The sequence below is a fragment of the Alphaproteobacteria bacterium genome, from assembly GCA_040216735.1.
GTDB lineage: Bacteria > Pseudomonadota > Alphaproteobacteria > SHVP01 > SHVP01 > CALJDF01.
On record JAVJOO010000010.1, the window covers coordinates 1 to 56,059 of the forward strand.

The 56,059-nt window shown below is 62.5% G+C and carries 63 protein-coding genes and 1 tRNA gene (1 of these 64 cut by a window edge); 58 read left to right on the forward strand and 6 right to left on the reverse strand.

Features of this window, described 5'->3' with window-relative positions:
* The 41 genes from tuf to RID42_17480 form a co-directional block, all read left to right on the forward strand.
* Positions 1-136: elongation factor Tu (tuf, locus tag RID42_17280; GenBank protein MEQ8249430.1), on the forward strand; the 136-nt coding region annotated here is incomplete at its 5' end.
* A 30-nt stretch (positions 137-166) separates the two neighbouring features.
* Entirely contained in the window at positions 167-481 is a 315-nt protein-coding gene (rpsJ, locus tag RID42_17285) for a 30S ribosomal protein S10 (GenBank protein MEQ8249431.1), read from the forward strand.
* A gap of 7 nt (positions 482-488) precedes the next feature.
* Complete coding sequence (rplC, locus tag RID42_17290) at positions 489-1,256, forward strand: 50S ribosomal protein L3 (protein MEQ8249432.1); 768 nt, start codon at positions 489-491, stop codon at positions 1,254-1,256.
* Between the two features lie 3 nt (positions 1,257-1,259).
* Positions 1,260-1,880 carry a 50S ribosomal protein L4 gene (gene rplD, locus RID42_17295; protein MEQ8249433.1) on the forward strand — a complete coding sequence of 207 codons (621 nt, stop codon included), beginning with the start codon at positions 1,260-1,262 and terminating at the stop codon, positions 1,878-1,880.
* On the forward strand, positions 1,877-2,185 hold the full coding sequence (locus RID42_17300) for a 50S ribosomal protein L23 (GenBank protein MEQ8249434.1): 309 nt from the start codon (positions 1,877-1,879) through the stop codon (positions 2,183-2,185). Before rplD ends, RID42_17300 begins: the two co-directional genes overlap by 4 nt.
* Before the next feature lie 3 nt (positions 2,186-2,188).
* Positions 2,189-3,016: a 50S ribosomal protein L2 gene (gene rplB / locus RID42_17305; GenBank protein MEQ8249435.1), complete on the forward strand. Its 828-nt coding sequence runs from the start codon at positions 2,189-2,191 to the stop codon at positions 3,014-3,016.
* 8 nt (positions 3,017-3,024) lie between these two features.
* On the forward strand, positions 3,025-3,303 hold the full coding sequence (gene rpsS / locus RID42_17310; protein ID MEQ8249436.1) for a 30S ribosomal protein S19: 279 nt from the start codon (positions 3,025-3,027) through the stop codon (positions 3,301-3,303).
* 8 nt (positions 3,304-3,311) lie between these two features.
* Entirely contained in the window at positions 3,312-3,689 is a 378-nt protein-coding gene (rplV, locus tag RID42_17315) for a 50S ribosomal protein L22 (protein MEQ8249437.1), read from the forward strand.
* Complete coding sequence (rpsC, locus tag RID42_17320) at positions 3,689-4,390, forward strand: 30S ribosomal protein S3 (protein ID MEQ8249438.1); 702 nt, start codon at positions 3,689-3,691, stop codon at positions 4,388-4,390. The genes rplV and rpsC overlap by 1 nt, the downstream gene beginning before the upstream one ends.
* Before the next feature lie 6 nt (positions 4,391-4,396).
* Positions 4,397-4,819, forward strand: a complete 423-nt coding sequence (gene rplP, locus RID42_17325; protein MEQ8249439.1) for a 50S ribosomal protein L16 — start codon at positions 4,397-4,399, stop codon at positions 4,817-4,819.
* On the forward strand, positions 4,819-5,013 hold the full coding sequence (gene rpmC / locus RID42_17330) for a 50S ribosomal protein L29 (GenBank protein ID MEQ8249440.1): 195 nt from the start codon (positions 4,819-4,821) through the stop codon (positions 5,011-5,013). Before rplP ends, rpmC begins: the two co-directional genes overlap by 1 nt.
* A gap of 15 nt (positions 5,014-5,028) precedes the next feature.
* A complete protein-coding gene (gene rpsQ / locus RID42_17335; protein MEQ8249441.1) occupies positions 5,029-5,271 on the forward strand; it encodes a 30S ribosomal protein S17 in 243 nt (80 codons plus the stop codon).
* Between the two features lie 27 nt (positions 5,272-5,298).
* Entirely contained in the window at positions 5,299-5,667 is a 369-nt protein-coding gene (gene rplN / locus RID42_17340; GenBank protein ID MEQ8249442.1) for a 50S ribosomal protein L14, read from the forward strand.
* Positions 5,667-5,984 (forward strand): 50S ribosomal protein L24, encoded by a 318-nt coding sequence (gene rplX / locus RID42_17345; GenBank protein ID MEQ8249443.1) that lies wholly within the window; start codon positions 5,667-5,669, stop codon positions 5,982-5,984. The genes rplN and rplX overlap by 1 nt, the downstream gene beginning before the upstream one ends.
* A 6-nt stretch (positions 5,985-5,990) precedes the next feature.
* On the forward strand, positions 5,991-6,533 hold the full coding sequence (rplE, locus tag RID42_17350) for a 50S ribosomal protein L5 (protein ID MEQ8249444.1): 543 nt from the start codon (positions 5,991-5,993) through the stop codon (positions 6,531-6,533).
* Between the two features lie 23 nt (positions 6,534-6,556).
* Positions 6,557-6,862 carry a 30S ribosomal protein S14 gene (gene rpsN, locus RID42_17355; GenBank protein ID MEQ8249445.1) on the forward strand — a complete coding sequence of 102 codons (306 nt, stop codon included), beginning with the start codon at positions 6,557-6,559 and terminating at the stop codon, positions 6,860-6,862.
* A 10-nt stretch (positions 6,863-6,872) separates the two neighbouring features.
* On the forward strand, positions 6,873-7,271 hold the full coding sequence (gene rpsH, locus RID42_17360; protein MEQ8249446.1) for a 30S ribosomal protein S8: 399 nt from the start codon (positions 6,873-6,875) through the stop codon (positions 7,269-7,271).
* Positions 7,272-7,280: 9 nt separating this feature from the next.
* Entirely contained in the window at positions 7,281-7,814 is a 534-nt protein-coding gene (gene rplF / locus RID42_17365) for a 50S ribosomal protein L6 (protein ID MEQ8249447.1), read from the forward strand.
* 7 nt (positions 7,815-7,821) lie between these two features.
* Positions 7,822-8,169: a 50S ribosomal protein L18 gene (gene rplR / locus RID42_17370; GenBank protein ID MEQ8249448.1), complete on the forward strand. Its 348-nt coding sequence runs from the start codon at positions 7,822-7,824 to the stop codon at positions 8,167-8,169.
* Positions 8,170-8,183: 14 nt separating this feature from the next.
* The gene (gene rpsE, locus RID42_17375; protein MEQ8249449.1) at positions 8,184-8,732 is read left to right on the forward strand and encodes a 30S ribosomal protein S5; all 549 of its coding nucleotides are present in this window, start codon (positions 8,184-8,186) and stop codon (positions 8,730-8,732) included.
* 2 nt (positions 8,733-8,734) lie between these two features.
* A complete protein-coding gene (gene rpmD, locus RID42_17380) occupies positions 8,735-8,929 on the forward strand; it encodes a 50S ribosomal protein L30 (GenBank protein MEQ8249450.1) in 195 nt (64 codons plus the stop codon).
* 9 nt (positions 8,930-8,938) lie between these two features.
* The gene (rplO, locus tag RID42_17385) at positions 8,939-9,490 is read left to right on the forward strand and encodes a 50S ribosomal protein L15 (GenBank protein MEQ8249451.1); all 552 of its coding nucleotides are present in this window, start codon (positions 8,939-8,941) and stop codon (positions 9,488-9,490) included.
* A 47-nt stretch (positions 9,491-9,537) separates the two neighbouring features.
* The gene (gene secY, locus RID42_17390; GenBank protein ID MEQ8249452.1) at positions 9,538-10,881 is read left to right on the forward strand and encodes a preprotein translocase subunit SecY; all 1,344 of its coding nucleotides are present in this window, start codon (positions 9,538-9,540) and stop codon (positions 10,879-10,881) included.
* Positions 10,878-11,525 carry an adenylate kinase gene (locus tag RID42_17395; GenBank protein MEQ8249453.1) on the forward strand — a complete coding sequence of 216 codons (648 nt, stop codon included), beginning with the start codon at positions 10,878-10,880 and terminating at the stop codon, positions 11,523-11,525. Before secY ends, RID42_17395 begins: the two co-directional genes overlap by 4 nt.
* Positions 11,526-11,663: 138 nt before the next feature.
* A complete protein-coding gene (gene rpsM, locus RID42_17400; GenBank protein ID MEQ8249454.1) occupies positions 11,664-12,035 on the forward strand; it encodes a 30S ribosomal protein S13 in 372 nt (123 codons plus the stop codon).
* Positions 12,036-12,044: 9 nt separating this feature from the next.
* Positions 12,045-12,434 carry a 30S ribosomal protein S11 gene (rpsK, locus tag RID42_17405; GenBank protein MEQ8249455.1) on the forward strand — a complete coding sequence of 130 codons (390 nt, stop codon included), beginning with the start codon at positions 12,045-12,047 and terminating at the stop codon, positions 12,432-12,434.
* A gap of 74 nt (positions 12,435-12,508) precedes the next feature.
* Positions 12,509-13,525 (forward strand): DNA-directed RNA polymerase subunit alpha, encoded by a 1,017-nt coding sequence (locus RID42_17410; protein ID MEQ8249456.1) that lies wholly within the window; start codon positions 12,509-12,511, stop codon positions 13,523-13,525.
* 15 nt (positions 13,526-13,540) lie between these two features.
* The gene (gene rplQ, locus RID42_17415) at positions 13,541-13,966 is read left to right on the forward strand and encodes a 50S ribosomal protein L17 (protein MEQ8249457.1); all 426 of its coding nucleotides are present in this window, start codon (positions 13,541-13,543) and stop codon (positions 13,964-13,966) included.
* A gap of 79 nt (positions 13,967-14,045) precedes the next feature.
* The gene (locus RID42_17420; protein MEQ8249458.1) at positions 14,046-15,485 is read left to right on the forward strand and encodes a DegQ family serine endoprotease; all 1,440 of its coding nucleotides are present in this window, start codon (positions 14,046-14,048) and stop codon (positions 15,483-15,485) included.
* Positions 15,482-16,792 (forward strand): replication-associated recombination protein A, encoded by a 1,311-nt coding sequence (locus RID42_17425; protein ID MEQ8249459.1) that lies wholly within the window; start codon positions 15,482-15,484, stop codon positions 16,790-16,792. The genes RID42_17420 and RID42_17425 overlap by 4 nt, the downstream gene beginning before the upstream one ends.
* On the forward strand, positions 16,789-17,652 hold the full coding sequence (locus RID42_17430; GenBank protein ID MEQ8249460.1) for a hypothetical protein: 864 nt from the start codon (positions 16,789-16,791) through the stop codon (positions 17,650-17,652). Before RID42_17425 ends, RID42_17430 begins: the two co-directional genes overlap by 4 nt.
* A gap of 10 nt (positions 17,653-17,662) precedes the next feature.
* Positions 17,663-18,037, forward strand: coding sequence for a fluoride efflux transporter CrcB (gene crcB, locus RID42_17435; GenBank protein MEQ8249461.1), 375 nt, complete (start codon positions 17,663-17,665; stop codon positions 18,035-18,037).
* Positions 18,034-19,014 carry an RluA family pseudouridine synthase gene (locus RID42_17440; protein ID MEQ8249462.1) on the forward strand — a complete coding sequence of 327 codons (981 nt, stop codon included), beginning with the start codon at positions 18,034-18,036 and terminating at the stop codon, positions 19,012-19,014. The genes crcB and RID42_17440 overlap by 4 nt, the downstream gene beginning before the upstream one ends.
* A 34-nt stretch (positions 19,015-19,048) precedes the next feature.
* Positions 19,049-19,720 (forward strand): HAD-IA family hydrolase, encoded by a 672-nt coding sequence (locus tag RID42_17445; GenBank protein ID MEQ8249463.1) that lies wholly within the window; start codon positions 19,049-19,051, stop codon positions 19,718-19,720.
* Positions 19,717-23,709, forward strand: coding sequence for an AsmA family protein (locus RID42_17450; protein ID MEQ8249464.1), 3,993 nt, complete (start codon positions 19,717-19,719; stop codon positions 23,707-23,709). Before RID42_17445 ends, RID42_17450 begins: the two co-directional genes overlap by 4 nt.
* Positions 23,706-24,410: an ATP12 family protein gene (locus RID42_17455; GenBank protein MEQ8249465.1), complete on the forward strand. Its 705-nt coding sequence runs from the start codon at positions 23,706-23,708 to the stop codon at positions 24,408-24,410. Before RID42_17450 ends, RID42_17455 begins: the two co-directional genes overlap by 4 nt.
* A gap of 81 nt (positions 24,411-24,491) precedes the next feature.
* Positions 24,492-26,024, forward strand: coding sequence for an acyl-CoA carboxylase subunit beta (locus RID42_17460; GenBank protein MEQ8249466.1), 1,533 nt, complete (start codon positions 24,492-24,494; stop codon positions 26,022-26,024).
* Positions 26,021-26,434: a GFA family protein gene (locus tag RID42_17465; protein ID MEQ8249467.1), complete on the forward strand. Its 414-nt coding sequence runs from the start codon at positions 26,021-26,023 to the stop codon at positions 26,432-26,434. The genes RID42_17460 and RID42_17465 overlap by 4 nt, the downstream gene beginning before the upstream one ends.
* Complete coding sequence (locus RID42_17470; protein ID MEQ8249468.1) at positions 26,431-26,853, forward strand: GNAT family N-acetyltransferase; 423 nt, start codon at positions 26,431-26,433, stop codon at positions 26,851-26,853. The genes RID42_17465 and RID42_17470 overlap by 4 nt, the downstream gene beginning before the upstream one ends.
* A 35-nt stretch (positions 26,854-26,888) precedes the next feature.
* Positions 26,889-28,844, forward strand: a complete 1,956-nt coding sequence (locus RID42_17475) for an acetyl/propionyl/methylcrotonyl-CoA carboxylase subunit alpha (protein ID MEQ8249469.1) — start codon at positions 26,889-26,891, stop codon at positions 28,842-28,844.
* Positions 28,841-29,146 carry an acylphosphatase gene (locus RID42_17480; protein ID MEQ8249470.1) on the forward strand — a complete coding sequence of 102 codons (306 nt, stop codon included), beginning with the start codon at positions 28,841-28,843 and terminating at the stop codon, positions 29,144-29,146. The genes RID42_17475 and RID42_17480 overlap by 4 nt, the downstream gene beginning before the upstream one ends.
* A 150-nt stretch (positions 29,147-29,296) precedes the next feature.
* Here RID42_17480 and lipB read toward each other — a convergent pair whose 3' ends face one another.
* The gene (gene lipB, locus RID42_17485; protein ID MEQ8249471.1) at positions 29,297-29,983 is read right to left on the reverse strand and encodes a lipoyl(octanoyl) transferase LipB; all 687 of its coding nucleotides are present in this window, start codon (positions 29,981-29,983) and stop codon (positions 29,297-29,299) included.
* Between the two features lie 96 nt (positions 29,984-30,079).
* On the opposite strand from lipB, the gene RID42_17490 reads away from it, so the two are divergent.
* From RID42_17490 to RID42_17520, 7 genes are all read left to right on the forward strand, one after another.
* Positions 30,080-30,322, forward strand: a complete 243-nt coding sequence (locus RID42_17490; GenBank protein MEQ8249472.1) for a FliM/FliN family flagellar motor switch protein — start codon at positions 30,080-30,082, stop codon at positions 30,320-30,322.
* 84 nt (positions 30,323-30,406) lie between these two features.
* A tRNA-Leu gene (locus tag RID42_17495) sits at positions 30,407-30,494 on the forward strand.
* 120 nt (positions 30,495-30,614) lie between these two features.
* Positions 30,615-32,906, forward strand: coding sequence for an NADP-dependent malic enzyme (locus tag RID42_17500; protein MEQ8249473.1), 2,292 nt, complete (start codon positions 30,615-30,617; stop codon positions 32,904-32,906).
* Positions 32,907-32,913: 7 nt separating this feature from the next.
* Entirely contained in the window at positions 32,914-34,329 is a 1,416-nt protein-coding gene (gene mgtE / locus RID42_17505) for a magnesium transporter (GenBank protein ID MEQ8249474.1), read from the forward strand.
* A gap of 10 nt (positions 34,330-34,339) precedes the next feature.
* A complete protein-coding gene (locus tag RID42_17510; GenBank protein ID MEQ8249475.1) occupies positions 34,340-34,765 on the forward strand; it encodes a PaaI family thioesterase in 426 nt (141 codons plus the stop codon).
* A 19-nt stretch (positions 34,766-34,784) separates the two neighbouring features.
* Entirely contained in the window at positions 34,785-35,957 is a 1,173-nt protein-coding gene (locus RID42_17515; protein MEQ8249476.1) for an isovaleryl-CoA dehydrogenase, read from the forward strand.
* Positions 35,958-36,007: 50 nt separating this feature from the next.
* Complete coding sequence (locus tag RID42_17520; protein MEQ8249477.1) at positions 36,008-36,478, forward strand: cupin domain-containing protein; 471 nt, start codon at positions 36,008-36,010, stop codon at positions 36,476-36,478.
* Between the two features lie 98 nt (positions 36,479-36,576).
* Here the strand turns inward: RID42_17520 and RID42_17525 are convergent, their stop codons facing one another.
* Positions 36,577-37,425 (reverse strand): DMT family transporter, encoded by an 849-nt coding sequence (locus RID42_17525; GenBank protein MEQ8249478.1) that lies wholly within the window; start codon positions 37,423-37,425, stop codon positions 36,577-36,579.
* 302 nt (positions 37,426-37,727) lie between these two features.
* On the opposite strand from RID42_17525, the gene RID42_17530 reads away from it, so the two are divergent.
* Both RID42_17530 and RID42_17535 read left to right on the forward strand, forming a co-directional pair.
* Positions 37,728-40,031 (forward strand): methyl-accepting chemotaxis protein, encoded by a 2,304-nt coding sequence (locus RID42_17530; GenBank protein ID MEQ8249479.1) that lies wholly within the window; start codon positions 37,728-37,730, stop codon positions 40,029-40,031.
* A gap of 82 nt (positions 40,032-40,113) precedes the next feature.
* Complete coding sequence (locus tag RID42_17535; GenBank protein ID MEQ8249480.1) at positions 40,114-42,075, forward strand: FAD-dependent oxidoreductase; 1,962 nt, start codon at positions 40,114-40,116, stop codon at positions 42,073-42,075.
* Here RID42_17535 and RID42_17540 read toward each other — a convergent pair.
* Positions 42,072-43,004 carry a DMT family transporter gene (locus RID42_17540; GenBank protein MEQ8249481.1) on the reverse strand — a complete coding sequence of 311 codons (933 nt, stop codon included), beginning with the start codon at positions 43,002-43,004 and terminating at the stop codon, positions 42,072-42,074. The genes RID42_17535 and RID42_17540 overlap by 4 nt on opposite strands.
* Before the next feature lie 43 nt (positions 43,005-43,047).
* On the reverse strand, positions 43,048-44,649 hold the full coding sequence (locus RID42_17545) for an FAD-binding oxidoreductase (protein ID MEQ8249482.1): 1,602 nt from the start codon (positions 44,647-44,649) through the stop codon (positions 43,048-43,050).
* 73 nt (positions 44,650-44,722) lie between these two features.
* On the opposite strand from RID42_17545, the gene RID42_17550 reads away from it, so the two are divergent.
* Positions 44,723-46,666 carry an FAD-dependent oxidoreductase gene (locus RID42_17550; protein ID MEQ8249483.1) on the forward strand — a complete coding sequence of 648 codons (1,944 nt, stop codon included), beginning with the start codon at positions 44,723-44,725 and terminating at the stop codon, positions 46,664-46,666.
* On the opposite strand, the gene RID42_17555 is transcribed toward RID42_17550, so the two are convergent.
* Together RID42_17555 and RID42_17560 are read right to left on the reverse strand one after the other, a co-directional pair.
* Positions 46,663-47,517, reverse strand: coding sequence for a TauD/TfdA family dioxygenase (locus RID42_17555; protein MEQ8249484.1), 855 nt, complete (start codon positions 47,515-47,517; stop codon positions 46,663-46,665). The two genes, RID42_17550 and RID42_17555, sit on opposite strands and share 4 nt — an antisense overlap.
* Positions 47,518-47,544: 27 nt before the next feature.
* A complete protein-coding gene (locus RID42_17560; protein MEQ8249485.1) occupies positions 47,545-48,714 on the reverse strand; it encodes a class I SAM-dependent methyltransferase in 1,170 nt (389 codons plus the stop codon).
* 156 nt (positions 48,715-48,870) lie between these two features.
* Here RID42_17560 and RID42_17565 point away from each other — a divergent pair, with 156 nt between their 5' ends.
* The 7 genes in view from RID42_17565 to RID42_17595 are tightly spaced (at most 60 nt apart) and all read left to right on the forward strand, a layout consistent with a single transcriptional unit that may run on beyond the window.
* Complete coding sequence (locus RID42_17565) at positions 48,871-50,070, forward strand: acetyl-CoA C-acyltransferase (protein MEQ8249486.1); 1,200 nt, start codon at positions 48,871-48,873, stop codon at positions 50,068-50,070.
* Positions 50,071-50,091: 21 nt separating this feature from the next.
* Positions 50,092-50,472, forward strand: a complete 381-nt coding sequence (locus RID42_17570; GenBank protein ID MEQ8249487.1) for a RidA family protein — start codon at positions 50,092-50,094, stop codon at positions 50,470-50,472.
* Entirely contained in the window at positions 50,472-51,131 is a 660-nt protein-coding gene (locus RID42_17575; GenBank protein ID MEQ8249488.1) for a DsbA family protein, read from the forward strand. The genes RID42_17570 and RID42_17575 overlap by 1 nt, the downstream gene beginning before the upstream one ends.
* Positions 51,132-51,191: 60 nt before the next feature.
* Entirely contained in the window at positions 51,192-51,794 is a 603-nt protein-coding gene (locus RID42_17580; protein MEQ8249489.1) for a 2-hydroxychromene-2-carboxylate isomerase, read from the forward strand.
* 4 nt (positions 51,795-51,798) lie between these two features.
* On the forward strand, positions 51,799-53,406 hold the full coding sequence (locus RID42_17585; GenBank protein ID MEQ8249490.1) for a carboxyl transferase domain-containing protein: 1,608 nt from the start codon (positions 51,799-51,801) through the stop codon (positions 53,404-53,406).
* 2 nt (positions 53,407-53,408) lie between these two features.
* On the forward strand, positions 53,409-54,200 hold the full coding sequence (locus RID42_17590) for an enoyl-CoA hydratase-related protein (GenBank protein ID MEQ8249491.1): 792 nt from the start codon (positions 53,409-53,411) through the stop codon (positions 54,198-54,200).
* A 1-nt stretch (position 54,201) separates the two neighbouring features.
* A protein-coding gene (locus RID42_17595) for a biotin carboxylase N-terminal domain-containing protein (GenBank protein MEQ8249492.1) crosses the window boundary here: on the forward strand, positions 54,202-56,059 show its 5' portion. It continues 137 nt past the right edge of the window; 1,858 of the gene's 1,995 nt are visible here — the first part of the coding sequence; the start codon lies at positions 54,202-54,204; its stop codon lies beyond the right edge, outside the window.

Genomic DNA, 56,059 nt, shown 5'->3' on the forward strand with positions numbered 1-56,059 from the left:
GGTGATGCCGGGCGACAACGTGACGATGGAAGTTGAGTTGATCGCGCCGATCGCGATGGACGACGGTCTGCGCTTCGCCATTCGCGAGGGCGGACGTACCGTCGGCGCCGGCGTCGTCGCATCAATCATCGAGTAAAGAGAACGCAGCGGGTCGATAGAGGAAAACATGGCGATCGATAGTCAAAATATTCGGATTCGCCTCAAGGCGTTCGACCACCGCGTTCTCGATCAATCGACGAACGAAATCGTCACGACCGCCAAGCGGACCGGGGCGAGCGTTCGTGGGCCAATTCCTTTGCCCAACAAGATCGAGAAATACACGGTGCTTCGGTCGCCCCATATCGACAAGAAGTCCCGCGAACAGTTCGAGATCCGCACGCATCGGCGGCTTCTCGATATCGTTGACCCGACCCCGCAAACGGTGGACGCGCTGATGAAGCTCGATCTTGCCGCGGGTGTCGATGTGGAGATCAAACTTTAGGTTAGCCATGCGCACCGGTCTCATCGCACAAAAAGTCGGCATGACCCGCGTCTTCACGGACGACGGTCGTCATTTGCCTGTCACCGTCCTCAAAGTCGACAACCTCCAGGTTGTCGATCAGCGGACCCATGAAAAGAACGGCTACACCGCTGTACAGCTCGGCGCCGGTGCCGCGAAGGTGAAGAACGTCTCCGGCGCAATGCGCGGGCACTTCGCTAAGGCAAAGGTTGAACCGAAGCGGTTGATGGCGGAGTTTCGCGTCGACGAAGACGGTTTGGTCGATGTCGGCTCTGAATTGTCGGCCGCCCATTTCGTCGCCGGTCAGTATGTCGACGTTTCGGCGACCTCAATCGGCAAGGGTTTTGCCGGCGCGATGAAGCGGCACAACTTTGGCGGTCTGCGTGCCAGCCATGGCGTTTCAGTATCGCACCGGTCGCACGGTTCGACCGGTCAGTGCCAGGATCCGGGCAAGGTCTTTAAAGGCAAGAAGATGGCCGGTCAGATGGGTAACGCTCGCGTCACCCTGCAGAACCTGGAAATCGTCAGCACCGACGATACCGCTGGATTGATCCTCGTGCGGGGCGGCGTTCCCGGCGCGGCTGGCGGTTGGGTTTTCGTTCGCGACGCCGTCAAGCGGGTGCGCCCGGATGAGGCGCCCTATCCGGCACAGTTGCGTGGGTCGACCGAGCCTTCGGGCGACGCGGCGGCACCTGCACCTGAGGCGGTCGATGAACCGGCGGCCGACAGCGGCGCCGAAGCCGAGAAGAAGGACTAGGCGATGAAAGCCAAGGTCACAACTTTAGAGAACAAAGCCGCCGGCGACATCGATCTTGACGATGGCGTCTTCGGCCTGCCGTCGCGCCCGGACCTGATCCACCGGATGGTCCGTTGGCAGTTGGCCAAACGGCGCGCCGGGACGCACAAGGTCAAGGTGATTAGCGAGATTCGCGGAACGACCGCGAAACCGTTCAAACAAAAGGGTACCGGTCGCGCACGGCAGGGCTCGGTTCGGGCGACGCAGTTCCGGGGCGGTGCCACCGCCCATGGGCCGACGCCGCGGGACCACGGCCACGATCTGCCTAAGAAAGTGCGTAAACTTGCGCTCAAGGCTGCTCTTTCCGCGAAGCAAGCGGAGGGCAAGCTGGTCATCATCGATACCGCAGACGTTGCGGAATTGCGTACGGCGAAACTCGCCTCGCAGATCAAAGCATTAGGCTGGCAGTCGGTTCTGTTTATCGACGGCACGGAACTCAATCCGAACTTCACCTGGGCCGCACGCAACATTCCTCTGGTCGATGTGCTGCCCCAGCAGGGTGCCAACGTGTACGACATCATGCGGCGTGACACCTTGGTGTTGACCAAGACCGCGGTGGAAGCCCTGCAAGGGAGGCTCGCATGAAGGGTCGTGAGATCAGCCGCGAGCGGATGTACGAAGTCGTTCGCAGTCCGGTCATTACCGAGAAGGCGACGCTCGCGTCCGAACACAACCAGGTCGTGTTCCGCGTCGCCCTCGATGCCAGCAAACCTGAGATCAAATCGGCGGTTGAAGGGTTGTTCAAGGTCAAAGTGAAGGCTGTGAACACGCTGCGTACCGATGGCAAGGTCAAGCGCTTCAAAGGCGTGATCGGTCGCCGTCCGGAAGTCAAAAAAGCGATCGTGACCCTGGAAGAGGGGCAGTCGATCGATGTCTCGACGGGGGTCTAGGCGATGGCGCTGAAGAAGTTCAATCCGACGACACCGTCGCGCCGCAATTTGGTGCTGGTCGATCGTTCCGACCTTTGGAAGGGCCGTCCGGTCAAGAAGTTGACCGAAGGCATGACCAAAAAGGGCGGCCGCAACAATACCGGCCGGATTACGGCGTGGCACATCGGCGGCGGACACAAGAAGCGCTACCGCAAGGTCGATTTCAAACGCAACAAGATCGGTGTGGCAACGGTCGAGCGCCTTGAATACGACCCGAACCGAACCGCATTCATCGCGCTGATTGCCTACGGCGACGGCGAACAGTCCTATATCCTGGCGCCCCAGCGGTTGCGGGTCGGCGACAAGGTTGAGGCGGGTGAAGGCGCCGACATAAAGCCGGGCAATGCCCTGGCACTCAAGAACATCCCGGTCGGGACGATCGTCCATAACGTTGAGATGAAGCCGGGTAAGGGCGGGCAGATCGCGCGCTCCGCTGGCACCTACGTGCAACTAGTCGGTAAGGACGCCGGCTACGCCTTGCTCCGCCTCGCCTCTGGCGAGCAGCGGATGGTTCGCGCGGAGTGCATGGCGACGGTCGGGGCGGTCTCAAATCCCGATCAACAGAATATCAAGCTTGGTCATGCGGGGCGTACGCGCTGGCTGGGCAAGCGCCCAACGGTGCGCGGTGTCGCGATGAACCCGATCGATCACCCGCATGGCGGCGGCGAAGGCCGTACATCGGGTGGTCGGCATCCCGTGACGCCATGGGGCAAGCCGACCAAGGGCGCCAAGACACGAAACAACAAGTCGACCGACCGCTTCATCGTGCGTCGTCGCCGTAAGAAGAAGTAGGAGGCAGCGTGGCTCGCTCCGTTTGGAAGGGTCCGTTCGTAGACGGATACCTGTTAAAAAAGGCCGAAGGCGCGCGCGCGTCGGGTCGAAAGGAAGTGATCAAGATCTGGTCGCGCCGCTCGACCATTTTGCCGCAATTCGTTGGTTTGACCTTCGGTGTCTACAACGGCCGCAAGTTCATCCCGGTCCTGGTGACCGAGAGCATGGTTGGTCACAAGTTTGGCGAGTTTTCGCCGACCCGCACGTTCTCCGGCCATAGCGCCGACAAGAAAGCTTCGAGAGGCTAAGGCCGAGAATGAGTAAGTCATCTGCACCCCGTCGCTTGAGCGACAATGAGGCTAGCGCGACGCTTCGCTCGCTGCGGGTCAGCCCACAGAAGTTGAACGTCGTTGCCTCGTCGATTCGCGGCAAAACCGCTGAATCGGCTCTTGCGACGTTGGCCTTTTCGCCGCGCCGCATCTCGGGCGATGTGAAGAAACTGCTGCAATCGGCGATCGCAAACGCCGAAAACAATCACCAGCTCGATGTCGATCGCTTGGTCGTCGCTGAAGCGACTGTCGGAAAGGCGTTCGTGATGCGCCGCTGGCGGGCACGGGCGCGCGGTCGGGTCGGCCGTATCGAAAAGCCGTTCAGCAATATCACGATAGTCGTACGCGAGCGCGAGGGGGACTGATGGGCCAGAAGGTCAATCCGATAGGGCTACGCCTCGGGATCAATCGGACCTGGGATTCGCGTTGGTTTGCCAACGACCGCGATTACGGAAACTTGCTCCACGAGGATCTTCAGATCCGCACGTTCATCAACAAGCGGTTGGCCCAAGCGGGGGTTAGCAAGGTTATCATCGAGCGCCCGGCGAAGAAGGCGCGCATCACGATCCATACCGCGCGTCCGGGCGTGGTTATCGGCAAAAAGGGGGCGGACATCGAGCGTCTGCGCCTCGAGATCGCCAAAATGACCAACTCGGAACTGCATTTGAATATCGTCGAAATCCGCAAGCCCGAGATCGATGCAAAGCTCGTTGCCGACAATATCGCGCAGCAGCTCGAACGGCGTGTTGCCTTCCGGCGCGCAATGAAACGCGCCGTCCAGTCGGCAATGCGGCTCGGTGCCCTGGGTATCCGAATCAATTGCGGCGGTCGTCTTGGCGGCGCAGAGATCGCGCGGACCGAATGGTACCGCGAAGGCCGGGTCCCGCTTCACACGTTGCGGGCCGATGTCGACTACGGCGAGTCCACGGCGATGACGGCTTACGGCACGTGCGGCGTCAAAGTGTGGGTCTTCACCGGTGAGATCATGGCCCACGATCCGATGGCGAAGGACCGGCGCCTGTCCGAGCAGCAGCAACAGGGCGGCGGCGCGCCGAGTCGAGGGTAATAGGCCATGCTTAGTCCAAAACGCACCAAGTTCCGTAAGGCGCATAAGGGCCGGATTCACGGCATTGCGAAGAGCGGCTTTACGCTCGCGTTCGGCGCTTACGGTTTGAAGGCGATCGGGCCTGGCCGTGTCAATGCGCGCGAAATCGAAGCCGCGCGCCGGGCCATCACCCGCGAGATGAAGCGCGCCGGTCGCGTATGGATCCGCATTTTTCCGGACGTACCGGTGTCGTCCAAGCCCACCGAAGTCCGCATGGGCAAAGGTAAGGGGTCGCCGGAATACTGGATGTGCCGCGTGAAACCGGGGCGGATCATGTTCGAAATCGACGGGGTGCCGCCGGCAGTGGCGCACCATGCATTCGAGCTCGGTGCCGCGAAGTTGTCGGTGCCGACCAAAGTCGTTGTCCGTCTGGGTGAGGGAGGCCACTGATGAAGGCCGAACAACTCCTCGGCAAAAGCGCCGATGAACTTAAAGAAGAGCTGCTTGGCCTACGCAAGGAGTCCTTCAATCTGCGATTCCAACGCGCGAGCGGTCAGTTGGAGAACACGGCGCGGGTACGGCAAGTTCGCCGGGATATCGCGCGAATCAAAACGATTCTCAAGCAACAACAGCCTGCTTCGTAGAGCGGAAAGAACAAGATGCCAAGAAGAACACTTACCGGTGTGATTGTGAGCAAGTCGGGGGACAAGACCGTGGTGGTCCGCGTCGAACGACGCGTGCAGCATCCGCTCTACAAAAAGTTCATTCGCCGGTCGAAGAAGTACCATGCGCATGACCCCGTCAATCAGTATCAGGTCGGAGATTTCGTCCGCATTCAAGAATGCGCGCCAATTTCCAAACTAAAGGCCTGGGAAGTCGTGGAGCAGGTCGCGCGCGGGTAGGCCGCGCACGCCGTACAGGGTCAAACAATGATTCAAGTCGAAACAAACCTAGAAGTTGCCGACAATTCCGGCGCGCGGCGCGTCCAGTGCATCAAGGTGCTGGGCGGCAGCAAGCGCAAGACCGCATCGGTCGGCGATGTGATTGTTGTTTCCGTCAAGGAAGCCATTCCGCGCGGACGCGTAAAAAAGGGTGAAGTACACCGCGCCGTGATCGTGCGTACGGCCAAGGAAATTCGCCGCCAAGACGGTAGCGCCATCCGGTTCGACAAGAACGCAGCGGTGCTGATCTCCAAGGAAAACGAACCGATCGGGACTCGTATTTTTGGCCCGGTGACTCGCGAGCTGCGCGATCGTCAATATATGAAGATCATCTCGCTTGCGCCGGAGGTGTTGTGATGGCTGCCAAAATCAAAAAAGGCGACAACGTCGTCGTCTTGAGCGGTCGGGAAAAAGGCAAGAAGGGCAACGTTGTCAAGGTTGATAAGGTGCTCGACCGGGCCCTCGTGCAGGGCGTGAACATGGTGAAGCGGCACAAGGCCGCGGGTGCTGGCGATCCGGGCGGGATCAGGGACATCGAGGCGCCGATCGCGCTATCGAACCTGGCGATCGAGGATCCCAAGGACGGGCGTCCGACGCGGGTCGGGTTCAAACGGCTGGAAGATGGCCGCAAGGTGCGGTTTGCAAAACGCTCCGGCGAAGTGATTGACAGGTAGACGGCCATGGCAACGCGCATGAAGGCGATATACGACAAAGACATCAAGCCGGCGATGACCGAGCGCTTCGGCTATGCCAACGCTTTGGCGGTGCCTCGCATCGAGAAGATCGTCCTCAATATGGGTGTCGGCGAAGCGGTTTCGGATAGCAAAAAAGTCAATGCCGCGGCGCAGGACCTAACGCTGATCGCAGGGCAGCGCGCGGTTGTCACGCGGTCGAAGAAGTCGATCGCGAACTTCAAGCTGCGCGAAGACATGGGCATCGGCTGTAAGGTGACGCTGCGCCGCGAACGGATGTATGAATTTCTCGATCGGCTGATCACCATCGCCCTGCCGCGGGTTCGAGATTTCCGCGGTGTTTCCGGGCGCAGTTTCGATGGCCGGGGCAATTATGCGCTGGGCATCAAAGAGCACATCGTTTTTCCCGAAATCGACTACGACAAGGCCGAAACGATCCGTGGCCTTGACGTGATTATTGTCACGACGGCGGAGAGTGATGACGAGGCGCGCGAATTGTTGCGCGGCTTCGGCATGCCCTTCGCCGCCTAGTAACGACTGGAAACAGAGGTCCAATGGCAAAGAAAAGCGCCATCGAGAAGAACAACCGCCGCCGCAAGCTCGCGGCGCGTTTCGCGGCCAAGCGTGCGCGTCTCAAAGCGGTCGCCAATGACGAGGCGAACCCGCAAGAAGAACGCTTCGCGGCCCGGTTGAAGCTCGCGGAAATGCCGCGGAATTCGTCGCCGACGCGGGTGCGAAGCCGTTGCGAACTGAGCGGACGGCCGCGTGGTGTCTACCGGAAGCTGCGCTTGTCGAGAATTGCGCTGCGCGATCTGGCATCGATCGGCCAGATTCCCGGAATGGTTAAGTCGAGCTGGTAGGAACTCTCCGATGACGATGACCGATCCCTTGGGCGATATGCTCACCCGCATCAGAAACGGGCAGCGTGCGCGTCTCTCCGAGATTTCCAGCCCGGCCTCGCGGCTGCGCTCGAATGTCTTGAATGTTCTGAAGACCGAAGGCTATATCCGCGACTTCGAACGCCTCGAGATTGAAGTCGGCAAGCCGGAACTGAAAATTCACCTCAAGTACTATGAGGGCGAACCGGTCATTAAGACCATCCAGCGGGTTTCGACGCCGGGTCGCCGGGTGTATTCGTCGATCCAAGATTTGCCGCGGGTCTGCAACGGCCTCGGTATCGCCATTTTGTCAACGCCGCGCGGCGTCATGTCGGATTCGCAGGCGCGCGAAGCCAATGTCGGCGGCGAAGTCCTCTGCAACGTAATCTAGAGAACCACCATGTCCCGTATTGGCAAGAACCCGGTTGTCGTCCCTAAGGGGGTCGACGTGACGTTGTCCGGCCAGAATATTTCTGCCAAGGGGCCGAAGGGCGCGCTTGCCATGACGTTGGTGGACGACGTCGTCGCGACGAAGGACGGCGATCTCATCCGCGTCGTACCGAGCAACGAGAGCCCGCGCGCGCGCATGATGTGGGGAATGCAACGTACTCTCGTGGACAATCTTGTTGTCGGCGTGGCGACCGGGTTCGTGAAGGAACTCGAGATCGTCGGCGTCGGTTACCGCGCCCAGATGCGCGGTAAGGATCTGGTGCTGGCGCTGGGTTTCAGCCACGAGGTCGTGCACAAGATTCCGGAGGGCGTTTCGGTCGAGTGCCCGACGCAGACACAGATCAAGATTTCCGGTGCGGACCGTCAGCGCGTCGGGCAGACCGCCGCCGAGATTCGAGCCTACCGCAAGCCCGAACCCTTCAAGGGCAAGGGTGTGAAGTATGTGGGCGAGTATATCTTCCGTAAGGAAGGCAAGAAGAAATAGGCCAGTTATGACTCAGCAATCTGTAAAACGACGCGTTCGTGTCCGTACCAAATTGCGCCGTAAGTCGGACGGGCGCCCGCGCCTGTCCGTGTTTCGCTCGCACCAGAATATCTACGCCCAGGTTATCGACGATGCGAAGGGGGCGACGCTCGCTGCTGCATCGTCCTTGGAAAAAGACATTGCCGGTGGCAAGGGTGGCAACAAAGAAGCGGCTGCTGCGGTCGGTAAGGCAATTGCCGAACGGGCGAAAGCTGCAGGGGTCCTCGAAGTCGTGTTCGACCGCGGCGATTACATGTTTCATGGCCGCGTGAAAGCGCTGGCCGATGCCGCGCGCGAAGGCGGCTTGTCGTTCTAAAGGGATAGTCAGCTATGGCGCGTCAAAATTTCGGAGATCGCCAGGACACGGACTTGGTCGACAAACTTGTCGGGATCAACCGGGTCGCAAAGGTGGTGAAGGGTGGTCGCAGATTCGGTTTTGCAGCCCTTGTCATCGTTGGTGACCAAAAGGGCCGGGTCGGCTGGGGGAAGGGCAAGGCGCGTGAAGTGCCGGAAGCCATCCGCAAGGCGACGGAATCGGCCAAACGGAACATGATCCGCGTACCCCTGCGCGAGGGTCGTACACTCCATCACGATGCAGCCGGGCGGTTTGGCGCCGGTCGTGTCGTTCTCCGTGCTGCGCCACCAGGCACCGGCGTGATTGCGGGCGGCCCGATGCGCGCGATCTTCGAGACGCTCGGCGTTCAAGATATCGTGACAAAGTCGATCGGGACGTCCAATCCGCACAATATGATCAAGGCAACGTTCGCCGCTTTGGAAAATCTGATGTCGCCCCGCCAAGTTGCCGCAAAGCGCAATAAGAAGGTGGGCGATATCATCGGGCGCCGCCGGGATACCGAGGCGGCCGAGGTACAGGCTTAGCAATGGCTGGGAACAAAAAAACTGTCCGCATCACGCAAGTTGGCAGCCCGATCGGGCGGCCAGGCGATCAACGGGCGACCCTCGCAGGTCTTGGCTTGAACAAGATGCACCGGACCCGCGAGCTCGAGGATACACCGGCGGTCCGTGGCATGATCGCCAAGGTCCACCACTTGGTCCGCGTCGAAGACGCGGAGTAGGGACGAGTCATGCAGCTTAACGACATCGCCGACAAAGAAGGATCGCGCCGACCGCGCAAACGGGTTGGTCGCGGTATCGCCTCGGGCACCGGGAAGACGTCGGGCAAGGGCCACAAGGGCGCCAAAGCCCGGTCAGGCGTGGCGATCAACGGTTTCGAAGGCGGGCAGATGCCGATCTACCGGCGTCTGCCGAAGCGCGGCTTCAACAATATTTTCCGCAAGGATTTCCAGCCGGTAAACATTGGTCGCCTTCAGCAGGCGATTGACGCCGGTCATTTGGATCCGGCGAAACCGGTCGATGCCGCGGCACTTGTCGCGGCGCGCGTTATCCGCCGCCCGCTCGACGGCGTCCGGCTCCTGGCGAGCGGCGCGTTGACCTCCAGCCTCGATATCGTGGTCGCCGGCGCCTCGAAAGCCGCGATCGCCGCGGTCGAAAAGGCGGGCGGCAAGGTCGCCGTGACCATCGTCGCAAAGTCTACGGACGAGGGTAAGAAGGCGGCCAAGCGCAGGGCAAAGAAGAACCAAGGCAGCAAGGCGGAAGTGGCGGAAGACAACGCCTAGAAACGTTTAGGGCGCGCGGCGCGCGCCTCACCCTAGGATGAAAATCGATGGCCTCAGCCGCTGAACAACTTGCCGCCAACATAAACTTGGGTGCCTTTGCGAAGGCAACCGAGCTGAAAAAGCGGTTGTGGTTCACGCTCGGGGCTTTGGTGGTTTACCGCCTCGGCACCTTCATTCCCATCCCGGGGATCGACCCGATCATCATGCAGGACATCTTCCAGCAGAATGCCGGTGGCATTCTGGGGATGTTCGATATGTTCGCCGGCGGTGCGCTCGGCCGCATGACAATTTTTGCACTCAACATTCTCCCCTACATTTCAGCGTCGATCATCATGCAATTGATGACGGCGGTTTCGCCGAAGTTCGAAGCGTTGAAGAAAGAGGGCGAATCGGGTCGCAAGAAGATCAACCAATACACTCGGTACGGCACTGTCCTTTTGGCCGCGTTGCAGGCCTATGGGATTGCCGTCGGCCTAGAGAGCATGACCAGTTCGCAGGGCAGCGCGGTTTTCGACCCCGGTGCGTTCTTCCGGATCACGACGGTCATTACCCTGACCTGCGGTACGGTCTTCTTGATGTGGCTTGGCGAGCAAGTGACGGCGCGTGGCGTCGGCAACGGAATTTCGCTGATCATCTTCGCAGGCATCGTTGCGAATCTGCCGTCCGCAGTTGTCGGTACGTTGGAATTGGGCCGAACCGGTGCCATGTCGGTCGGCATCATCCTTCTCCTCATCGTCCTGATGTTCGCCGTCGTCACCTTCGTGGTGTTCATCGAGCGGGCGCAACGGCGCATCGTGGTCCAGTACCCGAAACGCCAAATGGGCAACAAGATGATGGGCGGCGAAAGCTCCCACATCCCGCTCAAGCTCAATACGTCGGGTGTGATTCCGGTCATCTTCGCTTCGTCGCTGTTGCTGTTGCCGATCACTTTGGCGAATTTCGCTGCGGGCGGCGGGCCGTCGTGGTTGTTGACCGTTTCGGCGTTGCTCGGTCACGGGCAACCACTGTTCCTGATCTTGTATGCGGCGGGCATCGCGTTTTTCGCGTTCTTTTACACCGCGATCGTTTTCAACCCGACTGACACCGCGGATAACCTCAAGAAGTACGGCGGCTTTATCCCCGGAATTCGGCCAGGGAAGAACACAGCCAACTACCTCGACTACGTCCTAACGCGATTGACGTTTGTAGGCGCGGCGTATCTCGTTGCCGTGGCGATCATGCCCGAGATCATGATTTCGCGCTTTGCGATCCCGTTCTATTTCGGCGGGACGTCGCTCCTTATCGTTGTCACGGTTTCTATGGATACCGTGGCGCAGATCCAATCCCACCTCCTCGCCCATCAGTACGAGGGATTGATCAAGAAATCCAAGCTCCGGGGCCGGAATCGATGAATCTCATCGTCCTCGGGCCGCCGGGTGCTGGCAAAGGAACGCAAGCCCAGCTTCTTGAGCGAGACCGAGGATTCATTCAACTCTCGACCGGCGATATGCTCCGCGCCGCCGTCGCCGCCGGTACGGAAATCGGTCGAACGGCGAAAGAGATCATGGACCGAGGCGCCCTCGTGCCCGATGACGTTATGGTCCAAATCATTGCCAATAAGCTCGATGAGATCGGCGATCGCCCGTTTATCCTCGATGGCTTTCCCCGCACCCACGGACAGGCCGAAGCGCTCGACACGCTCTTGGTGCAAAAGGGCAAGCAACTCAGCTACGTCATTGAGTTGAAGATCGACGACAAAATTCTCGTAGAGCGAGTTGTCGGTCGTTTTACCTGCGCGGTCTGCGGCGAGGGCTATCACGACACCTTCAAGCCCACCAAAGCGGACGGTGTCTGCGACCGGTGCGGCGCCACCGAGTTCAAACGGCGGTCCGACGACAACGAACAGGCCATGCGGACCCGGCTTGAGGCTTATCATGCCCAAACCGCGCCGCTGATCGATTACTACCGTGGCAAATCGATGCTGCGCAGTGTCGACGGTTCGGCCGATTTCGCCGCCGTGACGGCCCAAATTGCCGAAATTCTCGACGGAAACTAGGCGCGGATTGTTGACTTTGGCGTACCGTGAACTAATAATCCGCTCGCCCTTAGGGCGAAGCAAAATCGATATCAAGGCACAACGCGCTGGAGCCGTGGGACGGTTCCTGTCGGCGTTTTTCTATGCAGGAGATAGGTCGTGGCGCGAATAGCGGGCGTAAACATTCCGAGCAACAAACGCGTCGAAATCGCGTTGACCTACATTTTCGGGATCGGGCGCACCAAGGCGCGTCTCATTCGTGAAAGGGCGGGCCTCGCGGCCGAACGGCGCGTCAACGAGTTGACCGATGCCGAGGTCAGCCAAATTCGCGAACTCATCGATGCCGAGCATGTCGTCGAAGGTGATCTGCGACGCGAAGTGTCGATCAATATCAAACGGTTGATGGATCTTGGTTGCTACCGTGGCCTACGTCATCGTCGGCGTCTGCCGGTGCGTGGGCAGCGGACACATACCAACGCGCGCACCCGCAAGGGCCCGGCCCGGCCCATCGCCGGCAAGAAAAAGGCGTAAGGACACAGCATGGCTAAGGATGTAGCGCGCGTCAGGCGCCGCGAAAGAAAAAACATTACGTCGGGCGTCGCGCACGTGAACGCCTCGTTCAACAACACCATGGTGACGATCACTGACGCGCAGGGCAACGCTATCGCCTGGTCGTCAGCGGGTGCAAACGGTTTCAAGGGTTCGCGTAAATCCACGCCCTATGCGGCGCAGATCGCCGCGACCGAAGCCGGCAAGAAAGCCCAGGACCATGGCATGAAGACGCTGGAAGTTTTGGTCCGCGGCCCGGGTTCGGGACGCGAATCGGCGTTGCGCGCGTTGCAGGCAGTCGGGTTTACGATCATGTCCATTCGCGACGTGACGCCGATCCCGCACAACGGTTGCCGGCCGCCCAAACGGCGCCGCGTTTAGTCGACCGAAAGAACGACCTCAATCGTAAACGGAATGGCCGGCTTCGTGCCGGCGAGCAATACGAGGATGTGGACGTGATTCAGAAGAATTGGACCGAGCTAATCAAACCGAACAAGCTCGCGATCGAAAGCGGCGAAGACGCCAGCAAGGTTGCGACTATGGTTGCGGAGCCGCTTGAGCGCGGCTTCGGCCTGACCCTTGGGAACGCACTGCGGCGTGTCCTCCTGTCCTCGTTGCAGGGCGCTGCCGTAACGTCGGTACAGATCGAAGGCGTGCTGCACGAATTCTCTTCGATTCCGGGCGTGCGCGAAGACGTCACCGATATTGTCTTGAATATCAAGACCTTGGCGTTGCGCATGCATGGCGATGGCCCGCGCCGGGTAACGTTGCGCAAGACCGGGCCGGGCGAGGTTAAAGGCGGCGATATCCAACTGGGCCACGATCTCGAGGTGATGAACCCCGACCTCGTGATTTGTACGCTTGATGAAGGCGCGCAGATCTCGATGGAACTGACGGTCGAGAATGGCAAAGGTTATGTTGCCGCCGAAGTTTCCAAAGAAGAAGACAAGCCGATCGGCCTAATCCCGGTCGATGCCGGCTATAGCCCCATCCGTCGCGTGTCCTACAAGGTCGACAATACCCGCGAAGGGCAAAAGCTCGACTACGACAAGTTGACGATGCGGATCGAAACCAACGGCGCCGTCACGCCGGAAGATGCCGTCGCCTACGCCGCGCGCATCCTTCAGGATCAGTTCCAACTCTTCATCAACTTCGAGGAGCCGCGGGCGGAAACCAAGATCGAAACCCGGCACGAGCCCGAGTTCAATCCGAACCTTCTGCGGAAGGTCGATGAATTGGAGCTCTCGGTGCGTTCGGCCAACTGCCTCAAGAATGACAACATCGTCTACATCGGCGACTTGATCCAAAAGACCGAAGCGGAAATGCTCCGGACGCCGAATTTTGGCCGCAAGTCGCTTAACGAAATCAAAGAAGTTCTGGCGCAGATGGGGCTTCACCTCGGTATGGAGGTTCCCAATTGGCCGCCGGACAACATCGAAGAGCTCGCTAAGCGGCTCGACGAGAACTTCTGATCCAGGAGAAGTCCCATGCGTCACCGTAGACGAGTACGCCGTTTCAAACGGTCCAGCGCGCATCGTCAGGCGATGTTCGCCAACCTTGCGTCCGCGCTCATCAAACACGAGCAGATCAGGACAACCTTGCCCAAAGCCAAGGAGCTACGGCCGATCGTCGAGCGGCTCATTTCCTTGGGTAAGCGCGGCGACCTTCACGCCCGTCGGCAGGCGATCGCCCATATCGGCGACCGCGACCAGGTCGTCAAACTCTTTGACGTCCTCGCGGCCCGCTATGCCGCACGCAGCGGCGGATATTCGCGGATCCTGAAAGCGGGCTTCCGTTACGGCGATTCCGCGCCAATGGGCGTCATTGAATTGGTGGATCGGGATACCGATGCCAAAGGGATGGATTCCGGTCCGGTCGATGTAGAAGACGACGATGAGGCCGAAGCGGCCTAACCGAACCGATCCGACAAATCCTCTAAGGGGCGGCCCAGTAGGGCTGCCCCTTTTTGCGTCCGGCGTTACACTCGGGGCTATGTCACGCCGTTTGTTCCAAACCGCTCGCGGATTGCTGGCGGGCCTGGCCTTGATTGGTGCCCTCGCTGTCGCCGACCCGGTGCGCGCCCAAGAGGCGGGCGTTCCGCAATCGCGCGAGCAGATCCGCCTTTCCTACGCGCCGCTGGTCAAGCGTGTCGCCCCCGCCGTGGTCAACATATTTACCCGCAAGGCGGTTCAGGACCGCGGCGCATCGCCGCTCTTCGACGACCCACTGTTCCGCAGGTTCTTCGGCGAAGACTTCATCCCGTTTGGGCCGCCGCGGGCGCGCATGGAAAGCTCGCTCGGGTCGGGCGTCATCGTGCGGCCCGACGGGTTGGTCGTGACCAACAATCACGTCATAGCCAGTGGTACGCAGATCATCGTCGCCCTGACCGATCGCCGGGAGTTCGAAGCCGAAGTCATCCTTGCCGACGAACGCACCGATCTCGCCGTCCTCAAGATCGATGCGGGCTCCGAGGCGCTTCCCGCGCTGGAATTGATGAACTCCGACGACCTCGAAGTTGGGGATTTGGTCCTGGCGCTCGGCAATCCGTTCGGTGTCGGTCAGACCGTTACGAGCGGGATCGTGTCGGCGCTGGCCCGAACGAAGGTCGGCATTTCGGATTTTCAGTTCTTTGTCCAAACCGATGCGGCGATCAATCCCGGCAATTCGGGCGGCGCGTTGGTCGCGATGGACGGTCGCTTGGCGGGGGTAAACACCGCGATTTTCTCGCGGTCCGGCGGATCAATCGGCATCGGTTTCGCGATCCCGTCGAACATGGTGGCGTCGGTCATCAATGCGGCGGTGAGCGGCGGCGAAATCAAGCGTCCCTGGCTCGGCGCGGCGGGCCAATTGGTGACCGCTGAATTAGCCGAGACCCTGGGGCTCGAACGGCCCGGCGGCGTCGTGGTGACCCAGATCTATCCGGACGGCCCCGCCGATCGTGCCGGGTTGCAAGTCGGGGACGTCATCACGGGACTCGACGGCAAGCCCGTCGACGACCCCCAAGGCTTGATCTATCGCGTCGCTATTCGTCCGGTGGGCGAAACCGCGCTGCTCAATGTCATTCGGGCCGGTCGATCGTTGGATCTGCCGATCGGCCTCTTGGTCGCCCCCGAGGTGCCGCCGCGTGATATCACCGATATCGGTGGGCGCAATCCGTTGACCGGCGCGCGGGTTGCCAACCTTTCGCCGGCTGTGGCGGCGGAGCTAGGCTTCGATACCTTCGCCTATAGCACCGGGGTGATCGTCCTTGCGATTGAGCGATTCTCTCCGGCGCAACAGGCGCGCGTCCGTCCGGGTGACGTCATCCTTGAGGTCAATGGCGCAGCGGTGGAGACCGTCAAGGACCTCGTCGGATTCCTCGACGCCGCTGCGCAATGGCGGATCGTATTGCGCCGCGGCGATCAGAAGTTGACCATCACGGCGCGGTCGTGAGTACGTTGTTCGAGGCTGCCGGGCTCGCCGAGGGCACGCCCCATCCGTTAGCCGACCGGCTGCGCCCCACGGCGCTCGACGATGTCCTGGGGCAGGACCATGTCCTGGGTTCGGGGGGGCCGTTGCGCCGGATGCTGGATGCAGGTCGTCTCCCGTCGCTAATTCTGTGGGGACCGCCCGGCACCGGTAAGACAACCATCGCCCGTCTCTTGGCTGCCCGTGTCGGGCTTGATTTCGTTCAGCTTTCGGCCGTTTTCTCCGGTGTTGCCGACCTGCGCAAAGCGATCGACGGCGCCCGCCAAAGGCGCCAGGTTGGGCATGGGACTCTGCTGTTCGTGGACGAGATCCACCGGTTCAACCGCGCCCAGCAGGACGGTTTTCTACCCGTCGTCGAAGACGGCACGATCGTACTAGTCGGCGCCACAACCGAAAATCCGTCCTTCGAACTCAACGCCGCGTTGCTTTCGCGTTGTCAGGTGCTGGTCCTCAATCGTCTCGAAGACGACGATCTCGAGGCGCTCCTGTGCCGCGCCGAGAACCTTGAAGGAAAGTCCCTACCGCTTACCGCCGATGCACGGCAGGTCTTGCGGGGTATGTCCGACGGAGACGGGCGCTATCTTCTCAATCTCGCCGAAGACCTCTTCGCCTTCGGCGGCACCGAGATGGACGCCGCGGGTCTCGTCAAGGCGGTCCAAAAGCGCGCGCCGATATACGACAAGTCCCGTGACGAGCACTACAACCTGATCAGTGCGCTGCATAAGAGCTTACGCGGGTCGGACGCGGATGCGGCGCTGTATTGGTTGGCCCGGATGCTGCTCGGCGGCGAGGCGCCGCTCTATATCGTGCGCCGCTTGGTGCGATTTGCCGTCGAAGACATTGGGTTGGCCGATCCCGACGCGGTGCACCAGGCACTTGCCGCGAAGGACACCTACGATTTTCTAGGTTCGCCGGAAGGCGAACTCGCGATCGCCCAGGCCGTGATCTACTTGGCCACAGCGCCGAAGTCGAATGCGGTCTACACCGCGCTCACCAAGGCCAATCGGGCAGCGCGGGACACGGGCTCGCTCGCGCCGCCAAAACACATCCTGAACGCCCCGACGGGCTTGATGAAGGACCTAGGATACGGCGACGGTTACGTCTACGACCACGATACCCAGGACGGCTTTTCCGGTCGCGACTACTTTCCGGATGATATGGCACGCGCGGCCTTCTACGCCCCGACCGAGCGGGGATTCGAGCGCGAGGTCGGCAAGCGGCTGGCCTATTGGAAGGGCTTGCGAGAAAAAGCTCGCGCCCCAAAGGCATGACCTTCGCAACCTTCGTCGGTATCGATTGGTCGGGCGCAAAAGGCAAAAAGCACCGTGGGATTCAAGTGGCGGCGTGCGCGGCGGGGACCATGGCGCCCCGACTGGTAAGGCCCAAGGAAGGCGCGTGGAGCCGGTCGGCCGTGCTCGATTGGCTGACCGCGACCGCTACGTCGTCCCCGACTCTGGCCGGCCTGGATTTTTCGTTTTCGCTACCCTTTGTCGACGAAGGTGCCTATTTCCCGGGCATCGGGGACAACCCAAGGGATGCGCCTGGTCTGTGGCGTCTCGTCGACAGGGTATGTGCTGCCGAGACCGATCTGTACGCCGGCACATTTGCCGCGACATCGCCGTGGGCGGCGCACTTCTTCGCGAATAGCGCGAAGGGCGTGCGGTTCGCGCGCCGGCACAAGGCGGTGGAGCGGGCCTGCGCGCTGCAAGGTTTGGGGCACCCTGAGTCGGTCTTTCACCTGATCGGGCCCAAGCAAGTGGGCCGCGGCTCGCTCGCCGGCATGCGGTTCTTGGCCGCCTTGCGTCAACGATTGCCGATGGTGGGGGTTTGGCCGTTCGACCCGCCGCAGGACGGGCGTTCGAGTGTGGTGGAGGTGTTTCCCCGTGCCTTTCTGGCGGCGGCCGGTCATGGTCCAACTAAGATACGATCCGCCGCCGACTTGGATCGTGCACTAGCGCGTTTCGGTACCGCGCCGTCCGGTCTCTCCGAGGCGGTCGATGACAACGTGTCCGATGCTGTTGTTGCCGCGGCGGCGCTACGGGCACTCTCGGCTGACCGCGCACTCTGGCGGCCCGCCTCGATGGAGGATAGGGTGCGACGCACCGAGGGATGGATTTTCGGCGTACGGTGACACCGTGAAGATGATTGCTGCGATCGCCGTTGGCGGCGCGCTTGGCGCCGTCGGGCGGCACTTTGTCGGCGCCCATATGCTGCGGATGCTCGGCAGCGGCTTTCCGTGGGGAACCCTCACGGTCAACGTCGTCGGCTCATTCATGCTGGGTGCGTTGATCGAAACGATGGCGCTCCGTTGGAGCGTCGGGCCGGAACTCCGCGCCTTCATGACCGTCGGGGTCCTTGGCGCGTTCACGTCCTTCAGCGCGTTCTCCCTTGATGTCGCCGTGCTCTCGGGGCGGGGCGCTTTGGTGCCTGCGGGGCTCTACGTCATCGCGTCGGTTTCGCTCTCCATTTTGGGTCTGTTTCTTGGCCTTTGGCTGTTCCGCCAACTCCTCGCGTGAGCGTTAAACACGTCACTGTCGGCGATGAAGACGAGGGTATCCGCCTCGACCGTTGGTTCCGTGGCAAATTCCCCCAGGTCACCCAAGGCCGTCTGGAAAAGATGTTGCGCCGTGGCGAAATCCGGGTCGATGGCGGTCGTGTCCGCGCCAACCTTCGGGTTACGGCGGGCATGGTGGTCCGGGTGCCGCCCCTGCCCGACGCGGAGGCGCGGGAGACGCCGACCCCGCGGCCCGTGTCGGCGACCGACGCGGCCGACTTGCAAGCGCGCGTCTTACACCGCGACGATCTCCTTATTGTCATCGACAAACCGGCCGGCCTCGCCGTCCAGGGCGGAAGCGGGACGACCCGCCACCTCGACGGTTTGCTGGATGCGCTGCGCTTCGATGCGCCTGAGCGACCGCGCCTCGTTCACCGCCTCGACCGCGATACGAGCGGCGTGCTCGTTTTGGCTCGCACGCGAGCCGCCGCCGCCGCGGTTGCGGCAGCGTTCCGCGACCGTGCCGCGCGGAAACTCTATTGGGCACTCGTCCGCGGCGTTCCCGATCCCGAAGCCGGCCGGATCGAATCGACGCTCGAAAAAGTCGCGGCAGGCGGTGGTCGGGAGCAGATCGCGTCGGGCGAGGACGGCAAATCGGCGCTGACCACCTATCGCACGATCGCCCACGGCGCCGGGGGGCTTACCTGGCTCGCCTTGACGCCGATGACAGGCCGTACCCATCAACTGCGGGTTCATTGCGCCGAAGCCGGGTTCCCGATCCTGGGGGACCGCCGCTATGGCGACAGGCCTGCAATCCCACAGGAACCGAATGCCTTAGGGCGCGGTTTGCATCTCCATGCCCGGAGCTTGGAAATTCCTCATCCCCGCAGCGGTGTCTTACGTGTAATCGCGCCGCTGCCTTCCCATATGGAGCAGAGCTGGCGGTTTCTCCGGTTTGATGCGGAAACCGTGCAGAATGACGCCACTTCCGACGCCTAGGCCCGGCCGACGCGCCCAATAGCAGAGTTCTCGTGTGACGACATTGCCCCTTCGCCTTGCAATCTTTGATTGCGACGGCACCCTTGTGGATAGCTTTCCAGCGATTCACGAGGCGATGACCGCGGCCTTCCGGGATTTCGGGTTGTCCGCGCCACCCGCGGACCGGTTGCGCGCGATGATCGGGCTGTCGGTGGCCGAACAGGTGGCGACGCTGGCGCCGACCGCAGACCACGATCAAAGGCTCGCCTTGGAAAACGGGTATCGGCAACACCGGCTCGGCCGCCGAAATCCGCACGAGCCTCTCTTCCCCGGTGCGCGACGATGCCTCGAAGCCCTCGATGCTGACGAGACCCTAATGGCCGTAGCGACCGCCAAGGGTACTAAAGGCCTGCGGGCCACCTTGGATCTCCACGGTATGGCGCACTTCTTCGTCAATTTGCAGACTGGCGATCGCCATCCCGGTAAACCCAATCCATCCATGGTGCTGACCGCGCTCGCCGAGGCCGGGGTCGACCCGAGGCATGCGGTCGTCGTCGGCGATACCCGCTTCGATATCGAAATGGCGGTCAACGCAGGTGTGACGCCCATCGGGGTCCAATGGGGTTATCATGACCCCGACGACTTGGTCGCAGCCGGCGCCGCCGACATCGCGACCAATTTTTCGCACCTCACCGATCTGATCCGCGACAGGTTCGCCACGCCATGAAACGCTTTCGCCTTTTCGTTTACGGTCTACTGACGGTATTTATCGTCGGCGTCATCGGCGCGGGCTTCGTGTCGTTGTTTGTCGATCTGAACCGTTTCAAGCCGGTGATCGCCGAGGCGGCGTTGTCGGCAACGGGCCGCGACCTCGCGATCGACGGTCCCATTGAGCTGTCGCTGTTTCCGCAACTCCGGGCGACCGCATCGGGCATACGATTGTCCAACGTCCCGGGCGGTAGCGAACCCGATGCGATCAGCGTCGCGGTTGCGTCGGTTCAGGTCGCGTGGCTGCCGCTCCTGACCGGGACCGTGGATGTCCGGCGCATCCACGCCAGCGGCGTCCGAGTCTTGGTGGAAAGCACCGGCGAAGGCGAGTCCTCGCTGGCGTTCCAGCCGACCGGCGGCGGCGGCGGCGAACCCCCGTCGGTACCGTCGCTGATCGACATTCGCGATGTCACGGTGGTCTTGCGAGACGGCGACACCGACAGCCCGGTAGAAATATCCCGCCTCGCGCTCCGGCCCCAGGGCGCCGCCGGCCCGACCGAGGTTGTTCTCGTGGCGGCGATGAACGGCGAACGTGTCGCTGTGGCGGGCAAGGTCGGCAGCCTCATCGCAATCGGCGGACCCGATCCGTTTACCGTCGATCTCACCGTCGACGTCGCGCGAAGTTCGTTGCACCTCAGTGGTGTCGTCACTGGCCTTGATACCGTGCCGGCACTCGACTTCATGCTGACGGGCCGTGGACCGTCGCTCGCCGCTTTGTCGCGGCTCTCGGGGATTGAACTGCCGGACTCCGCCCCCTTCGAGTTCTCGGGCCACGTCACCGGGCCGCTCGACAAACTGCGTGCCGGCGATATTGCTTTCGAAGCCGGTGCGACGCGCATCCAGGGCGACGTGTCGATGGACTTCGCTGGCGAACGCCCCCGCCTAACCGCCCGAATCGTTTCGCCGAACCTGGATCTTTCGACGGCGCCCGCGGCGCCAGGAGACCGCGCACCCGCGCGCCAGAACGGGACCGGCTTCACCCTTACCGAAGAACCGTTGCCCTTCGGGTTTACCCGCAGCTTCGATGCAGACGTCAAAATCAACGCCGGGGCCGTCCGTGCGCTGGGTCTTTCGCTGACGGATGCGGCTATCGGTCTGCGAACGGTGGGCGGCCTGATGGAGATCGAAGAATTCACGGCCACCTTGCCCGAAGGGTCCATGCGCGCCACCGGACGGATCGATGCCAGAAATGCCGAAGCGGCGCTGTCGATGACGGCGGAGGTCAGCGGGCTCGATGTCGCCAAGGTACTCGACGGCCTAAATATTCCCGGTCAGTCGACCCAGAGGGCCGGCGCGCAGCTCGAGCTCACCTCGCGCGGCGTGAGCCCGCGGGGCTTGGTCGACAATCTGACGGCCAACCTTCGGCTCAGCGACCTGGAGGTGACGTTTCAAGAGGCCGGGCGCTTCATACTCACCGACGCAAGCGCGCGGTTCGACGGTCAGGGTAAGCCCATCGACCTTAGGGCGCGCGGAATTTTCCGCGGCGAGACGATCGACCTGACGGGGCGGCTCGACCCACTCGCCGACTACCGGCCGGGTGCGCCTTACACGTTTCGCGTTGCGGCCAAGGGGGCGGGCGCCGACGCCGAGGTGCAAGCCGACATGCACGCCGCCATGGTTGATGGATTGGAACTTCAGGTGGCGGTCCGCGGCAAAAGCCTAGCCGATCTTTCCGGTTTGGCGTCGCGCCTGTTGCCCGCGGCAGGGCCCTACAGCGTGACTGGCGTTCTAACGTTTGCCGACGATGCCGTCACCTTACGCGCGGCCGATTTGCGTATCGCGGATAGCAACCTCGAAGGCGATATCGCGTTTGTCTACGGCGGCGAGCGGCCCAAGTTGACGGCCGAATTGACGTCCGAGATATTTGACCTCGCGCTTCTTGGTATCCGCGATGAAGAGAGCAAGCCGGTCCGCGCGCAGGTCGCTGAGGAGGCAGGCGGGGTCGCCACCGAAGCGGCGAGCGCCGATTCGCAAGGCATTCTGAACGATACTCCCATCGACCTCGCGCCCCTCCTCGCCATCGACGCCGAGATCGGCCTCTCTGCCGTCATCGTTCGGTCGGGCGAGCGAGTCCTGCGCGATGTCAGAACGATCTTGAAGTCGAACCGCGACGGGCTTCGCCTCGACCGCTTCGTTGCCCAGCTCGATGGCGAGACGTTTCAAGTATCCGGCGATGTCCGGCAGAACGCGGACGGACTCCAGGTGTCGCTTGAGGCCGCGGTGACCGGGATCGACGCTGCAATGTTCGTCGAGGCCATGGGATTGGGCGAACGCATCGATGTCGGCGATCTCAATCTCTCTTCGACGCTGTCGAGCAACGGGCGAACGACCCGAGCCCTCTTCGACAACGCGGCCGGTGAAATCGTCGCGCACCAACTCCAATTTGCGGTTAAAACCGACGACATCGTCGCCCATGAGCAGATTGCACTCGCGTCGTTGCGTATTGCAACCAAAGGAGCGGGTTCGCCCGTAACCGTCGATGCGGGGGGAACCTTGGGCCGCGAGGCTTTGGTGGTTGCGGCGTCGTTGGCGCCGCTTGCGGACCTGAGGAAGCTCGAGCCGGTTCAACTCAGTGCGTCGTTGTCGACGCCGTCCACCCATGTCCGCGTGACGGGTGTCGCGCCCGATCGGCGCCGCCCACAGGATCTCGATTTCATGGTTTCCGCGGAAGGATTGATCGTCCGTGAAATCGCCTATGCCGCGGGCCTGACGCTCGATCCCGCCGGGCCGTGGCGCGTCCGCGGCGTCCTGTCGACCACAGAAAGAGTCTTGGATCTGAAGGAATTCGAGATTGCCATTGGGCAGTCCGATCTCGCCGGTACGTTCCGAATGGACCGGGCCGATAATGCACGGCGGCTTGTACTCCGCATGGAGGCCAAGCGTTTCGAACTGACCGATTTCGTTCAGGTCGACGAGAACGACCTAGAGCCGGCGCCGCCCACCGAGCCAACGACCGGACCGCTTTTTTCAACCGAACCGTTCGATCTCCCGTCGTTGCGCGCCCTCAATTTCGATATCGGTGTCCGCCTGAAGGATTTCGCGGGTCGCCGGGTGACGGGCCAGGACTTCGTTTTGAATGCCACAGCGACTGACGGTGTGGTCACCGTCGAGCGCGCGTCGGCGACAATCGACGGCGCGCCGGTCGAGGTGCGGGCGACAGCGGATTTGCGCGGCGAAAAGGTTGTCGCATCGGTTTCGCTGGCCAGCGGATCGCTGGACGCGGGTGAAATCGCGCATGAATTGAGGAGGTCGGCGCGTCTTGGCGACGTCGTCGAACTCCCGGTCGAGGTCGGTATCGATCTTGCCGGCACCGGGGCATCGGCCCATGAGCTGGCTTCCACGACCACCGGGACCATCAGCTTGACCGGTGGCCGCGGTCACATCCAGCAGCGATCGTTCCGATTCCTCAACCAGGGGCTGCTTCGGCAGTTGGCGCCGTGGGCGGGCGAGCAGCCCGACCGGACCCAAATCAATTGCGTCGTTGCCCGTTTTGACGTCAAGGACGGCGTCGCGACATCCCGCGCGCTTCTAATCGATGCCGAGTTTCTGAGCGTTGCGGGACGCGGCGCGGTCGACCTCGGGCGCGAAACGCTCGACCTGACCTTGACCCCACGGCCCAAGGAGGTTCGCCTCCTCGATGTCGCGGTGCCGGTGTCCGTGACCGGCCCGATCCGGACGCCGACGGTCCTGCCCACCGCCGGGGGAACGGCCAAGAAGGTCGCAACCACGCTAGGGATTTTCGTCAATCCGCTTGTCCTGCTGGTGCCCGTGATCGAAGGCGTGGCGGCGGAGAAGAACCCGTGCGTTGCGGCCATCGAGCGGGCGAATTCCGGAGAACCGGCCAAGGAGCAGGATGGGGTTGTTGGCGGCGTTATCCGTGGCATCGGCGAGGGCGTCGGCGATGTCGGACGGGGCATCGGTCGCATTTTCGGCGGCGGCAGCGAGTGAAGCGGTTCTACTCGACGGTCCGGGTAAGGCCTGTGGACGACGGATTCTCGATCCTTTTGGACGAGCGCCCGATGCGGACCCCGGCAAAGCATCCGTTTAGTCTGCCGACCGTTGCGCTCGCCGACGCCATCGCCGAAGAATGGGAAGTCCAGCCCGCGAAGATAGACCCCTCGACCATGCCGCTCACGCGGCACGCATATACAGCGATAGACGGCGTTCGCACTCATGCCAGCCAGGTCGCCGACGAAATCGCGCGTTTTGGCGAGACCGACCTTCTGTGCTACCGCGCTGACGCGCCCGAGGCGTTGGCCCGGCAACAGGCCGAGGCGTGGCAACCGTTGTTGGATTGGCTGTATGAAACCTACGGTGTCGGGCTGGTATCGACATCGGGGGTGGTGCCAACTACCCAAGACCCGGGCGGTATTGGCGTGTTACGGCGACTGGTCGGCGGCTACAACGCCTTCGAACTTGCGGCCCTTCACACCGTCGTCAGCATCAGCGGGTCGCTGGTCATCGGGTTTGCGGTCGCGACCGGCAGGCTCGATGCCGAGAATGCTTGGCGGCTAAGCCGGGTCGACCACGACTTCCAGGCCGACCGCTGGGGCGTCGACCATGAAGCGGCGGCACTCGCGGCGAAAACCGAGGGCGATCTCGCCGCCGCCGTGCGCTTTCTAGCTCTGGCGCGTAGCTCCCAATCCTAAGCCGCACCTCATCTTACGAGGGGTGCCCGGCGGGTCCGGGACCGCTATTATGCCCGCGTTTGGTAGCCGTTTGGGGATTCAATGCACGATATCATCCGTCAGCTCGAGGAAAAACGCGAGGCCGCGCGCCTCGGCGGCGGCGAACGCCGGATCACGGCGCAGCACGCCAAGGGCAAGCTGACCGCCCGCGAGCGGCTCGAGGTCTTGCTAGATGAGGGCTCCTTCGAGGAGTTCGACATGTTCGTCGAACACCGCGAGACTGAGTTCGGCATGGCCGACCAAAAGGTACCGGGCGACGGCGTGGTCACCGGCTTCGGGAAGATCAACGGCAGGCTCGTCTTTGTGTTCAGCCAAGACTTCACGGTGTTCGGCGGTTCGCTATCCGAAACCCACGCTGAAAAGATCTGCAAGATCATGGATCAGGCGATGAGGGTAGGGGCGCCGGTCATCGGCTTGAACGATTCCGGTGGCGCGCGGATTCAAGAGGGCGTGGCTTCGCTGGGCGGCTACGCCGATGTTTTCCAAAAGACCATTCTGGCGTCGGGCGTTGTGCCGCAGATTTCCGTGATCATGGGGCCCTGTGCGGGGGGCGCGGTTTATGCACCGGCCATGACGGACTTCATCCTCATGGTCAAAGATACCTCGTACATGTTCGTCACTGGGCCGGACGTGGTGAAGACCGTGACTCATGAGGTCGTCACGCAAGAACAGCTCGGGGGCGCGGTGACCCACACCACGCGGTCCTCGGTCGCCGATTTGGCCTTCGAGAACGATATCGACACGCTGATTCAGACCCGCCGGATGTTCGACTTCCTGCCCCTCTCGAACCGCGAGGATGCACCGGTGCGTGACACGCGGGATCCGATCGACCGGGTGGAAATGTCCCTCGATACGCTCATTCCGCCCGATCCCTCCAAGCCCTACGACATCAAGGAACTCATCCACAAGGTCGTCGACGAGGGCGATTTCTTCGAAATCCAACCCGACTTCGCGCGCAATATCGTGGTCGGCTTCGGGCGCATCGGCGGGCAAACCATCGGCATCGTCGCCAACCAGCCGATGGTCTTGGCCGGTTGTTTGGACATCAATTCGTCGCGCAAGGGTGCCCGCTTCGTCCGGTTTTGCGACTGTTTCAATATCCCCATCGTGACCTTCGTCGATGTGCCGGGCTTCCTACCCGGAACCGACCAGGAATACGGCGGGATCATCAAGCACGGCGCGAAACTGCTTTTCGCCTACGGCGAGGCGACCGTGCCCAAGGTCACGGTCATCACCCGCAAGGCCTACGGCGGCGCCTACGACGTTATGGCCTCGAAGCACCTCCGCGGCGATATCAACTACGCTTGGCCGACAGCGGAGATCGCCGTGATGGGGCCCAAGGGGGCGGTCGAGATCATCTTTCGCGAGCAAGCCAAGGACCCCGAAAAGGTCGACGTCCTGACCGAAGACTACCGCCGCCGCTTCGCCAATCCTTTCATTGCCTCGCATCGCGGCTTCCTCGACGACGTCATCATGCCTCACAACACTCGGCTGCGGATCGGCCGGGCGCTGGACATGCTGCGCACGAAAGAACTCGAGAACCCCTGGAAGAAACACGACAACATTCCGCTATGAGCGACGGAGAGGATCAAAACGGCGGCTGTCTTTGCGGCAAAGTCCGTTTTGCGTTCACCGGCACGGCGTTGTGGACTGCACATTGCCATTGTCGCAGTTGCCGCCGGAATACCGGCGCAGCGGTGGCGACCTTTGTCGGCGTCGGCGAAAAGTCGTTCCGGTGGGCGGGTACGTCGCCGCAGGTTTTCGAATCGTCGCGCGGTGTGTACCGCTCGTTTTGTGCGACCTGCGGCGGGGCGCTCACCTATGTCGCGGACCGGTATCCCGGCGAGGTCCACATCAACATCGGTGCGTTGGATCACCCAGAGGCTTTCGTGCCAAAGGTCCACGTGTGGACCGAAGAGGCATTGCCGTGGTTGCATATCGCCGACAATGCGCCTCGCCATGCGCGAACGGTGCGCGCGCCGTGACGTCCATCGACTACCGTGTCGGCCACCGGCCCTTGATCGACGAGGCATTGGCGTTGTACCGCGCGACAAGTCTCGGGGCACGACGTCCGGTCGACGACCCGGTCCGCATGCAGCGAATGTTCGATCGCGCGAACTTGGTCGTCACGGCGTATGAGGAAAATCGCCTCGTCGGTCTGTCGCGCGCCATGTCGGATTTCGGCTGGGTTTGTTATCTTGCCGACCTGCTGGTCCACGAGGGGTGGCAGGGCCGCGGCATCGGTAAGGAATTGATTCGCCGCACCCACGAGGCCGCCGGTGGCGAGGACGATATCACCTTGGTCCTAATATCCGCGCCACAAGCGATGTCCTTCTATGACGCGGCGGGGTTTGACAAAATCGGCGAAGGCTGGCGGCGTGTTCGCCGCGTGCCGTCCACCTAGAATTCCCTTAATCAATTGAAATAAAACGGTTTTTCATGTTCAAAAAGATTCTCGTAGCCAATCGCGGTGAAATTGCCTGCCGCGTCATGCGCACCGCCCGCAGGCTCGGCATTGCGACGGTCGCGGTCTATTCCGATGCCGATGCGGCGGCGCCGCATGTTCGCATGGCCGACGAGGCGGTACGAATCGGGCCCGCGCCGGCAGCCGAAAGCTACCTCGTGATCGACAGCATCTTGCGCGCGATCAAGCAGACCGGCGCCGACGCCGTGCATCCAGGCTATGGCTTCTTGTCCGAGAATGCCGCCTTCGTGGGTGCCCTCGAAGCTGCGGGCGTCACTTTCATCGGCCCGCCGACGGGGGCGATCGCGGCGATGGGCGACAAGATTGAATCCAAGAAACTGGCCGACAAGGCGGGCGTATCCACCGTGCCGGGCTATCTCGGTGAAGTGCCCGATGCCGACGCGGCGTTGAAGATTGCGCGCGAAGTCGGCTACCCCGTGATGATCAAGGCGTCCGCCGGCGGCGGTGGTAAGGGCATGCGCATCGCGCGCGACGACAACGCCGTGCGCGATGGGTTCGAGCGCGCCGTCAGCGAGGCCAAGTCTTCGTTCGGCGACGACCGGGTCTTCATCGAACGCTACGTCGAAACACCGCGTCACATCGAAATCCAAGTGCTTGCCGACAGCCACGGCAATGCGGTCTACCTCGGCGAACGCGAGTGCTCGATCCAGCGCCGCCACCAGAAGGTCATCGAGGAGGCGCCGAGCCCGTTTCTCGACGCGGCGACACGCAAAGCCATGGGAGAGCAGGCTGTCGCGCTGGCGAAGGCAGTCGACTACACCTCGGCGGGTACCGTCGAGTTCATCGTCGATCCGCAACGCAATTTCTTTTTCCTCGAAATGAACACGCGCCTGCAGGTCGAACATCCTGTAACCGAACTGATCACCGGCCTCGATCTGGTCGAGCAAATGATTCGCGTCGCCGCGGGCAAGAAACTGACGATTTCGCAGGCCGACGTAAAACTCACCGGCTGGGCCGTCGAGTCGCGGCTTTATGCCGAGGATCCGGTGCGCGGCTTTCTTCCCTCGATCGGGCGGCTCTCCGGATATCGTCCACCGGTGGAGAGCGCGAACGTCCGGGTCGATACCGGCGTCGAGGAGGGGAGCGAGATTTCGCGCTTCTACGATCCAATGCTTGCCAAGCTTGTGACCTATGGAAAAGACCGGGCCGAGTCCGTCACTCGCATGGGCGCCGCCCTAGATGCCTTCTACGTCCGGGGCATCGCCCACAACGTCCGCTTCCTGCGCGATGTGATCGAACGCCCGGCCTTCCGCTCGGGCGACCTGTCGACCGCCTTTATCGATCAGACCTGGCCCGACGGCTACGCCGCTCCGGAGCCGTCCCAAGCGCAACGTCAAGCCGCGGCGGCAATCGCCGGTTTGGCCCACTTCCGCCGCACGGTGCGGGACGGCAATGGGACAGTCCATAGGTGGGTCGCGGCAATTGGCGAGGCGCGGGTGACGCTGGAGGTCATCCCCGTCGACGGGGGTTGCGCCGTTGTCGCGGACGGCACCTCGCTCGATGTCGTGTCCGACTGGCTCCCCGGTTCCCCCCTGTTCGAGGGGACCATCGACGGTGCTCCCGTCCTTGCCCAGATCGACGCCCTTGCCGAAGGCATTGCCGTCACCCTTGGGCCCGTGACCATGACCGTCCTCGTGCGCACCCACCGCGTCGCCGAACTGATGGGATTAATGCCTATCAAAGAACCGCCCGACATGAGCCGTTTCTTGCTGTCGCCGATGCCGGGCATGGTGGTGGCGATCAACGTCGAGGCGGGCCAAGAGGTCGAAGCGGGCCATACCCTGGCGATTATCGATGCCATGAAAATGGAAAACGTTCTGACGGCCGAACGCTCGGGCACCATCAAAGAGCTGCACGCCGCGGCGGGTGACAGTCTCGCGGTCGATCAGATCATCCTTGAGTTCGAATGACGGCGGACGCCGCGGCGCCGGCGACGGTTCGTGTACGGATAGCCGGCAAGGTGCAAGGCGTGTGGTATCGCGGTTGGACCGTGGAAACCGCGCGATCCCTCGGCGTCGGCGGATGGGTCCGCAACCGCGCCGACGGCACCGTTGAGGCCTTGCTCCATGGCCCGGAGGCCGCCGTCGAAAAGATGATCGAGGCCTGCCGCGTCGGTCCCCCGGCGGCGCGGGTCACCGACGTTGCGCGATTTGTTACCGAGGCGGGCGGCGAAGATTTGGCGGGCGGGTTCAGCCAACGGCCGACCGAGTAGGTTTCGCCCTAGACCGTCGATCCTGCGTCGATGTGCCCAGGTTCTACGTTTGTCGTCCTACTTCAACGGGTTTGCCGTGTATCCCGCAAGGCTTGGGGATGGACCGCAACCCGTTCCTTGCGCGCAGGGAGCCGTGGCCCAGGGCCGCCATCACCTACCGGCGGCGGCGAAACGGGCGAATGTCGTCGCGGGTTCAGCGCTCGGCGCGCCAAAAATCTTCCCGAAACAGTGCTGAAGCGCGGCATCGACCTCGGCCATCGAGGCGGTAATCCCGAGATCGACCAGGGATGTCACCCCGGCGTCGTCGATCCCGCACGGCACAATCCCGCTGTAGTGCGACAGGTCGGGGTCCACGTTCAACGAAATGCCATGGAAGGTGATCCAGTGGCGAATGCGCACCCCGACCGCCGCGATTTTCGCGATCCCGCGCCCCTGGCCCCGATCGACCCAGACGCCGATGCGTCCGGCCTCCCGCCGTCCGGTCACGCCGAACCCGGCGAGGGTGGCAATCAGCCATTCCTCAAGGTCGCGCACGAAACACCGGACATCCCGATTGCGGTGCCGCAGGTCGAGCATGACGTAGGCCACCCGTTGTCCGGGCCCATGGTAGGTATACTGACCGCCCCGGCCGCTCGGATAGACCGGGAAACGGTCCGGGGTCAGAAGGTCGGCGGGCGCGGCACTGGTGCCGGCGGTGTAGAGCGGCGGGTGCTCGACCAGCCAGATAAGGTCGCCGACGGTGCCGGCACGGATGTCGGCAACCCGTTGCTCCATCGCAGCGACGGCGTCCTCATAGGGGACCGGAAGGTCGCTGATCTGCCACTCGACGGTGTCCATGGACGCACTCTATCACGCCCCTTCCTTAACCATTCATTGAGGAATACTCTTTACTCATCAATCCCTTAGCAACTGGGCTATCGGTCGGAGCACCCCATGGCGAGAGCCGTCAACACTGTCAGCGTGGAACTATCGGTAGTTCTTGGCCGCTCCAACATGCCCATCAACCAGCTGCTCAAGATGGGTCGCGGCGCCGTCATCGAGCTGGATACCACGGTCAACGACCATGCCCTGATCTTGGCCAACGACCGTGTCATCGCCCGGGGCGAGGTCATGATTGTCGACGACCATGTCGCGGTGACGATTACCGATACCGTCGGGCTCAACGAAATTCTTTAATCGAGGCAAACCCTCGATATTCCGCAAGGTTTGTGCGGCGCTGCTTGAAGCCGTGATCCAGATTTGCTATTCGGCTGCCACTAAGCGGTCGTGGCGGAATTGGTAGACGCGCAGCGTTGAGGTCGCTGTGGGAGTTAATCCCGTGGAAGTTCGAGTCTTCTCGACCGCACCATCGAATAAAGCCCGCGGAACGCTGCCGCGGGCTTTCTTGTTTTTGGACGCGGCATTGCCCGTGGGCTAGGGTCGCCCTGGGGCAAACGCCCGCTCGGGGCTAACACAAGGGTGCGACAAGATGGCTGACGATCTTGACCAGATGGCGTTGGAGTACCATCGCTGGCCAACGCCGGGAAAAATAAGTGTCACGCCCACCAAAAACCTCTTGAACCAACGCGACCTTTCGCTGGCCTACTCGCCGGGGGTCGCGGCGGCCTGCAACGAGATCGAGGCGGACCCCGCAAAAGCCGCGGACTATACGATACGGGCCAATCTGGTCGCTGTGATTACCAACGGGACGGCGGTCCTGGGCCTGGGCAACATTGGACCGCTGGCGTCGAAGCCGGTCATGGAGGGCAAGGGCGTCCTCTTCAAGAAGTTCGCCGATATCGATGTATTCGACATCGAAGTGGCGCAGAACGACCCCGAGAAATTCATCGAGATCGTCGCAGCCCTCGAACCCACCTTCGGCGGAATCAATCTCGAGGACATCAAGGCGCCGGAATGTTTCATCATCGAAAAGGCGCTGCGCGAGCGCATGAATATCCCGGTGTTCCACGACGATCAGCATGGGACGGCCATTTGCGTTGCCGCGGCGCTCTATAACGGGTTGCGCGTCGTCGGTAAGGAGATCGGCAATACCAAGGTCGTGTGCTCGGGCGCTGGTGCCGCCGCGTTGGCTTGTCTCGACCTGATGGTAAGTATGGGCATGCAGCCCGACAATATCCTGGTGGTCGACCGCAAGGGCGTCGTCTACGAAGGCCGCGACGAGGACATGGATCCCTATAAGGCCCGCTTCGCCGCGAAAACCAATGCGCGCACCCTCACCGACGCGATCGAGAACGCGGATATTTTTCTGGGTCTTTCGGGCCCCGGCGTGCTGACCCCAGAAATGGTCGCAACGATGGGCAAGAGCCCGCTCATTTTGGCGCTCGCCAACCCGACCCCGGAGATCAAACCCGAGGACGCCAAGGCCGTTCGTCCCGATGCCATTATCGCGACGGGCCGATCCGACTATCCCAACCAGGTCAACAACGTCCTGTGCTTCCCCTTTATTTTCCGCGGCGCGCTCGATGTCGGGGCGACCGAAATCAACGAGGCGATGAAACTGGCCGCCGTCAAAGCGATCGCCGATCTTGCCAAAGCCGAGGCGACCGACGTCGTCGCCAAGGCCTATGCCGGCCAGTCCCTGGAGTTCGGCCCGGACTACCTTATTCCCAAGCCGTTCGACCCCCGGTTGATCGTCGAGGTTGCACCGGCGGTTGCCAAGGCCGCGATGGATTCAGGTGTCGCCACGCGTCCGATCGACGACTTTAAGGCCTACCGCGACAAATTGGCGCGCACGGTCTATCGCACAAGCTTTGTCATGAAGCCGGTCTTCGACCGAGCGCGCGAAGAACCCTTGCGCTTGGTCTATGCCGAGGGCGAGGAAGAGAGCGTTCTGCGCGCGGTCCAGATCGTCATCGACGACGGTCTGGCTAAACCGATTCTGATCGGGCGCCGTTTCGTGATCGAGATGCGCCACAAGAAAATGGGTCTGCGGTTCGATCTCGACAAAGACGTGGATATGATCGATCCACAAGGCGACCCGCGGTTCCGCGACTACTGGACCGAGTATCACGCGATCATGCGGCGCAAGGGCGTCAGCCCCGACACGGCCCAAGCCACCGTGCGGACCCGCAACCCGGTGATCGGTGCCCTTGCGGTACGGCGAGGCGATGCCGACGCGATGATTTGCGGCGTTGTCGGCCGGTACGGCAGGCACGTCCAGTACGTCAGCGATATCCTCGGAATGCGCAAGGGCGTCACTAACCTGACCGCGATCCAGGTTCTCGTTGCGCCGAGTGGCACGGTGTTTTTTGCCGATACCAACGTCAACTACGACCCGACCGCCCAGCAAGTCGCCGAGACCGCGATCCTAGCCGCCGAGTCGGTGCAGCGTTTCGGTTTGGTCCCAAAGGTCGCTTTGTTGTCGCATTCCAACTTCGGCACTCATGCCAATCCGTCGGCGCAGAAGATGCGAGAGGCCCTCGCCATCATCCACGAACGCGCACCCGACCTGGAAGTTGAAGGCGAAATGCAGGGCGATGCGGCGCTGTCCGAGACGATCCGTGATCGAGTGTTCCCCGACTCCGACCTTAAGGGCGCCGCCAATCTGCTCATTTTCCCAAATGTCGACTCCGCTAATATCGCGTTCACCATTGCCCGAACCATGACCGACGGTCTGTCGGTGGGCCCGATCCTCGCGGGTCTCGCCGGATCGGCGCACATCGTCAACCCCTCGATCACGGTGCGCGGTTTGGTCAATATGAGCGCGCTCGCGGTCGTCGAGGCTCAGGTTGCAGCAGCCGGCAAGCGCGTGGCGGGCTAACCAAACCATGAGCGACGCGCCCCGCGAGCCGGAGAAGACGAAGGTCGCCGGGGCGACATTGGCGACGCCACCGCCAGACAGTTCGGTTGGCCTGTCGATGGATACCGTCAATGCGGTCGAAGACGCACTTGAAGCAGGCGAAATCGATGCCGCCGCGGCGATTGTTCATGACCTCCACGCTGCCGACGTCGCCGACCTGATCGAGACGATCGATCCAGAGTATCGATCGGCACTGATCGATTCGATCCAGGAGTCCTTCGATCCCGAGGTTCTCACCGAACTCAACGATGCGACGCTGGAGCACGTTCTCGACTATCTCGGCAGCGAGACCACAGCAGCAGCTATTGCGGAACTCGAGACCGACGACGCCCTAGACGTTCTGGACGATCTGGACGAACACCTCCAGCGCGAGGTTCTAGACCGCCTCGACGCAGTCGATCGGTCCGAGATTGAGCAGGCTCTTGCATTCCCGCCGAATTCCGCAGGGCGGCTGATGCAGCGGGATCTGATCTCGGTCCCGTCCTATTGGAATGTCGGGCAAGTGATCGACTATTTGCGCGAGACCGAGGACTTGCCCGACGATTTCTACGAATTGATTCTCATCGATGCCGACCATCACCCGATCGGAACCTTGCCGCTGAATATCCTGCTGCGGGCGCGCCGACCGATCCCGATCGGCGATATCATGGAACCCGACCCGCGGGTCATACCGGTCGATATGGATCAGGAAGAAGTCGCCTACCTTTTCCAGCAGTACGATTTGGCCTCGGCGCCAGTCACCGATCCGAGCGGTCGTCTGGTTGGGGTTATCATGCACGACGATATCGTCGATGTGATCCAAGAAGAGGCCGAAGAGGATATTCGCCGTCTGACCCGCGCCGGTGGGGCGGGCATCCACGACGACGTTTTTCGCATCGTGCGCGGGCGCTTCGTCTGGTTGCTTGTCAACCTGGCAACCGCGGTGGTCGCCTCGCTTGTCATCTCGGTTTTTGGCGGGACTATCGAACAGATTGTCGCCCTTGCCATTTTGATGCCGATCGTCGCGTCGATGGGCGGCAACGCCGGGACACAGGCCCTCACGGTCACGGTCCGCGCCTTGGCGACCCGCGATATCACGGCCTCGAACGTCTTCAGGCTAGTGAACAAGGAGCTGATCGTCAGCTTCATCAACGGGATAGCCTTCGCCGTGCTCTGCGGGATCGGCACCTACCTCTGGTTCGGCGACACCGGCCTGAGCGCGATTATCGTGGCGGCGATGATCATCAACATGATGGCGGCCGGCTTCTCCGGTATTCTGATTCCGCTGGGCCTCAACCGGATCGGCGTCGATCCGGCCTTGGCGGCGACGGTCTTCGTGACGACGGTTACCGATGTGGTTGGGTTTTTTGCCTTCCTCGGGCTCGCGGCGTGGTTGTTGATCTAAGGGAAAAGCGATGGCATCAGGCGATTTGACGAATGCGGCGGGCTTCAACGCGGCGGCCCGCGAGCACTTTCCTGGACACCTGGACATTACGATTACCCATCTGGAGCATGGGTTGGCCCGTGCCGAGATGCGGCTGGGCCCCCAACACCTGACTCCGACGAACTACCTCCACGGCGCGGCGGTTGTCGGCATCGCCGATACGGTCTGCGGGGCCGGCTGCCAGGGATCGCGCCCGGACGGGGCGGTGGGGTTCACCACGATCGAACTCAAATGCAACTTCCTTGGGACCGCCAGTAGCGGTCTGGTCACCAGCGAAGCCCGGATGATCCACGGCGGCCGCAACACCCAGGTGTGGGATGCCGACGTCACCCGCGAAGACGGCAAGCGCATCGCGAGTTTTCGGTGCACCCAGATGGTGCTGTGGCCCAAGGCTTAGGTCACGCTATTCTAGTGCCATGATTCCTAACCAACTGCCGGCCTTCGACTTCGATCTCGGCGATACCGCCGACATGCTGCGCGACACGGTGATGTCGTTTACAGCCGATCACGTTGCGCCGGCGGCGGACGAAATGGACCGCGCCAATACCTGGCCGGACGGTTTGTGGCGCAAGATGGGCGCGGCGGGCTTGCTGGGGATCACGGTCGAAGACGAGTACGGCGGCGCCGGCATGGGCTACCTCGAACACGTCGTCGCGATGGAGGAACTCAGCCGGGGGTCGGCGGCCGTCGGCCTTTCCTACGGTGCCCACTCGAACCTGTGCGTCAATCAATTGCGGCTCAACGGGACGCCCGCGCAAAAGCAACGCTACCTGCCCAAGCTGATCTCCGGCGAGCACATCGGCGCCCTGGCGATGAGCGAAACCGGCGCAGGATCCGACGTCGTTTCGATGAAACTGCGGGCCGAGAAAAAGGGCGACCGCTACGTCCTCAACGGTGCCAAGTTCTGGATTACCAACGGACCGGTTGCCGACACCCTAGTGGTCTACGCCAAAACCGATCCGCAGGCAGGCGCGCGCGGCATTACCGCGTTCATTATCGAGCGCGGCTTCAAGGGATTCAGCACCGCCCAGAAACTCGACAAGCTCGGCATGCGGGGTTCGGATACCGGCGAGCTGGTCTTCGAAGACTGCGAGGTGCCGGCGGACAACGTCCTCGGCACGGAGGGCAAGGGCGTCGGCGTACTTATGAGTGGGCTCGACTATGAACGCGCGGTCCTCGCGGGTGGGCCCTTAGGGATTATGCAGGCCTGCCTCGATACCGTCGTCCCTTACGTGCACGAACGCCAACAGTTCGGCCAACCCATCGGCGAGTTTCAACTCATCCAGGGCAAACTGGCCGACATGTACACGACCCTCAACGCCTGCCGCGCCTACGTGTATGCGGCTGCCCGCGCCTGCGACCGGGGCCGCGTCACGCGCAAGGATTCGGCTGGCGCGATCCTCTACGCGGCCGAGAAAGCGACCCAGGTCGCGCTCGACGCGATCCAATGTTTGGGCGGCAACGGCTATATCAACGACTATCCCACCGGGCGGTATTTGCGCGACGCCAAGCTCTACGAGATCGGTGCTGGCACGTCCGAAATCCGCCGGATGCTCATCGGCCGCGAGATCTTCGAAGAGACGAAATAACAGAAACGATTAGTGCCCATTGATCTGGGCGGATTTTGAGGAGAACGGCCATGTCTCACGTCATCAAAGACCCCAAGAGCCTGAAATCCCGCATCGGCTCGGGCTATCCCAAACCGCACGACGCCATGTGCGCGGGGCGCGAAAAGCGTGCCTTGGGTGACGCTGCGGGGCTCAAGAATTTCGGCGTCAACTACACCATCCTCCCGCCCGGTCAGGCGTCGGCGCAGCGCCATTGGCACCGGGTCCAAGACGAGTTCATCTGGGTGTTGGAAGGCGAGATCACGCTGGTCACCGATGCCGGCGAGGAGGTTCTGACGCCCGGTATGTCCGCCGGATTTCCCGCCGGCGAAACCGACGGCCACAACCTGGTCAATAAGAGCGGCAAGCCCGCCGCCTATCTTGAGATTGGCGACCGCCTGCCGGGAGATTCAGGCGAGTATTCGGATATCGACATGATTTTCGAACGCGATGCCGAGGACAAACCGCATTGGCTCCACAAAGACCGCACACCGTTTAAATAGCCTGAATCGGTGGGACTGACGGGATAGCGACCCTTGTACCCGTTGATATCGGCGCGAGTGGCTTGGTATCGGCGAATTGACCCGCCGGGCGGAACGGCCTAGCGGCTCTCCCGGCGGATCGCGACATAGTTGCCGGCGAAGATCATCGCCGCACCTATCAGCACCGCGATTTCGACGGCTTCGCCATAGGCGATGTAAGCCACCACGGCGATTAGGGGCAGGCGGAGAAAATCGACTGGATTGACCAGCGACACGTCGGCCAGTTGTAGGGCCTTGGCGAGCGAGAAATGTGCCGCCAGGCCCATCAGACCGATGACGGCGAGCCAGGGAAGTTCGCCAGCGGTCGGCGCGGTCCATCCCAACGTCGCCACGCCGGCCAGGGCCATTGCGCCCTGCAATCCAGACATCCACACCAATACCGTCAGCACGCTGTCGGTGCGCGTTAGCCGTTTAGTGCTGGCGTTGGCCACCGCAAACCCCAGGGCGGCAGCCACCATGATCCAGGTGCCCAAGCCGACTTCCGTAAAGCCGGGCCGCAGAATCACCAAGATACCGGCGATCCCGAGCACCAGGGCGATCATCCGCCCTCGGTTCATCTTTTCGCCCAGGAACAGCACCGCCAGCAGCGCCACCCACACCGGCGTGGTGAACTCGATCGCAAAGACCTCGGCCAGGGGCAACATCGTGACGGCGAGGTACCAGCCGATGGTGGCTGCGAAATGCGACAGATTCCGGAATATCTGCAACTTTAAGTTGTTGGTTCTGATCGGTCGGAACCCCGCACGGACCACGAACGGTAGCAATATGAGCAAGCTCATCCCGTGGCGCACGACCTGCAACTCCATCGGGTTGTGGCGGTCGCCCAACTCGCGCGCGGCGATCGCCAACAGCGACAACGACACGACCATGCCGAACATCCACAGGGCGCCGCGCAGGTTGGGGGTCATGGGCTTACGTCGGATCGCATTTTGCCATGCTACGCGGGTTTTCCGGGGGGCGACATGGGGATAGGGGGAACCCTCTGGCTCTGCGTATTTCTACCGAGTGGACAGCGCGCGACTATTTGCTAGAAACTTCAGTCACTTCGCTCGCTTTGGTGATGCGAGGGGCTCTTTTCGAAGGCCCGGGATGCCGTCGACAACTAGACCGCAACCGGGGCAGAACGGGCTGGATAGGCGAGATAGCGGCGAACAGGCGGGATCGATAGGCCTACAAGCAGTCGACGGCAAGGATCAAGGGGACGACCAAGATGAAATGGACCATCGGACGCAAACTCAATGCCCTCACCGCGCTGAGCGCCTTGACCATCGTTATCATGACCGCGCTTTTCGTGATTGTCGGGCTCCTGGTCGAGGACCGGTTGCTCGAAAGCGACGAACGCAACCTGGATATGGCGATTGCCGAGCGGCTGCTGCTGAATGTCTCCGAAATAAATTTGGTCGCCATGGACGCTATTGTCGACCGGGCCGAAGGGCGAATTGCCGACGACCGGATTGGCACAGTGCAGCAGGCGGCGGCGGATTTCGAGTCAGGCCTCGACGATCTCCTGAAGCACGCCGTCGACGACGAAGAGCGGGCGCTGTTGGCATCTATTCGTGCGAACGCGGCCCAGTTGGCGGCGTTGGTTCTCAACGACCTCAATGCCGCTGTGAACGACGTCGGTAGCATCGAATCCGGGTTTGCCGACCTCGACGATCGGATCGATGGTTTAGGCGGCGAAATCGGCGAGAAACTCGATCAATTGAGCGAACGGCTCGAGAGGCAGGTTGGCGGTACCACCTTGGCGGAGTTACGCACGCGGTTCTCGCGTATCGGCCAAGCGGGGTCGGAGATCAACTTGATTGCGATGGACGCCATTATCGATCGCATTGAGGGACAAATCTCGCCAGAGCGTGTTGCGGAGGTTGCCGCGCAACTTGCTATCGCAAAAGACGAGCTAAATGCCATCGCACGGGCCGATGGTTCGCTGCAAGTGCAGCAAGAAGTCGAAGTGCTCAACGAGATGTTCGACCGCTTTGTTGCCCTCGTAACCAGCGATCTGGCCGGTGTGATCGAGCGGTTCGGTCGAGGCGAGCAGGAGTTCGCCCGTCTGGACGATGCTATCGACGGTGCGGGCAGCGCTGCGCAGGAAGATCTAGCCAAGAGGATCGAGGCGCTGCGCGAGAAGAGCGACGAAGCCTCGGAATCGACTCGGGGCCTCCTGACGCTATTGATTTGGGCGTCGGCCATCGGCGGCGGTGCGATGGTAGTCGTCGTGGCTGTCTTAACATCGGCGGTTGGCAGCAGTATTTCGCGGGCCTTGAACCGGTTTGCGGGCGTCATGCGTGACCTCGCAGGCGGCAACCTAGACGTCGAGGTTCCGGGTCGGGACCGGAGCGACGAAATTGCCGATATGGCGGCGGCGCTCGAAATCTTCAAAGAGAACGCCGTCCAAATCCACAACCGTCAGGTAGCCGAACAGAGGGCCGGTGAGGAAATCGATGCGGTCGTCGGTGCAGCGGTCGTCGGTGACTTCTCCGCGCGAGTCGAGGTTGCGGGCAAGGAAGGCTTCATGCTCAGCCTGTCGCAGTCGATGAACGAGTTGGTTGAAACGGTCGATCGCGGCCTGAACGAAGTGATGGATGTGGCCTCTGCGCTCTCCGAAGGCGACTTGGACAGCCGGGTAACGGGCGACTATCAGGGCTCCTTCTTGAAACTCAAAGAAGACCTCAACGGCATGGCGGTACGTCTCGCCGACCTGGTCGGCGATATTCGCGGTGCGACCGACAACGTCAACGAGGCGTCCGGGGAACTGGGACGCGGCGCCGACGATTTGGCCCAACGTACCGAGCAACAGGCCGCCAATCTCGAAGAGACTGCCGCGGCCATGGAGGAAATGACAGGGACTGTCCGGCGCAACGCCGAGAACGCCAAAGAGGCGAACAATCTGGTCAGCCAGGCCCGCCAGGAGGCGGATCATGGTGGCGAGATCGTGACCAATGCAGTTGCTGCGATGTCCCAGATCGAGGAGTCCTCGAGGTCGATTTCGGAAATCGTCAACGTCATCGACGATATCTCCTTCCAGACGAACCTGTTGGCCCTCAATGCCTCAGTCGAAGCGGCGCGGGCGGGAGAGGCCGGTAAAGGTTTTGCGGTAGTCGCATCCGAGGTGCGGTCCCTCGCGCAGCGGTCCGGCGACGCGGCAAGCGAGATCAAGCAATTGATCACCACGAGTTCGTCCCACGTCGACAACGGTGTCAAACTGGTCAACAGCGCCGGCGAGGCGCTAGGCCAGATTATCGCCGGCGTTCAAAAGGTCGCGTCGATCATCGACGAGGTTGCCCGGGCCAGCGAAGAGCAAGCCGGCGGACTCAGTGAGGTCAATTCGGCCATCGCCCAGATGGACAGCATGACCCAACAAAACGCGGCGCTTGTCGAACAGACCACGGCCGCTGTCCAAGCGTTGGGCGGCCAGGCCTCCGAACTGGTCAGCCTGATGCGGTTCTTCCGGGTCTCCACGGCGACCCAGTTGACCGGGCGGGCCGACCCCAAGGCGCTGCCCGACCACAGCTAGCGGTAATCGCACGATAGGCCCGGCAAACCCTTGGGCTGTGCCGGGCCGCCTGCCATGATGGGGCGGACCACAGGAGTGCCCCATGACCGTCCAAGCCAGCGCGCGCTACCCCAATCTGCTCTTGCCGATCCAGGTCGGCCCGATGACGCTCAAGCACCGCGCCACCATGAGCGCCCACGGGATGTCGCTCAACGACCAATCCGGCGGCGTCACCGACCGGCTCCATAACTATGTCCTGACCCGCGCGCGGGGCGGTGCGGCGATGCTGGGTACCGAGTCCGCGCCGGTGCATACCTCGACCGGTAATCGCTTCCTCAACGTTCGTCTCTACTCGGACGAGGTGGTGCCAAGCTTGCGTAAATTGGCCGACGCGGTGCATGACGCGGATGCCAAGCTGTCGATTACGTTGTGGCACGGCGGGCACAATGTCACCCATATCGAAGGTCAGGCGGCGGTGTCCTCGTCGCCGATCCCCAACATGTCGCGCGAGACCCCGCGCGCCATCACCCCGGTAGAAATCCGCGAACTCATTGGCGGCTATGCCGAAGCTGCGCGGCGCTGCCGCGAAGCGGGGCTCGACGCCGTCGAGGTCCAGACCGCGACCAGCTATCTGTTGGGTTCGTTCCTCTCGCCCGCGATGAACCACCGCACGGACGCCTACGGGGGTTCGTTCGAGAATCGGCTCCGCATCGTGCTGGAGATTTGCGAGGCCGTGCGCGAAGCGGCAGGCCCCGATATGGCTGTCGGCGTGCGGACCTCCACTTCTCACCACATTCCTTACGCCCCGGTCGACTACAAGCTCGAAGAATCCGTTGCTGCCATGAAGGCGCTGGCCGATGCGGGTCTCGTGGATTGGGTCAGCATCATTTCGGGGTCGCGCTGGGCGGGCCATGAAACCATTCCGCCGATGAACATGCAGCGTAACCAACTGGCCGAGGAGGCCAAAGCGTTCAAGGCGGCGGTCAAGGTGCCGCTGATCGTTGCTGGGCGTATTCGCTCTCCCGCCGATGCCGAACGGATGATCGCCGAGGGTAGCGCCGACATCGTCGCGATGGCCCGCACCTGGGTTGCCGATCCTGAATGGGCGAACAAGATCATCGAAGGGCGCGAAGAAATGATCCGCCCCTGCATGTCGTGCAATCAGGCCTGCGCAGGGTTCGTCTTCCGGCATATTCCGGGTTCCTGTGTCCTCAACCCCACCGCGGGCCGCGAGGGCGAAATGCCCCTGAACCCGGCCCCGGCGGCCCGGCCCAAGAAGGTCGCCGTGATTGGCGGGGGGCCTGCAGGAATGGAAGCCGCGCGGGTCGCAGCCGCCCGCGGCCACCGCGTCACGCTGTACGAGGCGCAAGATCACCTGGGCGGCCAGATGCGCTTGGCCGCAGATGCGCCGCACCGGGAAGAAATGAAGGATGCGCTCGCGTGGTGGGAAACAGAACTTCGCCAGCGGCAGGTCGATATCAAGCTTGGTACCAAGGTTGAGGCGGCTGCCGATGTCGATGCGGACGAGGTGATTTGGGCGCTTGGTGCCGCACCGGGGCCGACCGCTGTATGGCGCCTACGGCCGTGGCTGCACGACGGCATCCCTGGCGGTGCGGACCTGCCGCACGGTCGAGAAATCTTAGCGGGCGAGAAATCTGCGTCGGGCAACGTCCTCATCGTCGATGAAGAGGGCGGCTGGGCCGCCATCTCCCTGGCCGAGACGTTGGCGGGCCGGGCCGATGTCGCGAAGGTGACCGTGGCCACAACCGAGGTGACCTGGGGCGAAGCGGATTTGACCTTTACCCGTGAACTCCCGGCCGTGACCGCGCGCATTCGCGCCGCTGGCATTGAGGTTGTCGGGGGCGTCGTCGTCGAGGAAGTTGCGGCGGGCTCTATCCGCAGCCGCGACGGGCGGACGCTCGGCCCGTTCGACACAATCGTTCTCGCCACCGGAACGGTGGCCAGGACCTACCCAGAAGGTGGCCACGCGATAGGCGACTGCGTAGCGCCGCGGGGTATTTGGGCGGCGACCAACGATGCCGCGAAAATCGCACGGTCGCTCTAGCGCCGGTCGGGCAGTGTCGGGTCGAGGGCTTCGGGTTGTTCCAGCGGCGGGACCGCAACGGCAAAAGCCGCCACCTTCCGGTGCTCGTGCCGAATGCTGTAGTAGGTTCCCGCAAAGATCACGGCCGCGCCAAAGATGACCCAACCGTCGATGGCCTCGCCGAAAACGAACAGGCTGACGATGGCGATCAACGGAATCCGCAGGAAATCCATCGGCACGACGACGCTGGCATCGGCAAGGCTTAGCGCGCGGGTGAGACAGAAGTGAGCGGTTACGGCGCTTGCCCCGACGGCGAAGGTCCACAGCCACGCATAGCCCTCGATCGGGGTCCAGACGGCGATGGCCGGGCCGAGGCCCATCGGGAATTGCATCGCCGCCATCCAAAACAATACCTGCAACACGGAGTTGTTCTGCGTGAGTTCTTTGGTGGCGATATGGGCGCAGGCGAAACCGAATGCGCTGACAAGAACGACCAGCGATGCGGCGGTGAACGATTCGAATCCCGGCCGCAGGATGATCAGCATCCCGGCAATGCCGAGGACGATCGCCACCCCGCGCCCCCGGTTAAGGCGTTCGCCCAGCAGCAAGACCGCCAGAAGGGCAACCCAAATCGGCGCGGTAAATTCGATCGCAAAGACGTTGGCCAGGGGCAGGACGGCGATCCCGAAGTACCAGGCATAGCTCGCCCCAAAATGCAGCGTGTTGCGAACGCCATGCAGCCGCCATTGGGCGGTTCGGACGCTCGACCAACCCCGCCACATCACGATCGGGCCCAGGATTGCGAGGCCGACCGCGGCACGCAGAAACAGGATTTGGAACACCGGCAACCCACCGTCGGTGAGGTGGCGGGTGGCGACGCCAACCATCGAGAACGCCATCAGCGTCCCGGTCATCCATAGCGCCGCGCGCAGAACCGGAGAATTGGTCACGGGGCGCCTCAGAAGGCCGGCGACGACGCCCGACGCCGCGGGTCTATGACCCGAGGCCTAGCGATCCAGGATTGACCGCACTGTCGGGGTCGAGCAAGGCTTTGATTCCTTCGATCAGCTTCCATGTCGCCGGGTCGCGGCTTTCGCGGTACCGATACATCTTGCCGATTTGCAGGTGGGTCCCGCCGTGTTCCATGAACAGATCCGCGAGGTCGTTGCGGATTCGGGCCATGGCGTTGCGCGCCTTGAGGTTCTCGGGGAACTTCTTGAGTTTGGCGTAGTGGGCGTCCTCGATGTAGCGCTCGTGAATCTGATAGTGCGAGTCGGGCCAAAAGAACGTCGGTTCGATCAGCGTCGCGGTGGTGCCGATCGTCGAGGTGAGGTAGCCCCATTGAATCCCATTCTCTTCGACCATCGCGGCGTTGGCGTTGAAATAGGCATCCAACGCGGCGAGCATCGCCGAGATACGGGAGTGTGGCAGGATCACGTGGATCGGAACCCAACGCTCGCCTTCAGGCCCGAGCAGCCGATTGGTCGGCAGGAACGGATTGGCGCGGACCAGCTTGGGCAGGCTGTTCTCGATTTCCTTGCCGCCATGCTCGCTGGCAATGGCCCTTACGCGTCGCAGCGCACTCTCGACATCCGCGTCGTCGCGACCTTCGATGACCGTGTGCATGCCATAGCTGACGCCCTCCATGAAGCGCCGCCCAGCGACGGCAATCTTGGCAGCATCCCGTAGGCCGCCGATTAGGGTTTTTCCGGATTTCGCGACGGCGGCCAACGACTTTACGTCCTGGGCCAATCCTTCGAATTTGAGCCGCAGGCCCAGCAAGAAAGGGTCGAAGCCATAGCATTCTTCGGCGAGGCGTTCGCGCGCAACCTGCGCCATCGCGGCAAACATTTGCTTGTCCGTTTCGAACGAAAACGACGCGAAGCGCTGTTCCGCGGCAAACGGTATCAGCCGCAATGTCGCTTGGAGCTTGAACCCCAGCGCGCCGGTATCGCCCAGGAACAACCCAGTAAGATCGGGGCCGTAGGTGCGGAAAAACGGCGACGGGTTGTGGGCCGCGGCACTGGAGCCGGTGCGCACAACTGTACCGTCGGCGAGGGCTACTTCCAGCGAAAGGACCGCATCGGCCGCGGTGCCGTGGATGCTGGATCCAAAAAAGATGCTGTTCTGGGATAGGGCGCCGCCCACGGTGGCATACATGCCCGAGAACGGCCCGAAATAGGGCGTCCGGAGCCCCCGCGCTTTCAGGGCCTCATAGAGTCTCTTCCAGGTCGTCCCGCACTCGACGGTGACGTACATGTCTTCTGCGTTGATCTCCACGATCTTGTCGAGGCGGCGCGTATCGACAATAACCGAGTCTTCCCGGGTCGGCCGGTAGCCCCCGGTATAGGACATCCCGCCGCCGCGGGGGACGACCGCAAATCCGGCGCGGGTCGCCAAGCCGACGGCCTTCGCGAGTTCCTCTTTGCTGCCCGGAGCGACGACAAACGCCGCCACGGCGTCGGCTCGGTAGAAGATGTCGGTCGAAAAGAACTCCCGTTCCTTTTCGTCGGTGACGACATGTTTGTCCCCCAAAAGGGCGCGCAACTCGCCGATTACCTGTGCCTGGTTGTCGCCGATCTCAGCCTGCGCCATCGAAACCTCCCTATCCCGAAATTCAAGCCCACTATACCATGATCGGGTTGCGGCAAACGTGTTCGGACGCTCCATGCAGACTTACAAGCATCTTTTCTCGCCGGTCCGACTGGGGCCCATGACGCTCAAAAACAGAGTTGTTATGAGCGGTCACCACATGGGCTTGGCGGACGGTAACGGCGTCGTCGGCAAGCGGCTGCACGCCTATATGGTTGCCCGGGCGCGGGGCGGCGCGTCAATGGTCGGGCTTGAGTCTTCGCCGGTTCACCCGTCGTCGGTAAAGGGCGTCCGTCCGCATCTGTTCGACGATGCCGTCGTGCCCGGCCTGCGGGATTTAGCCGACGAGGTACACGCTGCGGGCTCACGCCTGTCGGTGATCCTCTGGCATGCCGGTCACAACATGACCCACCTTGGCGGGGCGGCGGCGTGGGCACCGTCGGTCGTACCTTCGGCGCAGTTCAACGATTTGCCCAAGGCGATGACGGCAAGCGACATCAAATCCCTCGTCGCAGCCTATGGCGCGGCAGCTAGTCGGTGCCGAGCTGCCGGCCTAGACGCGCTTGAGGTGCAGACCTCGTCCGATTACCTCCTGGGTTCCTTTCTAAACCCTCTCTTTAATCGGCGGACCGACGCGTATGGCGGGTCGTTTGAGAACCGACTACGCCTCGTCCGTGAGGTGTTGACCGCCGTGCGGGAGGCGGTCGCCGGCGAGCTCGCGATCGGCATCAGAACCTCGGTCGCCCACAGCATTGTTGGAGAGGAGGGCAGTTATGGCGAGGCCGAGTCGCTAGCGGCGATGCAAGCCGTCGTTGGGGATGGATTGGTCGACTATGTCAGCCTGATCACCGGTTCCCACTTCACCTTGGCTGACCTCATGCCACCGATGACGTGGCCGGAAGCGCACCTCCGCCGTGTTGGCTCCCGCTTTCGCGTGGCTTTGGGCGCGCCGGTCATGGTTGCGGGTAGTTTCCGTGCGCCCCAGGAGATCGAAGAGGCAGTTGCGACCGGCGATGCGGATATCGTTGCCATGGCGCGGCCCTGGATTGCCGATCCGAATTGGCTGGAAAAAGTCCGCGACGGTCGAGAACGGGCGATCCGCCCGTGCATCTCCTGCAATCAAGCCTGCACGTTCGCCCAACGTGGGGTTGGTCCGGCGACCTGTGTCGTTAATCCGAGGGCCGGTCGGGAGGCAGAGCGGCCGAAACGACCGCGCATATCTCGCCCGCAATCCATTGCGGTGATCGGTGGTGGGCCGGCCGGCTTGGAGGCTGCGCGCGCTGCGGCGATCCGCGGGTACGACGTGACGCTCTACGAGGCCGCCGCGACGTTAGGCGGTCAAATGGCGTTGGCCGGCCGCGCGCCGCACCGCGCCCCAATTCTAAGCGCGATCGGATGGTGGACCGAGCAACTCTCCGACCTGGGCGTTGTGCTCAAGCTCAACGCGAAGATTTCTCCCGAGACGCCGCCGGAAGCGGATCGGTTGATTTGGGCGATCGGTAGTGTGCCGGCGCAAAGTGCCGTGTGGCGTCGCAGACCTCATTTGATCTCCGGCATTCCCGGTGCAGACCGACTTCCACACGGCCGGGATGTCCTCGTCGGGACCGCCGAAGCGCGGGGCCGCGTCCTGATCGTCGACGAGGAGAACGGCTGGCCGACGATTTCGCTTGCTGAGACGTTGATCGGTGCGCCCGGTGTCGATGCGGTCACGATTGTGACCGCCGTCGCGCATCCGGCGTTGCCAGATTTACTTTTCACCGTGGAGATATCCGAGGTTGCTGCTCGGTTGAATGCCGCCGGTATAGGCATCGTTGCTGGCGAAACAGTAGCTGCTGTCGACGACGAGACGGCAACCCTTTCTTCGGGGCGCACCTTGGGCCCCTTCGATACGATCATCCTGTCGACAGGGACATTGCCGCGACCGATTTCCGAATCAGCGTTAGCAATCGGCGATTGTGTCGCTCCACGGGGGTTCTGGGCCGCGACAGACGACGCTGCGCGCCTCGTCCATTCGATTTAGGCGGCGAAGGGGCGGTCGCCGCGCACCGTCGTGCGGTGCATATGCCGGGCAAACCGCGTGTCGTAGGTCGTCGCGTGATGCATGGTGCAGCGGTTGTCCCAAAAGATCAGGTCGTGGGGCTGCCAAACGTGGCGGTACTGGAATGCCGGCTGTGTCATGTGCGCGATCAATCCCTCGAGCAGACTGGCGGCCTCGTCCTCCGGTAATCCCTCGATACGCAGGGTGAACCCGGGATTGATGTAAAGCGCTTTGCGGCCGGTCTCCGGGTGCGTGCGAACAACGGGGTGAACGACCTCGCGCAGTTGCGCTTTCTGTTCGTCGGTCAGCGTGTCGCGCGCGTAGCCGGATGGGGTTTTGCCCTCGAAACTCGCAACATAGGAATGCGACGCGCGAAGATTGGCGATTCGAGCTTTTGTTGCATCCGGTAGTGTCTCGTAAGCCGTGTACATGTTGCAAAACAGGGTGTCGCCGCCCTGCGGCGGGATCTCTACCGCGTAGAGAAGGGAACCCAACGGCGGTTCCTCGACGTAGGACATGTCCGAATGCCAGTAGCGGCCCGCATCTTCGAATCCCATGGCCCGTCCGTCAGGATGCTTCTTGTTGGACAGGACCAGGACTTCCGGATGATCCGGCAGCAGGTACTCGGCTTTGACGTGCACCATCAGGTCGCCGAAACGTTGGCTGAAGGCGACGTGCTGGGCCGGGGAGAGGCGTTGGTCCCGGAAGACGATGACACTGTGGTCCAGCAACGCCCGGTGGACCTGCGCGAAATCCGCCTCGCCGAGCGGGCTGGATAGGTCGGCGCCGGTAATCTCGGCGCCCATGACGGGCGATAGGGGGCTAACGATCATGTTCATGTGTCCCGTCAACTCGCGGCGTTATTTCTGGGCCATGAGAACCCACCATTTCATACCATAGGCGTGGGTGTTGCCGTAAAGCGAGGTGCGGGCGTAGCCGGCTTCCCCGAAGACGCTGGGCACAAGTTCTTCTGCGATAGATTCCGACTTGAAACCGGCATCCCGCGCCAGCGCCGACATGTCCATATCGCGCATCTTGCTGCGGAAGGGTTCGGCGTTGAAGTGCGTCGTCCAGTCGCGCTGGAACTGGTCGTAAGGTTCGGGCCAGTACTTATTGAACTCCGGAACGTCGCCATGGACCATGTAACCGCCTGGCTTCAGGAGGCGGTAGCACTCCGCGATGATATGGGGGATCGCCTTTTGCGACGTTTCGTGGAACAGGATCATTGACGTGACGAGATCGAAGCTTTCGTCGGGGTAGTCCGTACGTTCGGCGTTCTGCTGGGAGAAATGAACCGCCTTTCCGAGCGATTCGGCTCGGGCATGGGCGTAGCGGAGCATCGGCGCGCCGAGATCGCAGCCATGAATCTCTGCTGCGGGAAAGGCCTCGGTGAGACCGAGCGTTTGATGACCGACGCCGCACCCAAGATCGAGAATACGCTTGGGCTCGAACGCCGGCATGTTGTCGCGAAAATAGGCGCCTACCGTGACCCCGACATCGTCGGTCATCGGGCCCTGTCCGCCCATGCCGTACTGATAGGCGCCGATATCGTACAACGCGCCCGCGAAGACATCGTCCTTCGCGAGTTCGACGTGATACCCGCCCGGTTGGCAGTGGATATGGATTTCGCTGTTGTAGCGGGGGATCGCGAGAGTGGGATCGAGCCGCAACGATCCCTTCGTGTCCTTGCGCTCGGCCGCGGCCCGGGCCCGCTCGGTCAAGGTATCGAGTTGCCGTCCGGCGCGTTCGCCGAGCCCCTCCCACATCAGTTCCTGGCCCGACCGGTTTAGCGAACTCCAGGTCTGCCAGTAGGGGTCGTCGCGCATGACCCGCGCCACTTCGCGGGCGGAGTTCGGTTCGCGCCCATGGGATTTCCGGAACGTCGGTGCGCCCCTGGTCTCGAACGCCTGTTTGTTGCCCGGACCGAGGCCCGTCAAGACATGAACCTTGAGACTGGTAACGAAATCCTGCCGCGACACCTCGTCGTGGTGTTCGTCCGGCAGAATGGCGTGCGACGCTTGGCCCTTCATGGTCGGCCCTCCCGGTTAGGCTGCGAGGGCCAAAGTCTAGCACTCCGGATCGCGCCGGGGTATGTGGTCGATTGGCCGACAGGAGTTCCTTTCCGTCACTCGGGGTTTGGGCTACCGTCCGGTTCTCCAACTGATTTCTCGGGAAATGAGGCAGCAATGAAAAAGGCGCAGGATTCGGTGGTTATCGTGGGGCTGGCGCGCACGCCGATCGGCAATTTTCAGGGCGGCCTCTCCAGCGTCGAGGGGCCCGTACTCGGCGGTGCGGCGATCGAAGCGGCCTTGGCCCGTGCCGGTGTTGCGCCTGAGGATGTCGACGACGTGATCATGGGCTGCGTGCTCCCAGCCGGTATGGGGCAAGCGCCGGCGCGCCAGGCTGCGTTGGCAGGCGGGATTCCCCTTGGCGTCGGTGCAACGACCATCAACAAGATGTGTGGGTCGGGCATGCGGGCGACCATGATGGCCGCGGATCAGATTCTTGCGGGGTCGGCGTCGATCATGGTGGCGGGCGGTCTCGAGAGTATGTCCAACGCACCTTATTTGCTCGACAAGGCGCGGGGCGGCTACCGCCTCGGTAACGGGAAAATCTACGACCACATGTTCCTTGATGGCCTCGAGGACAAGATCGAACAGCCCGGCAAGTTGATGGGGGCCTTCGCCGAAGATACCGCCGAACAGTACCAGTTCACCCGCGAGCAGCAGGATACGTTTGCTGTCGCCTCTTTGGCCCGGGCAAAGACGGCAAACGAAGACGGATCGTTCGAAGCAGAAATTGTTCCGGTGACGGTCAAGACGCGGTCGGGCGAAACCGTTGTGTCCAACGACGAGCTTCCTTTTACTGCCAAACTCGAAAAGATCCCGCAGTTGAAGCCCGCGTTCCGTGACGGCGGAACGGTCACCGCGGCGAACTCATCGGCCATCTCGGATGGGGCGTCGGCGATCGTTCTGATGCTTGAATCCGAGGCGTTGCGGCGCGGGTTGACGCCGCTTGCGCGGATCGTGGGCTACACTACCCATAGCCAAGAGTCTTCGAAGTTCACCACCGCGCCGATCGGAGCGATCAACAAATTATTCGAGAGAACCGGGTGGTCCCGGGACACGGTCGATCTGTTCGAGGTCAATGAGGCCTTCGCGGTTGTGACGATGGCGGCCATGAAGGACATCGGGATCGACCACGACCGGATGAACGTGCACGGCGGGGCCTGCGCACTGGGTCATCCCGTTGGCGCATCGGGTGCCCGGATCATCACCACGCTATACCACGCGCTGGCGAAGAACGGCCTGAACAAGGGCGTGGCAAGCCTGTGCATCGGTGGCGGTGAGGCCACTGCAATTGCGATCGAGCGGTTCGCCGCCTGAACGGTCCAGCGGTAGTCCCAGGTGTCGCGCCAACGCATCGGTTCGGGAAGTACCTGGGAACAGAAGTACGGCTATTCGCGGGCTGTCGTCGATGGCGATTGGGTTTTCGTCTCGGGTTGCACCGGGACCGATTACGCGACCAGCGAGATCGTCGACGGGGCGGCGGCGCAGGTCGCCCAGGCGTTCAAAAATATCGATGCCGCCCTGCGGGAAGCCGGCAGCGAACGTGAGGATATCGTTCAAGCCCGGTACTACATCGCCGACCGGGCAGACGTGGACCTCGTTCTCTCGGCCATTGGGGTCGCGTTGGCGGCTGTTCGACCGGCTGCGACGGCTGTGATCGCGCCGCTGATCGACCCCAAGATGAAGATCGAAATCGAAGTCGTGGCGCGAAAACGCTAATGACCGAGCCGATCCTCTTCTACCCCGCGTTCGGCTCGCCGTATTCCTATATCGCGGCCCAACTGATCGACGAGGTCGGGCAAAAACGTAACCGCCCGGTTCTGTGGCGACCGGTTCGCCTAAGCACGATCTTGAAGCGTCCCGGTGCAACGCCTACGCCAATCCCGCCGGAAAAGCTCGCCTATTGGCGCCACGATGCGGCCCGAGTCTGCCGCCTTCGCGGTTTACCCTTTGCCCGGCCCGAAGGGGTCGATCCGCCGTTCGATTGCGATGAGCTCTACAACGTGTGCTACGCCCTTGCCGACGGCAACGAGGCGCAACTGCGCACGATCACGCTGGCAGCGTTGTCGGTGATCTGGGCCCAGGGTCAGGCGCTCAAGGACATCGATGCGATCGTTGCGGGCATGCGGCGGTTCAACCTCTCCAGTGCGCTGGTGACACGGTACGCGAACAGCGCAAATGGGCAGGCCCAGCATCGGGCGACCATCGAAGCGGCCACGGCAACGGGGATGATGGGAGCGCCCTGGATCGCCGTTGGTGACGAAGCGTTTTGGGGGCACGACCGGATCCCTTATCTCGATCAATGGCTGTCGGTGGGCCGTGGAAAAGGCGGGACCGGCCGTCCGCAACCGGTCTTGGTGCGCCCGAACGATACCTGAGCCCATTTTGATGTCGGCGTTCGCAGTGGCGGCGGAACGGGGGTTGGCCTACAATTCCGTATGACCCAAAACATTGATTTCTATTTCGACTTCGCGTCCCCGTACGGCTACTTAGCGAGCGTCCAGATCGATGCGTGGGCCGAAGCACGTCGTTGCGAGGTCACGTGGCGCCCGATGATGCTGGGCGCGGCTTTCAAGGAGGTCGGTACAGGGCCACTCACCGCCTATCCGATCAAAGGGAAGTACGCCGGGTTGGATATCGCGCGCACCGCCCGGTCGCTGGGGGTGAGATGCAAGTTCCCGGACGGGTTTCCGCACGGCACGGTGGCCGCGGCGCGGGGGTTCTATTGGCTAATCGGTCAAGATGCGAAAACGGCTAAGACCTTCGCCCATGCATTCTTCAGCGCCTATTTTGGCGAAGGGCGCGATGTGAGCGGCGCCGAGGCAACCGCGGACGTTGCGGCCTCGGTTGGCGTGGACAAAGCCGCGTTCGAAGCGGCGATCCAAACTCCGGCCATCAAGGAACGGCTTAAGGAAGAAACGACCGCGGCTTTGGCGCGCGGCGTCTTTGGCGCGCCGTTCTTCTTCATCGGGGACGAACCGTTCTGGGGTTCCGACCGTCTGGATCAGATGTCGCGTTGGCTGGAGACCGGCGGCTGGTAAGCCCATGACGGTCCTTCGAACCGCCTTCAAAACGAAGGACGACGTGTTTCTCGCCAACGCCGCGCACATGCGCGGGTTAGTCGATGACCTTCGCGCACGCACCGCAAAAATAGCCGAAGGCGGTGGCGACTCCAGCCGGGCGCGCCACACGGGGCGGGGCAAGTTGTTTGTGCGCGATCGGATCGCTCTTCTTCTCGATCCTGGCTCTCCCTTCTTGGAGTTTTCGGCATTGGCGGCGCACGGTGTCTACCCGGAAGCGGTTCCGGCCGCGGGCATTGTCACCGGGATCGGGCGCGTGAGCGGGCTTGAGTGTCTGATCGTGGCCAACGATGCAACGGTCAAGGGCGGTAGCTACTATCCGCTCACGGTTAAGAAACACCTACGCGCCCAACAGATCGCGCTAGAGAACAACTTGCCGTGCATCTACCTCGTCGATTCGGGCGGCGCCAATCTGCCGAACCAGGACGAGGTTTTTCCCGACCGTGAACACTTCGGGCGCATCTTCTTCAATCAAGCCAACATGTCCGCCCAAGGTATCCCGCAAATTGCGGCCGTGATGGGGTCCTGTACGGCCGGTGGCGCCTATGTCCCCGCGATGGCCGACGAGAGCGTCATCGTGAAAGGTACCGGCACGATCTTTCTTGGCGGCCCGCCGTTGGTGAAGGCCGCGACCGGTGAGGTCGTGAGTGCGGAGGATCTGGGCGGCGCCGACGTTCACGCCCGTCACTCCGGTGTCGCGGACCATTACGCCGAAAGCGACGAACATGCCCTCGGCATTGTGCGCCGCATCGTCTCGAACCTTAATCGCGGCGGAACGCCGCCGAACACGTCGCGAGCGGTGGCCGAACCGATCTACGAGTCCCATGAGCTCTATGGCGTCGTGCCGCGGAACCTCCATACGGCGTTCGACGTTCGGGAGATCGTTGCCCGAGTTGTCGACGGCAGTGAATTCGACGAGTTCAAACCGCTTTACGGAGCGTCGTTGGTCACCGGGTTCGCCCATTTGCATGGCTATCCCGTCGGCATTTTAGGGAATAACGGCATCCTCTTCTCGGAATCGGCGCTCAAGGGCGCGCACTTTATCGAGCTGTGCTGTCAGCGCCGGATTCCGTTGATCTTCCTGCAGAACATCACCGGATTCATGGTGGGCCGAAAGTACGAAGCTGGCGGCATCGCCAAGGACGGCGCCAAGATGGTGATGGCCGTTGCCAATGCCCAGGTGCCGAAGATCACGGTGATCGTTGGCGGCTCGTTTGGTGCAGGCAACTATGGGATGTGCGGGCGGGCCTACGATCCGCGGTTCCTGTGGATGTGGCCCAACGCGCGCATCTCCGTGATGGGCGGCGACCAAGCTGCCGGCGTCCTGACGCAGATACAACGCGATGCCCAGGAAGCGCGGGGCGCGACCGTCGATACGGTGGCCGAAGACGCACTCGCATCGAAAATCCGCGACCAGTACGAGACCCAGGGCCACCCGTACTATGCAAGCGCTAGGCTATGGGACGACGGTGTGATTGACCCGGCCGATACGCGGATGGTGCTGGGCCTGTCGCTCGCTACTGCCATGAACGCGCCGATCGGAAATACCCGGTTCGGCGTCTTCCGGATGTAAACATGCAACGCCGACACCTTCTGCTGGATACCGATACGAATGGTGTCGCGACGATCACCTTCGACCGGCCCGAGGTTCATAACGCCTTCGATGACGAGATGATCGCCAGCCTTGCGTCCGTCTTCACCGAATTGCGCGGCGATGCCGGTGTACGTGTCGTGGTCATTGCGGGTCGAGGGAAGTCGTTTAGTGCGGGCGCCGATCTGAACTATATGAAACGCGCCGCGCAGTTTTCCCAAGAGGAAAACGTCGCGGATGCACTGCGCCTTGGGCGGATGCTGTTGTCGCTGCGCACCTTGCCAGCGCCAACCGTTGCGTTGGTCCAGGGCGCCGCTTACGGTGGGGGCGTGGGGTTGGTTGCCGCGTGCGATATTGCGGTCGCGGTCGAGGGGGCAAAATTCGCGCTGACCGAGGTCAAGTTGGGTTTGGTACCGGCGATGATCTCTCCCTTTGTCCTCGATGCCATCGGATCGCGCCAGGCGACCCGGTACTTCCACACCGCGGAGCGCTTCAGCGCGATCGATGCACAGCGGATCGGTTTGGTCCACGAAGTCGTCGCAGACGAATCTGCGCTCAGTGAGAGTCGCGCGCGAATCGTCGGCGATCTCCTCGCGGCCGGCCCCGAGGCGAGCGTCGCCGCCAAGAAACTCGTTGCCGATGTTGCTGGCCGCCTAATCGACGAGGCAATGCTCCAGGACCTGGCAACTCGAATCGCGGCGCGCCGGGCCGCCGATGAAGGAATCGAGGGTCTTTCGGCCTTCTTGGAGCGAAGACCTCCCCAATGGGCGCGTTAGGGTGAGAGCGCCGGCGATTAAGGCGCTGTTGGTCGCCAACCGCGGCGAGATCGCCTGCCGGATATTCGACACCGCCAAGCGCCTCGGCATACGGACAATTGCGGTCTATTCCGACGCCGATGCGGCAGCACGGCACGTTCGCCGTGCCGATGACGCCCACCGTCTCGGACCCGCTCCGGCGGGCGAAAGCTATCTGCGGATCGACCGCTTGCTGGAGATCGCCGCGCGTGCGGGCGCGGATGCCGTTCATCCAGGCTACGGCTTTCTGTCCGAAAACGCCGACTTTGCCCAGGCCTGCGAAGACGCGGGTCTGACTTTCGTCGGGCCACGCGCGGACGTTATCTGCTCGATGGGGTCCAAGCGGGTTGCGAAGGATGTAATGCATCAGGCGGGCGTCCCGGTTGTGCCGGACTACCGGGGAACCGACCAATCGCTTGAAGCCTTTGCGGCACAGGCGGCCGTCCTCGGTTACCCGGTCCTGCTGAAGCCGGCCCACGGCGGCGGCGGCAAAGGTATGCGCCGGGTCGACCGCGACGCGGATCTCGATCAGGCGCTGCGCGCCGCGAAGCGCGAGGCCATGGCATCGTTTGGCTACGACGAGATACTGGCCGAGAAGTACCTTCACAACCCGCGCCACGTCGAGGTTCAAGTCTTTGGCGACACGCAGGGGAACGTCGTGCATCTCTTCGAGCGCGATTGCACGCTACAGCGGCGGCATCAAAAGGTTATCGAGGAAGCGCCCGCGAGCTTTTTGGAGCCGGCGGTTCGCGACCGCTTGCACGCCGCCGCGGTTCGGGCGGCGACCGCCGTTCACTACACCAATGCAGGCACCGTCGAATTCCTCGTGGAGCCCGATGGAACCTTCTATTTCATGGAAATGAACACGCGGATCCAGGTCGAACACCCGGTGACCGAGGCGGTTACGGGTCTGGATTTGGTCGAATGGCAGCTTCGGGTCGCTGCGGGAGAGGCGCTACCCCTAGCGCAATCGGCCATTTGCGCCGGCGGCTATGCGATCGAGGCGCGCATCTATGCGGAATCGCCTGACCGCGGGTTCCTGCCTTCGCCGGGGCGACTGTATACCGTCGTTTGGCCGCATGGCGCGGACGTCCGGATCGATCGCGGAATCGACGCCGGCGACGTCGTCACCCCTCATTACGACCCGATGATCGCCAAAATGACCGTACTGGGAGCGACCCGTGACGCCGCGCGCCGCGGACTCCTCGACGCCATCCTTGCGACGCGAATCGAGGGGTCGGAAACTAACCTAGCCTTCCTAGCAACGTTGCTGTGCCGGCCAGCGTTCAAGAACGCCGCGACGGATATCCACTACATCGATCGGGAACTGCCGTCGCTGGTGGCAGGCGCCGATCAACCGGCAAGCGAGTCGGTCGCCGCTGCGACGTTGTTTTTGACGAATGATCGGACCTCGGAAGAGTCCCGCGCCGAGGATCCGTGGGATGACCGGCGGGGATGGCGATTGAACTTGCCGCCGCGCCGCGCGCTCCACATTTCGCAACCCGGCGGTGTGCAAACGGCGTTCATCGAAGATATGGAGGCGGGGCGTTACAGATTGATCTGGAACGGCCTGCTCGCGGTGATCGATTCTGTCGAGACCGCTGGGCATACCGTTTCATTTCAGCTTGATGACCGTCCTCACACTGTCCTTGTCGTGAAGACCGCAAGCAGCGTGTACGTTGTCGACGAAGGTCGGGTCGATCGCCTGATGTTGGCCGATCCGTTTGCGCCCACCGGTACGACAGCGGCTTCCGGTGGTGTGGTGGTGGCGCCGATGCCGGGCAAGGTAACGCAGGTTTTCGTACGGACCGGGCAAGCGGTCTTGACCGGCGACCGGCTTG

Bases quoted from the DNA above. Each gene is read 5' to 3' on its own strand.
- rpsJ (MEQ8249431.1), top strand. From the start codon at position 167: ATGGCGATCGATAGTCAAAATATTCGGATTCGCCTCAAGGCGTTCGAC.
- rplC (MEQ8249432.1), top strand. From the start codon at position 489: ATGCGCACCGGTCTCATCGCACAAAAAGTCGGCATGACCCGCGTCTTC.
- rplD (MEQ8249433.1), top strand. From the start codon at position 1,260: ATGAAAGCCAAGGTCACAACTTTAGAGAACAAAGCCGCCGGCGACATC.
- RID42_17300 (MEQ8249434.1), top strand. From the start codon at position 1,877: ATGAAGGGTCGTGAGATCAGCCGCGAGCGGATGTACGAAGTCGTTCGC.
- rplB (MEQ8249435.1), top strand. From the start codon at position 2,189: ATGGCGCTGAAGAAGTTCAATCCGACGACACCGTCGCGCCGCAATTTG.
- rplV (MEQ8249437.1), top strand. From the start codon at position 3,312: ATGAGTAAGTCATCTGCACCCCGTCGCTTGAGCGACAATGAGGCTAGC.
- rpsC (MEQ8249438.1), top strand. From the start codon at position 3,689: ATGGGCCAGAAGGTCAATCCGATAGGGCTACGCCTCGGGATCAATCGG.
- rplP (MEQ8249439.1), top strand. From the start codon at position 4,397: ATGCTTAGTCCAAAACGCACCAAGTTCCGTAAGGCGCATAAGGGCCGG.
- rpmC (MEQ8249440.1), top strand. From the start codon at position 4,819: ATGAAGGCCGAACAACTCCTCGGCAAAAGCGCCGATGAACTTAAAGAA.
- rpsQ (MEQ8249441.1), top strand. From the start codon at position 5,029: ATGCCAAGAAGAACACTTACCGGTGTGATTGTGAGCAAGTCGGGGGAC.
- rplN (MEQ8249442.1), top strand. From the start codon at position 5,299: ATGATTCAAGTCGAAACAAACCTAGAAGTTGCCGACAATTCCGGCGCG.
- rplX (MEQ8249443.1), top strand. From the start codon at position 5,667: ATGGCTGCCAAAATCAAAAAAGGCGACAACGTCGTCGTCTTGAGCGGT.
- rplE (MEQ8249444.1), top strand. From the start codon at position 5,991: ATGGCAACGCGCATGAAGGCGATATACGACAAAGACATCAAGCCGGCG.
- rpsN (MEQ8249445.1), top strand. From the start codon at position 6,557: ATGGCAAAGAAAAGCGCCATCGAGAAGAACAACCGCCGCCGCAAGCTC.
- rpsH (MEQ8249446.1), top strand. From the start codon at position 6,873: ATGACGATGACCGATCCCTTGGGCGATATGCTCACCCGCATCAGAAAC.
- rplF (MEQ8249447.1), top strand. From the start codon at position 7,281: ATGTCCCGTATTGGCAAGAACCCGGTTGTCGTCCCTAAGGGGGTCGAC.
- rplR (MEQ8249448.1), top strand. From the start codon at position 7,822: ATGACTCAGCAATCTGTAAAACGACGCGTTCGTGTCCGTACCAAATTG.
- rpsE (MEQ8249449.1), top strand. From the start codon at position 8,184: ATGGCGCGTCAAAATTTCGGAGATCGCCAGGACACGGACTTGGTCGAC.
- rpmD (MEQ8249450.1), top strand. From the start codon at position 8,735: ATGGCTGGGAACAAAAAAACTGTCCGCATCACGCAAGTTGGCAGCCCG.
- rplO (MEQ8249451.1), top strand. From the start codon at position 8,939: ATGCAGCTTAACGACATCGCCGACAAAGAAGGATCGCGCCGACCGCGC.
- secY (MEQ8249452.1), top strand. From the start codon at position 9,538: ATGGCCTCAGCCGCTGAACAACTTGCCGCCAACATAAACTTGGGTGCC.
- RID42_17395 (MEQ8249453.1), top strand. From the start codon at position 10,878: ATGAATCTCATCGTCCTCGGGCCGCCGGGTGCTGGCAAAGGAACGCAA.
- rpsK (MEQ8249455.1), top strand. From the start codon at position 12,045: ATGGCTAAGGATGTAGCGCGCGTCAGGCGCCGCGAAAGAAAAAACATT.
- rplQ (MEQ8249457.1), top strand. From the start codon at position 13,541: ATGCGTCACCGTAGACGAGTACGCCGTTTCAAACGGTCCAGCGCGCAT.
- RID42_17420 (MEQ8249458.1), top strand. From the start codon at position 14,046: ATGTCACGCCGTTTGTTCCAAACCGCTCGCGGATTGCTGGCGGGCCTG.
- RID42_17430 (MEQ8249460.1), top strand. From the start codon at position 16,789: ATGACCTTCGCAACCTTCGTCGGTATCGATTGGTCGGGCGCAAAAGGC.
- crcB (MEQ8249461.1), top strand. From the start codon at position 17,663: ATGATTGCTGCGATCGCCGTTGGCGGCGCGCTTGGCGCCGTCGGGCGG.
- RID42_17450 (MEQ8249464.1), top strand. From the start codon at position 19,717: ATGAAACGCTTTCGCCTTTTCGTTTACGGTCTACTGACGGTATTTATC.
- RID42_17460 (MEQ8249466.1), top strand. From the start codon at position 24,492: ATGCACGATATCATCCGTCAGCTCGAGGAAAAACGCGAGGCCGCGCGC.
- RID42_17465 (MEQ8249467.1), top strand. From the start codon at position 26,021: ATGAGCGACGGAGAGGATCAAAACGGCGGCTGTCTTTGCGGCAAAGTC.
- RID42_17475 (MEQ8249469.1), top strand. From the start codon at position 26,889: ATGTTCAAAAAGATTCTCGTAGCCAATCGCGGTGAAATTGCCTGCCGC.
- RID42_17480 (MEQ8249470.1), top strand. From the start codon at position 28,841: ATGACGGCGGACGCCGCGGCGCCGGCGACGGTTCGTGTACGGATAGCC.
- lipB (MEQ8249471.1), bottom strand. From the start codon at position 29,983: ATGGACACCGTCGAGTGGCAGATCAGCGACCTTCCGGTCCCCTATGAG.
- RID42_17490 (MEQ8249472.1), top strand. From the start codon at position 30,080: ATGGCGAGAGCCGTCAACACTGTCAGCGTGGAACTATCGGTAGTTCTT.
- RID42_17500 (MEQ8249473.1), top strand. From the start codon at position 30,615: ATGGCTGACGATCTTGACCAGATGGCGTTGGAGTACCATCGCTGGCCA.
- mgtE (MEQ8249474.1), top strand. From the start codon at position 32,914: ATGAGCGACGCGCCCCGCGAGCCGGAGAAGACGAAGGTCGCCGGGGCG.
- RID42_17510 (MEQ8249475.1), top strand. From the start codon at position 34,340: ATGGCATCAGGCGATTTGACGAATGCGGCGGGCTTCAACGCGGCGGCC.
- RID42_17515 (MEQ8249476.1), top strand. From the start codon at position 34,785: ATGATTCCTAACCAACTGCCGGCCTTCGACTTCGATCTCGGCGATACC.
- RID42_17520 (MEQ8249477.1), top strand. From the start codon at position 36,008: ATGTCTCACGTCATCAAAGACCCCAAGAGCCTGAAATCCCGCATCGGC.
- RID42_17525 (MEQ8249478.1), bottom strand. From the start codon at position 37,425: ATGACCCCCAACCTGCGCGGCGCCCTGTGGATGTTCGGCATGGTCGTG.
- RID42_17530 (MEQ8249479.1), top strand. From the start codon at position 37,728: ATGAAATGGACCATCGGACGCAAACTCAATGCCCTCACCGCGCTGAGC.
- RID42_17535 (MEQ8249480.1), top strand. From the start codon at position 40,114: ATGACCGTCCAAGCCAGCGCGCGCTACCCCAATCTGCTCTTGCCGATC.
- RID42_17545 (MEQ8249482.1), bottom strand. From the start codon at position 44,649: ATGGCGCAGGCTGAGATCGGCGACAACCAGGCACAGGTAATCGGCGAG.
- RID42_17550 (MEQ8249483.1), top strand. From the start codon at position 44,723: ATGCAGACTTACAAGCATCTTTTCTCGCCGGTCCGACTGGGGCCCATG.
- RID42_17555 (MEQ8249484.1), bottom strand. From the start codon at position 47,517: ATGATCGTTAGCCCCCTATCGCCCGTCATGGGCGCCGAGATTACCGGC.
- RID42_17560 (MEQ8249485.1), bottom strand. From the start codon at position 48,714: ATGAAGGGCCAAGCGTCGCACGCCATTCTGCCGGACGAACACCACGAC.
- RID42_17565 (MEQ8249486.1), top strand. From the start codon at position 48,871: ATGAAAAAGGCGCAGGATTCGGTGGTTATCGTGGGGCTGGCGCGCACG.
- RID42_17575 (MEQ8249488.1), top strand. From the start codon at position 50,472: ATGACCGAGCCGATCCTCTTCTACCCCGCGTTCGGCTCGCCGTATTCC.
- RID42_17580 (MEQ8249489.1), top strand. From the start codon at position 51,192: ATGACCCAAAACATTGATTTCTATTTCGACTTCGCGTCCCCGTACGGC.
- RID42_17585 (MEQ8249490.1), top strand. From the start codon at position 51,799: ATGACGGTCCTTCGAACCGCCTTCAAAACGAAGGACGACGTGTTTCTC.
- RID42_17590 (MEQ8249491.1), top strand. From the start codon at position 53,409: ATGCAACGCCGACACCTTCTGCTGGATACCGATACGAATGGTGTCGCG.